Raw genomic sequence first — 57,671 nt, forward strand, 5'->3', positions numbered from 1 at the left:
TAAGCACATAACCCAAAATTCAACCTCAAACCAGCAACCCCACCTAACCTCCCCTTGTATCAAACCCCGAAGCTCTCAAAGCAACGAGATCAAAGGGGAGGAACTGGTTCTGCATTTGCGGATAATTCAATTCACAACGCAACGTCACAACGTGCTGAAAACAGATTCTGAATACTCGCTTAGGCTCCTTCAGAATGACGGTGGGAAACATTGAGCTCACAGCAGAAAAGGACACTCTCCCCCTTGATAACCGCATTCAAATGCTTGGCAAACCATGTCGAGAAAAGGGGGAGTTAGAGGGGGTTGCAAGCACCTAACCTAACATTCAACCTCAAACCACCAACCCCACCTAACCTCCCCTTGTATCAAACTCCGAAGATCTCAACACATCGATCTCAAAGGGAGGGACTTGTTCTGTATTCGCGGGTAATTCAATTCACAACGCAACGTCACAACGCGCTGAAAACAGATTCCGAATAATCGCTTAGGCTCCTTCAGAATGACGATGGGAAAGCACTGTTCTCACAGCAGCAAAGAACACTCTCCCCCTTGATAACAACATTCAAATGCTTGGCAAACCAAGTCGAGAAAAGGGGGAGTTGGAGGGGGTTGCAAGCACCTTACCTAGCATTCAGCATCAAACCATCAACCCCACCTAACCTCCCCTTGTATCAAACTCCGAAGATCTCAACACACCGAGATCAAAGGGGAGGAACTGGTTCTGCATGCGCGGATAATTCAATTCACACTGCAACACTGCAACGCGCTGAAAATAGATTCTGAATACTCGCTTAGGCTCCTTCAGAATGACGGAGGGAAAGCCTGAACTCACCGCAACAAAGAATGCCCTCCCCCTTGATAACAACATCCAAATGCATGACAAACCATGTCGAGAAAAGGGGGAGTTGGAGGGGGTTGCAAGCACGTAGCCCAACGTTAAGCCTCAAACCAACAACCCCACCTAACCTCCCTTTGGGTCAAGCTTCAACGAGCTCATATAAAAAATTCCAAAAAAGCCCTTTACCTAAACTTAACTTGAGGTTTTAGCATGTTCATCGTTGGCTAGAAAATGACAAAAAGGAGCACACCATGATCCAGCTAGAACACGTGAATTTAGTGGTAAAAGACATCCCTGAAATGCTGAAGTTTTACCAAGCGGCCTTTCCGCATTGGTATGTGCGTGATGAAGGGGAAGGTACATGGAGCGGTAAGCACAGAAACTGGCTGCACTTTGGCGATGAGTACCAATACATTGCGTTGAGTGACCACGGCGAAGGCAACAATCGCGATTTAGATGCTCATCAAGTTGGGTTGGCGCATTTCGCTTATGTGACCAATAACGTTGACGCTGTGACGAAAAGACTGGTTAAAGCGGGCTACTCAATCGCCCAATCCGGCGCGGATGAGCCATACCGAAAGAACGTCTATTTTGTTGACCCTGCCGGTTTTGAAATCGAGTTTGTAGAATACCTGACCGATGATCCAAAACTGCGTAACTCGACAAGTTAAGTTCTAACTTTTATCTCTCTTTTATCAAGAAAGAGCAGCGTCTTAGATACCCAAAAGCCCCTAACTTTTCAGCTAGGGGCTTTGAACATTTTACCTTGAGCGAGTGATTAGCTAGCGGCTAATTCAGGCTTCGCTGCCTTATTGCTTTTTGACTTCATCCAAACGATGACGGCCGCAAGCACTAAGATTGGTACCAGTGGGTCGATGAGCGTGCCACCCTTACCAAAGACTAGGTTTAGCGCCATGATGATCGATGCACCAATCGCCCACGCCACGGTTGACGATACTGACCAGATTTTAATTTGGTCTGCCAACTCTGTAATACCTAGGGTACGGTTGATGATGTGGAAGTAAGAGTCATTAAGGTGTGAGAAACCAACCGGGCCAACCGCACACGCCAATGCCACGAATACAGGATCCAGACCTAATGTTTCGACTAGAGGTAACGTCATTGTCGCAGCAACCATCATCGATGCTGTAGCCGAGCCTTGAATCAATCGAAGCATAGACGCGATAGCCAATGGCACAAGTAGTGGTGGGATACCGCTGCTAGCGATAGCTTCTGCCACTTGTGGACCAGCGCCAGACGCTTTAAGTACCGCGCCCATTGCGCCACCACAGCCCGTTACCACTAGGATAAGACCCGTTGTTGATAGCGCATCGTCCATCGAACCAACCATGTCTTTACGTTCGATATTGCGAGTAAGACCGTACAACGCCATTAATACACCAAGGCCTACAGCAACAACTGGGTTACCAAGCAACGACAGCGCTGCATGAAGGAATGTGTCTCCTGAACCAACTAAAGTGTTGATAAGGATAAGTGCAATCGGAACAAGAATTGGACCAAAAGAAAGGAAGTTACTTGGCAGCTCTTTGTCGTCCGTTGCTTCTACTTTTTCTAAGTTTGCCCAATCCGCTTGGTTAGTGATCCAACCATCACCATTTGGTACGCGGTAGTATTCATTACCCACACGGCGGATGTAAATCATCGATAGCAGCATCATAGGTACAGACACCATTAGCCCCCACAGCATGTACTCACCTAGGTCGACACCAAGAATACCGGCTACCGCAACAGGGCCCGGTGTTGGCGGCACAAGTGCGTGAGTGATAAGCAGACCAAGTGCGAGCGTCACACCAAGACCAACGGCAGATTTACCCGTATCTCGTGAAATTGCGCGAACAAGAGAGTGCAAAATGATGTACGCAGAGTCACAAAAAACTGGAATTGCCACCAGCACACCAGTGAACCCCAGTGCTAGATCTTCACGGCCTTTACCACAGATCTTAACGAAGGTTTTCGCCATACGAACCGCCGCACCAGAGCGCTCAAAACACGCACCCATGATGACACCGAAGGCAATGATCAAACCGATTCCGCCTAGCACGCCGCCGAAGCCCGCTTTAATAGCATCAATGAGTTCTGTTGGCGCCATGCCTGCAAATAGACCCATGATGATGCTCGCAATAACCATTGCCAATGCGACAGGAATACGTGTTTTTATGATCATTCCCATCATGGCAAGAATACCGATGACAATGCCGATTAATGCTCCATCCATTTTTATGTTCCTTTTATTTCTGACTCTGTAGGGTACGTACAGCTAGGCGATGAGCTCTCATCACCTAGTACACGTTGTTACGCAAGCAACTGAAATTGTTATAAGTGTTTTTATTAGAGGTAAGGGTGAACCCAACCAAGACCTTCTTCTGTGCTGTGTCTTGGGTTGTATTCGCAGCCGATCCAGCCTTGATAACCTGAGTCATCCAACACGTTGAACAGGTGTGGGGAGTTCAACTCACCTTCTGACGGTTCGTGTCTTTCAGGCACTGAGGCGATTTGAATGTGGCCGGTGTAAGGAGCGACTTCACGGATTAATGTGCTTAAGTCGCCATCCATAATTTGAGCGTGGTAAAGGTCGAGTTGCAGTTTGACGTTTGGACGATCAACTTGCTTAATCAGCTCGACCGCTTCGCGTTGATGGGCGACAAAGTAGTTCGGCACGTCGCGATTGTTGAGTGGCTCAATCATCAACTCAACACCTTGCTCGGCAAACTTATCCGCTGCATAACGGATGTTTGAGATGAAAGTTTCAATATGCTGGTCACGAGAGAAACGTGAATCAACAATGCCAGACATAGCGTGAACTTTTTTACACTTCAGTGCTTTGGCGTACATCAGCGCAGTATCGACGCTAGCCTTAAACTCATCCTCTCGGCCCGGAATCGCGGCGAAGCCACGTTCGCCAGCATCCCAATCACCCGGAGGCATGTTGAAGAGTGCTTGTTCAAAGCCGAATTGTTCCATCTTGTTTGCCAGTTCTTGCGCCTCGAATGCGTATGGGAAAAGGTACTCTACCGCTTTAAAACCCGCTTGATGCGCTTTCTCAAAACGCTCTAAAAACGGCACTTCTGTGAATAACATGGTTAGGTTTGCTGCGAACTTAGCCATTATTTACCTCTCCCTTTTAGGTCTTGAACCTCGGCATCCGTTAGGTAGCGGATGTTGCTGTCTTTAAGAATGAACGCCAGTTTTGCGGTTTCTTCCAGCTCTTCAGCGTTGTCTACTGCATCTTCAAAGTCTGTGCCTGTAATGACCGGGCCATGGTTAGCCAGTAAGAAGGCACGATAGTCACCAGCACGTTGTGCGAGTTCTTCTGCGATTTGTGGATCCCCCGGACGCAGGTAAGGGATCACTGGTAGCTCACCAATGCGCATCACAAAGTAAGGTGTGAATGCTTTGATGGCATTCGCGCGGTCTAACTCTTCAAGGCAAGACAACGCCGTTAGGTACGTTGAATGCAAATGCACGATGGCATTGCATTGCGAATTATTGCGGTAAATGGCTAGGTGAAATGCCACTTCTTTCGACGGTTTTTTACCCGAGATATGGTTGCCATCGATATCCACGACAGACAACTCTTCTGCCACTAAGCGCCCAAACGAGGAGCCTGTCGGCGTTGCCAAAAAATGGCCATTAGGTAATTTCACAGACAAGTTACCAGCACCGCCCGTTGCGTAGCCGCGCTCAAACATAGAACGAGCCATGGTCACCATTTGATCTCGCAGTTGCTGCTCTGTCATTAAGTCTTTATTCATCACAACTCCTGCTATTCAAAAAGCGACTGAGCTTTGGCAAAGAAATGCTCATCACCAAAGTTGCCGGATTTCAACGCCAGTGAAAGCTCGCCATCGACGGATTTCACCCAAGGCACGCCCGGCGCAATTTGAGGGCCGATATGGAACCCTGTTACCGCGAGGCTTTGCGTAACAACGCCAGATGTTTCACCACCAGCAACGATGAAGTTCTTCACACCGTGTTGCTGCAGTTTGATAGCCAACTTGCTGAAGAACTGCTCAACGGCATGACTAGAGGCTTGTGCGCCAAACTCTTCTTGAATGGCTTTTAGAGCCGTTGCCTCTGCGGTTGCGTAAACCAGCGGAGCAAATTCACTGTCGATGTTGGTCATAACCCAATCAAATACGTGATTTGAGTACGCTTCATCGGTAAGGCAGGCTTTCACATCAATCGCGAAGTGAGGTGCTTGTTGTTTGTAAACGGCAACTTGTTGATTGGTCATCACAGAACATGAGCCAGAAAACACCACCGTCGGCGCCTTGGTTGGGTTGCCTGCTTTCTTAGCATCGCTTTGATCGGCAAGATGTTCTGCCCAGTTCTTAGCAATCCCCGCAGCAAGGCCAGAACCACCGGTAACCAGTTTGAGAGATTTCGCTGCCTGACCGAGGGTCACAAGATGATCGGCATTGAATGCATCAACAACGGCATAGCGAACACCTTGTTGTTTAAGGGTTTCAAATCGCTCAGACACCGCTTGGGAGCCTTGCTCAATCACTTGGAAATTCACCAAACCAGATGAGCCTTGTGACTGCGCATCCATCATGCGAATCAAGCTAGAATCTGTCATTGGCGTCACTGGGTGGTTACGCATACCAGAATCACTGAGCAAATCTTGGAAAACAAATAGGTGGCCGTTGTAAACCGTGCGGCCATTAACCGGCAATGCAGGGCAAACAATGGTGAAATCTTCATTTAACTCGGCAAGCAACGCGTCAGTAACAGGGCCAATATTGCCTTCAGCGGTGCTGTCGAAGGTTGAACAGTATTTGAAATAGAACTGCTGACAGCCATTGTCTTGCAGCCATTTCAACGCAGCCACCGAATCGTTGATTGCTTCATCGACAGGGCAAGAGCGAGACTTAAGACTGATCACAACCGCGTCGGCATTGATATCAACCTGTTGCTTCGGAATGCCGTTGAGCTGCACGGTGCGCATGCCATTTTCTACAAGGAATCCGGCAATATCAGTCGCGCCAGTAAAGTCGTCTGCAATAACACCTAATAACATAATTACTTCTCCACTTTACTTGCGCTTATTTGTCTTTGCTTTCCACACCAGGAAGCTCAATGCCGTTAAAGATTTTGATAACGGCACTGTCGTCTTCCTGACCAAAACCAGCATTGCTTGCGCTTACAAACATGTTTAGAGCGGCACTGGAAAGTGGTAGAGGGAATTTCAGATCTTTCGCGGTATCTGACACAAGGTTTAGGTCTTTAACGAAGATATCGACCATTGATTTCGGTGAGTAGTCACCGTCGACGACATGCTTCATGCGGTTCTCAAACATCCAAGAATTACCCGCGGCATTGGTCACCACGTCGTACATCAAATCCAATGGAATGTTTGCACGAGCGGCAAGCGCCATCGCTTCTGCACCTGCTGCAATGTGAACACCCGCAAGCAGTTGGTGAATGATTTTCACTGTCGCACCAAGGCCTACAGCTTCACCAATGTTGTATACCTTGGCAGCCGTTGCGCTCAATACAGGCTCCAGCGCATCAAATGTGCTTTGTGCACCCGACGCCATAATCGTCATCTCGCCAGCTTCTGCTTTTACTGCACCGCCAGACACTGGAGCATCAAGCATCACAAGATCGTTCTCAGCCAATTTGGCTTCAATTTGCTTGGCGTCTTCTGCCGAGATAGTTGCTGATACCATGACAGGCGTATTGGGTTTGAGCGCAGCCGCAAGGCCTGTTTTGAACAATACGGTGTTAACTTGCGCCGCATTCACAACCAAAACCAACACAGAATCAAGTTGATCGGCAAACTCGACTGCATTGGTAGAAACGGCTTTCGCGCCAAATGCACCCAGCTCTTCTAAAGCACTAGGATTCAGGTCGAAACCATATACATCAAGGCCTGCACGCACACATGACTTCGCCGCGCCCATTCCCATAGAGCCTAAACCGATAACACCGACAGATTGAACTTCGCTCATAACCACAACACCTTCTTGGTAAATTGAATTTTGTTAATTCTTGTTTAGTTGGTGTGATTATATGTGAAGCACAAACCCAAGACTTCGCTTTGAATCACATTTTTTCACACAAATTAACAACGCTGTGATATTTACCCCTTTATGGGCAGAGATAACCTGATCAGTTAACACAAGGGAGGGCAAGGCTTATTAGGTTGAGAACATATATTCACAGATATTCACAAAAAGCGAAAAGGTTGGTAGGATACTGAAAAACAAGAATATAGAAGTGAAATCATGATCCCAGCAGAACGTCAAAGAACCATATTGTCCTTGTTATCACACCAAGAAGTGTTAAGCATTTCAGATTTAACCGACCACCTTGGCGTATCACATATGACCATTCGCCGTGACATCGTGAAACTGGAATCCTCAGGTAAAGTCGTTTCTGTTTCTGGTGGAGTGCAACTGGCTCAGGCTTTACATTCTGAGCTTTCCCATGACGCTAAAGTCGAGCAACAAGCGGATGAGAAGGTTCAAATCGGCAAACTTGCAGCCACGTTAATTGGCAAAGACGCTACGATTTACTTGGATGCGGGAACTACTTCTCTAGAGATCGCCCATCAAATAGCGGATCGTGACGATCTATTAGTGATCACCAATGACTTTTCTATCGCCGCTTTCCTAATGACGCACAGTCAATGTGAGCTTTACCATACAGGGGGCAAAATTGATCGTGAGAACCAATCCACAGTTGGTGGAAAAGTCGCAGAGTTCTTGAACGGATTGAACATTGATATTGCCTTTATCTCGACGTCTTCTTGGAGCTTAAAAGGCTTATCTACGCCAAACGAAAACAAAGTCCTTGTGAAAAAGGCCATCGTCAAAGCGGCACAAACCAACTACCTTGTTTCTGACTCCACCAAATACGGCCAAATTGCCAGCTTTCATGCATTAAATATCGAGCAATTAGACGGCATCATTACCGATTCCAATCTGTCTGACGTAGTAACACAAGAGCTGATGGATAAAGGGTTAAGTGTTATTAAAGAAGCGCATCAGTAAGCCTCAAATACAAGAAATAACAGGGCCTATCAGATTTAGGTAGGCTCTATCGACCTACCCAACACACACCATAAACCATGCTCAATTAGAGCTCATTCCCTGTTCATTTCATAAGTCGTTACACAACTCGGGTCTTTAAGGCTTTACATCTGGCGCAAGGAGTAGAACACTTCCCCCAAAGTAAAATTCAGCCGACATAGTAGAGTCAGTAAAGTTATGAGTAACACCACGGCGAAAAAGTCGAATCCATTATTCGAGATCCTGTTTAACGTCATCATTCCTTCATTCATTTTGATGAAGTTCAGTGGTGAAGAGCACCTAGGTACAGCATTGGCACTGGTTGTCGCTTTGATGTTCCCTTTGGTGTACGGCGGCATGGATCTTATCCGCAACAAGAAGTTTAACTTCATCTCTGCACTTGGTTTTATCAGCGTGCTATTAACCGGCGGTATCGGTTTGTTAGAACTAGACACGCGCTGGTTGGCATTGAAAGAAGCCTTAATCCCAGGTTTGATTGGTCTTGCTGTGTTGGGCTCAACCTTCACTCGCTACCCGCTTATGCAGAAGATGCTGTTGAATGACACGATTTTGAACCTACCGCTGATTAACGAGCGTTTGGTACAAAACGGAAAAACTCAAGCGTTCGAGCGCTGCTTGATGTCTTCAAACTACCTGTTCGCCAGCACATTCGCATTCTCATCAGCAATGAACTATTTCTTAGCAACGTGGATTGTAACCAGCCCAGCAGGTACAGCAGCGTTCAATGAAGAGTTAGGTAAACTAACGCTGTACAGCTACCCAATGATTGCGATTCCGAGCATGTTGATGATGTTTGGTATTTTCTACTACATCTGGCGCCAAGTTCGCGCAATGACATCGCTAGAGACTGAGCAGATTTTTCATACCAAATAATGCTCGTTCCGCCTTGATAGGCAAAGTGAGATAAAAAGAACCCCGATTGTTGATCACCAATTATCGGGGTTTTGTTTTTTTGGAGTGATTTAGTTAAGCGTGATTAGAAGCTGTAAGCCACAGACGCTTTAAAGTTACGACCCACTTCGTAGCTGGTGTATTTCACTGAACCCCAAGAGATACCAAAACCTGTGTGCTCTGAGTATAGCTTGTTGAACACGTTGTCGACCGCTAGGTTAACTGACAGGTCTTTCGCAAAGTCTGGTACGTACACTGCCCATAGGTTATGCGTTGCGAAACCAGGGCGTTCAACTTTCTCGCCATCTTCGTCTGTGTAGTCGTTACCCGGAACGAAGCGTGAATCCCAACCGAACACCACTTCACTGGTTACGTCGTACTTAAAGCCCGCCTTGATATTGTGAATACCCGTCTTGTTCATGTGGCTCGTCTTGCCGCTTTCTAGACTGGTTTGCTCACCATCAGAGTATGAGTGGTTTGCGTACAGGTCAAAATCTTCAATGCTGTAAGTAAAGACGGTTTCTACACCCCAAACTTCTACATCATTTTGGTTAGCCAAGGTTCTGTTGTTCTTGGTCGGGTGCATTTGGTTATCCAGATCGTACTGGTATGCAGTGAAGCCAAGAATCGCATTATCCGCCACTAGCAAACCAGACATGTCGTAATCGAAACCCGCTTCGTAGTTGTTACCTGTCATGGCTTTGGTGTCTGCCTGAGTTACGTCAGCCGCCGCTTTCATCGTCAGTGTTTCAGGTAGTGAAGCGCCTTTGAATAGACGACCGTAACCAACACGCAGTCTTAGGTTATCTGTAGTTTGGTATTCACCTTGGAACTTAGGTGACAGCTGGTCGTATTTACCTTTAAATACACCACCCAGCTCATGTACGTCATAACGAAGACCGGTCACAAAACGGAAGTCATTAATTTCGAATGCGTCTTGAGCGTAGATTCCGTAAGCCGTTACTGTACCGCCATCGATGTCGTAGTTCTTCGTCTCACCGAGTTTCGAACCCGACGTGTAATGGCCAAGGCCAGAATCAACCCACTGCTCTGATTTGTAACCCTCGAAACCATAAGTCAACTCATGCTCGCCAACCCAAGAGATGTTGCGGATATCACCACCAATTGTCGTCACGTTGTACTCACGAGAAGGAATTGATAGGTCACCGTCTTTGGTGAATTCCCAAGCGCCATTGACTTGGTTCCAATCACCATACTCTTCAGTTAGCGCATCGCGATCCATGTACTGACGGTTGTAGTATAGATTCGTCTTTAGGTTCACCAAGTCACTGCCATTGTCGTAGCGATGCATAAACGTCACAGTATCTCGGTTAATCGAGTGGTAGTTGTGCTCATCATGTGCGTACAGTGCACCCGCTTTCTCACCCGATAGCTGACGTTTACCACCGTCTTGGTACGTGTCGTAAGACAGTTTGAATTCGTTCGCGTCGTTTGGTACGAACACCACTTTCACCAAGCCAGACTTCAGCTTACCTTGCTTAGAAGTCACATCATCTTTACCCGGAATGTACAACTCACCGTCATCTGAGTAGTTCGCAATACCCATCAGTTGGAGCTCATCGTTCAGTTTCGCGTAAACCGCAACGTTCGTCGTGAAGCGTTCGTAAGCCGTTTGATACCCCGTTTTAACGCGAGCACCGATGCTTTCGTCTTCCGCAAGGAGATCACTGGGATCTTTCGTTTCGTAGCTGAATGAGCCGTTAATTGCGCCCGCTCCCGACAGTACAGAGTTACCGCCTAGGGTGATTTCAGCAGATTTAAGCATGGCTGGGTCAAAGGTCTGATCGCCAGAGTGGTGGAATAACTGACCTTCTTGGCGTGCACCGTCAATGGTGACAACCGAGTATTTGTCTTCCATACCGCGAATGTAAACCTTACGCGAGTAACGTGCGTTACCGTCAACCGTTACACTCGGCATGGTGTTCAGTATGTCTTTAATATCAGACGCTTGTTTTTGTTCTAATGTCTCTGAGTTGATTTCAGTTTGAACAAGTTGATCAAGAGCAGAACCGACAACGACGATGTTTTCGTCAGAAGCGTGAGCAGCAAAAGAGGCAATCGCAAAGGTGATGGCTGCGGAAAGTGACTTCAGTTTCATAATACTACTTATATTTTATAAACAATAACGAGGGAGCGCAGCATAATACATGAGCTTAATGATAATTAATCTCATTTACATTCTTTACGTTAATGAGTGGTTTATTTTTAATCAGATCGAGCACATCACCACCAAATAATCCACATTTAGGAAGAAGGTTGGGATGAGGTATGAAAGGTATTTCGCGCAAGGTCGAGCACTTAACTCACTCGTTTGTTCAATCTTGCCGAAGCAGTGTTAGACTCAATACGATGCTTTCAGAATGTGGAAATACGATGTCACCTCGCCCAAAGACCTTCTATGAACAAGAAATTGACCGCGTATACCGCGAGATGCCATTGAGCCCAAAGCAGTTTCTCCTGATCAGGCAATCTAAAGCGTTTATGGAAAAGCATCACTCAGAAAACATCGAATTAAACGACTTAGCCAAAGCCGCCTTTATGTCGCGCTTTCACTATGTGCGTATTTTCAAACAGATGTATGGCGTGACGCCACGAAACTATTTGAGAGATATGCGGATTAAGAAAGCCAAAGTGCTACTCAAGGAAGGTCACTCGATAACAGATACTTGTTTTCAGGTTGGCTATGAGAGCTTAAGCACGTTTTCGAGTGTCTTTAGAAAGAGCACAGGTTACTCACCCAAAGCGTTTCAAAAAATGCATATCAGCAATCTAGAATAAGTTTTTGAGCCTCACTTTCAGTATCTTTTCCTCATCCAAACCCAGCAAAGGTAAATACCCGTGATCAGAATTTCCCTAACCAGCGTGCCTGTGGACGATCAGGACAAAGCCCTCGATTTCTACACCAATGTTCTTGGCTTTATCAAAAAAACCGAAGTCCCAATCGGTGAACATAAATGGCTAACCGTCGTCTCTCCACAAGAGCAATCGGGTGTGGAGTTGTTGTTAGAACCGATGGCATTTGGTCCAGCAAAAGTGTATCAAGCCGCCCTAAAAGAAGCGGGGATTCCTTGGACTTCCTTTGCGGTCGATGATCTGCAGAAAGAATACGTGAGACTCTCTGAACTCGGCGTGGCTTTCTCTATAGAGCCAAGAGAAGCTGGCCCAGTAATGATTGCCGTACTCGATGATACCTGTGGGAATTACATTCAACTTATGCAGGAATTATAACGGCTTAAATTCGCGCCGTTTTTTAACAGAGAAGCCAAGCTCAACATCGTTTGACCTTGGCTTTTGTTGTTTAAATAAACCTTACTGAAAAAGTGTGATTCGGCTAAGCAAATATATGAATGTGATCGTGTATTCGATACTCAACTCGATTAGCATGCAATTTTTAACATCATGTCACATTTATAAAACTTATGTTTGGATTAAAACGAATCAAAGCCGACAATGAGGCGCTAAAGCAAGAGTTAGCAGACCTCAAACAAAAGTACCAAACTGACGTTGCTGCTCTGGAAAATCAGCTCCAAGAGACGCAACAACTTGTTCGCTCCGCTCAGCAAGAACACCACAATAGTGATGAGTTGATGTCGAGCAGTTTGAAAGGTGGAGACATGCTCCAAACCATTCGAACTGAGATGGTGGAGAGTGCGCAATCTATGGCGCACGAGAACCAAGAACTGCAACAACTGGATGAGATGTTTAAGCAAACACACCAAGCTCTCGCTCGTCTGGACAACCGAGCAGTGAAGATCAGTACTCAAGCTTCTCAAAGCATTGAATCAGTTCAAATATTAGATAAAACCGCCACTTCTATTTCCCTCCTTGTATCTACTATTCAAGAAATTTCTGACCAAACCAACTTGCTTGCTCTAAATGCCGCTATTGAGGCCGCACGAGCCGGTGAAGCAGGACGCGGATTTGCGGTGGTAGCCGACGAGGTAAGAAACCTTGCGGGCAAAGCGAGTGAAGCCAGTGAACAGATTGACTCGCTTGTAAATCAAGTACTCACGCAAGTAAATGCAATTAAAAGCTCGATTGATGAAAACCAAACGTGTGCAGAAGAAGTTTCAGCATCTTCAGCACAGATTGGCTCTATCGTGAACGAAGTCGTCGTGAAATCAGAGCACATGCAGCAAGTGATCCATATTGCTTCCACACGCGCTTTCTTGGATACCGTCAAGCTCGACCACGCAATTTGGAAGAACAACATCTATCGCTTACTGCAAAAAGGCTCGTTTGGAGAAACCGTTAATAGCCATTCAGAATGCAGGCTAGGCCAATGGTACTATCGAGGTGACGGTAAAGCGTATAGCCACCTAAGAAGCTATGCGTTACTTGAAGAACCACATAAAGGCGTGCATGACAGCGGACGTGAAGCGATGAGCCAAGCCAAATCAGGCAACATGGCTGGCATGGTGACCGCCATTAACGCCATGGAAGACGCCAGCGAACAAGTAGTCGTTCAGGTAGACCGCTTGATGGATGAGATTATCACGAGTTAAAAACACCTCGATGAATCCTAACGAGAACGCAAAAAGGGATGGTGAATGCCATCCTTTTTTTGTTTTTCAATTTACCCAGCAACCTCTGCGTGAATATCGTCACTGCATGGTCAGAATGATTTTGCCTTGCAGCGTGACCGACTCATCTTCTATCAGCTCGAAGGCGCGCTGGAACTGTTCTAACGGAAGGTAGCGATCCACATCGAGTTGTATCTGGTGTTCCACAAAGTGTTCTAGCATCTCGGCAAAGACTTGTTTGCGAACGGTCTTACCAACCGACTCTTCCCAATAGCGCAAAAAGAACGTATTGAAGTCGATATTGTTCTGCTTCATACAAGCGAAGAAAGCAGGCTCATAAGGGGTGAGAGAAAGCGTTCCGTAATTGATGTATGTTCCCGAATTACGCACAACTTGGATGAGTTTTGTGCCCAACTTGCCGCCGATGGCATCGAATGCAACATTGGGTTGAGGTAACTCTCGGGCATCAATTTGAGATTGCAGATCTTGCTTGCAATCTAACACTGCAATGGAATCGTATGGATAACGCTCTGGCGCGGAGCTTATCGCAATTAAAGTAAATCCAAGTGAGTGAGACAACTGAGCGAAGATCTTACCAATCGCAGAATTGCCCGCGTTAATGATCACCACATCCTCTTGGCCTAACTTGGCAACGTGAGTGGTGATCACCCAAGCCGTCAGGGCATTGATATACAACTGGCACGCGTAGCCATTCTCAAGCTCTTCCGGCACTGCAAAGACATTCTCCGCAGGCGCATCGACATAGCTTTGCCAAGTCCCGCTTTGTGCCACCAGCACCTTTTGCCCGATGTGAAATTCGATTTGACGCGGATCGTTTATCTCAACCACACGTCCAACCGCTTCAAACCCTGGGACTCGCGGCGGTACATGGGTACGACGATACTGCCCTACTCCCTGAATCGACAATCGGTCACTTGGATTAATGTTTGTGGCTTCGATTTGCACACGAACTTTACCCAAAGCGAGTGGCTCTAGATCAACATGCTCCAACACCAACGATTCACTTGGCGAACCAAAGCTCAGTTGATTAACGCGAGTGTTTGTCTTATGCGAGTTGGTCTTGGTTAAGCTCATTGGATACCACAGGATTGTTACAGGGAATATGGCGCGCCATAGGGAAACGGGTATATAACGTTTTCTCAGCGCGCACGTCAAATTGGATAAGAGCTTAAACGGGCTGACTCAGCATAAACACCACCACTAAAGCGAGGCTGCTGCCCATGCATCGGTTTACCCACACTACCTTTTGTGGTGACTGAATAAAGCGGTTCAATACGGTGCCAAAGTACGCCCAAGCAAACATCCCCAGCACACCAGTTCCCACCATCACGCTGATAATGATCACCACCTGGGTCAGGTAATCATTGTTTGGCGAGATAAATTGAGAGAACACCGTCAGTGACGCAACCCAACTTTTCGGATTAAGAATTTGCACCCAAACGCCAGATAAAAAGCCGGACTTTTTTGCATTCGAATCATTGTCGAGTTCCATCGTGGCAATCGACCATGCGAGATACAGCAGGTACGCCGCGCCAATCCACTTTAACGCCATGTACAAATCTGGGTAAAGGGTAAACAAACTGACAAGCCCCACACTTGCACCAACCAACATGATGATCACCCCGACTGCATTGCCCAATACAAACGGCACGGTCGCAGAAAACCCATATCGGCTCGAAATACCTAACAGCGCGACGTTACCCGCTCCCGGCGTTAAAGAAATAGATACGGCAAACAACAAAAATGCCGCCAACAATTGAGCACTCATGCACTCTCTCCCAAAAAGTAATCAACGAATATGTGAAACAGTCTAACGATTTGGGTAGAAAGAAAATTGCTATCTGCGCTACGATAAAAGTCAATTTGAGCAGACTATTTCTAAAATAACCATGAAAAAGAAAGAATCCACCAACTTTGAATTGGATAGTACCGATTTCGCTATTCTTAACCATATTCAGAAAGATGGCCGCATGAGTAATTCCAAGCTCGCGGAGACGGTTAATATGAGTGAGACGCCCTGCTGGCGACGCTGGAAAAAAATGGAAGAGGAAGGCTACATTGAGGGTTACGCCGCCAAGTTGAATCGCAAAAAACTCGGCTTTCAAGTCTCTGGTTTTACGCTGGTGACACTAGGCAGTCACGAGGTAGAAAACACCACACCTTTTGAAGACTTTGTCGCAGAAACCGATTGGATCTTAATGTGTCACTGCATTGCTGGCAGCGCAGATTACATGGTGCAAGTGGTGGCGAGAGACTTAGATGAATACTTTGACCACATCAGTGCCATTCGCCGCGTGAAAGGCATCAGTGCTATTCAATCCAACGTCTCCGTTAAGGAAATCAAGAGTACATTCCAGTTGCCGCTAGAGTAATTCTTTCAATCTAAAGCACAAGCCAGCGATCTCACGCTGGCTATAAATGAGTTTAGTCATCTCCCCAATAAACAGAGTCTACTCTGGAGCTATCCTCTACGTCATCATCACCACCAACAAGATAAATGCGGCCTTTATGAATGAATGTGTCTCGATATGCATAGTTAAGGACATCAAAGTGGCGCATGTGCCATGTATCCAGCTCTGTGTCGTAACGCATTACTTCTTGATAGCCATAGCCATACAGCTCAGTTTTCAATACATATATGTATTTTCCTGATGTAACCGCGGTATGTTTATCACGGTTTAAAGGATGATATGTACCTAAAGAGGCCCATGAGTCACTCTGTGTATTGTAGCTTGAGTATTCAAAATTACTGTAGTTACCGCCAAAAACATAAAGGGTATCTCCAATAACAGCGGTAGCAGAATCATAGCGCTCAACATTAGCAGAAGCTAAAGTTTTCCACTCTCGTGCTTCAAGATCATAACTGTATGCCGAGCGGGTAATATCTCCATGTTCATTGAATCCCCCAACCATATAGATTTTGTTTTCGATTACCTGAATTTGAGAGCTCCCGCCAAGAGCCTCTGGGGCAGACGAAACAAATTCAAATGTTAGCAACTCTTTATTTAAACGCCGCAAAACGCCATCAGCAAAATAGTACATCTCACCATTGTGAGCAATACTATCTCCTAGGAAAAAGTACGGAGTAAATATATTTTCAGCGTATGCGATATTCTGCTCTTTTGTTAGGTCATACTTCACTACTTTCTGACCGTCCGTCACGTAAAGTATGTCATCGAATACCGCAGAGCTTGTGTCTAGAAAATCTGTTTTTAAAGGCGCGTGTCGAATTGGTTGAGAGCTCTCGTCTTCCAGCTTAATATCGACTAGCGTCACTAACTCCTGCTCTTCATCTAGAACTTCAATACTGATGATTTCTTGACCTTCAAAAACGGTATCATCAAAAATTGTGAGCTCGATGTAACCGCTCGAATCCATTGTTGGGTTAAACGTGCGATCTAAAGTAAAGTCAAAACGATCAGCGGTTGATTGCGCTGATACCTTAAACGTCAAACTACGAGAGGTATTTTGCTCTTCAACGAAATCGAACCAGAAGCGATGGGTGTACTCATTTTCGTACAATGTTAAGTCACTATCCCTAAAAGTAATGTCATATGACTTCTCTACAACGATTACCTCACGTGTGGCCTCACCAAAGTTCCCCGCTGTATCATAAACAGAATACTCCACATAATAAGTTCCTGCTAAAGTGTGGTCGACTATGCCTGATGAAACAACTTCATTTGTAAGGTCACCGTCCAAGTTATCCAAAGCTGTTGCGCCTTGCTCCTCATAAATATCACCTACAAAGAGCATGATATTACTTTCACCATTTAGGTTAATAACGGGCGCTTCAAGATCCTTAACAACGACTTCTCGCGTAGTGCTAGATTCATTCCCTGAAGCGTCTATTGCAGAGTATGACACTTCATAACTACCCACGGTGTTAACATCTACACTTCCGTTAACGGCAATTTCAACCATATCGTCAGCATTATCCGTAACGGTTGCTCCCGGATCATTAAAGTTGCTACCCACGGCAACCTCGAGGGGGTTGTCTCCTTGCAAAATTAAAACTGGCGCCTCACGATCCACGACATTAATAGTTCGAACGACCGTAGCACTATTAGCTCTGCTGTCTTGTGCAAAGTAAGCCACTTCGTAACGGCCGAGTTGATTGGTATCCACAAAGCCAGAAATAGTAACCTCGACAGGTCCATCAACATTGTCCATCGCCGTTGCACCAAGGTCAGAAAAGTCTGTACCGAAAGCAACATCAATTGGATTTTCACCTTGCAGCGTGACAATAGGAGCAGTGCTATCGACAACTTCAACTGTTCTAACCACGGTCGAGCTGTTGTTACTACTATCTTGGGCAAAGTAAACAATTTCATAACTACCAAGTTGATTGGTGTCTACAACACCAGTAATTGAGACATCAACTTCACCATCCACATCATCGACGGCAAGGGCTCCAGGCTCGCTATAGATATTTTGATACTCGACATACGTAGTGGCATTGCCTAATAACGTTATCGAAGGAGGATTAGTATCGGGTGGGGGTGGGTTGTCATCAGATCCTCCTCCTCCGCAAGCAGACAACAAAAATGGCAGGGTAAATGCCGCGATTAGCCGATTTGACATTGTTCACACTCCAAGTGATAAAGCTCACGCCCTTATTGATGGGCGTATCCATTGATATAATGCAACCCGGCTATCTCGCACCTTTAAGACCCGTGGTTTTCCGTCCTCACTTCACAGTAAGTTTGGCTTTGATTTCATACTGTAAATCCGATGTGAATCATAATCTTATGAAGTGATATTTTCATTTATCATATGATGTGTTTTTCGTTAATGGTCTCGCAAAATGCTGATTTTATGAGTTAATGCTGGTTCTATATCAACTAACAGTATTTCGAACTAAGGAGAGACAGAGTTCCCCCTTCTACCATTAACGCGAAACTGCTGTGGGGTGACATCAAAATAGGCTTTAAACGCTTTGATGTAAGAAGAGTCGTTTTGATACCCCACGCGATCGGCAATGCTTTGGATAGAGAGCTCTTCATCTAGCAAAGAGAGCGAATAAATCAGCCGAATTTGTTGCCGCCACAGCTGAAACGACGTGTTGAACTCTTTGGAGAACAAGCGCGACAAAGTTCGCTCGGATGCACCGACTGTCTCTCCCCACTGTTTGAGTGACCAATCCAATGCTGGCGTGTCGGTCAACGCTTCGAATATCAACTTTAAGCGTCTGTCTTCAGGCAGCAGTAACTGAAAGGTCTGCACGTTGTCTTTCATGATTTGATCATGCAACACGCCAAGCAATCGTGATACTTCCTCATCGCTCACGAGCCCTTCGCATTGGCGGCGTATTTCCTGTAACAGCTCGTTTAAGAACGGCGTGAGAGTGATGGTTCTCACTTGATGCTCGTACTCAGTACCGAACTTAGGGTTTAGATAGATACCGACAAATGTCGTATGGCTTAGCGCGATGGATTCATGTTGAATACCCGCAGGCACAAACAGCGCAGAGGTATGGGGCACAAGGTGCTGGTAGTGATCGGTTTTGGTTTGTAATAACCCCTTGATCGGGAAGATGACTTGATGCCACATGTGTTGGTGCAGCGCATCAATGTAACCTTTGGGCATGTCGATGGTCTTAACCAAAGCTGGTGAGTGGGGATTGGCAGCCATCATCTCATTGGAGGTCATGACACCGGAGTGAGAATCGATTTGGCGGGTTGGCATCATTAACTGTCCTTACATCCCTACACTGACACAAGCTCACTAGGCTATCATGCTCGGCAAAGTGAATGAAACCGTGAGGTGCGACGTATGCGATATCAAGTTGAAATATCCAAAGAAAACCAACTCTTATTCAAAGTCGATATTGATAACATCAACCAAGACAAGTGCGAAGCATCGCTCGAAACCGTGTTAACCAAATTTCCTAAAACGGAAGGTTATCAACGCCATGTGTTGGTTTCAGATAGCGAAACGCGCTACTTAAAAAGCACAGAAAAGCGCATTGAAGTACTGGCAGCGATTCCGGTATTCAAATCATTGGGCGAGCGCTAATGCGGTCTTGTCTCACGCCGTTTGGCAAATCAGTTTCAGGCGATAAGGAAAGAATATGAAGAAGTTAGGCGTAGTTAACAGCGTATTAGCAGGTAAAACCGTTGCTTTTGCACATGGTGCGAAAAGTGCGATTAACAAACAGGTTCTGCCGCAGCGTCAGCACGCTACAGAACTGGGTTTTACCAATGATGAGCAAGGCGATCCGCGCTTTCATGGTGGGATTCAAAAAGCTCTTCATATTTACCCAAGCGAGCACTATCCGGTTTGGCAAAAAGAGTTAGGCGATAAAGCGATTTTCCAATCAGCTGGCGCGTTCGGTGAAAACCTAAGCTCAAGCGGCGTAACAGAAGAATCCATTTGCTTGAAAGATAAAATCCGCATCGGCTCAACCTTGCTGGAAGTATCACAAGGGCGCATGCCTTGCTGGAAACTCAACGTCCGTTTCGAGCAAAACGACATGGCAAGAAGACTGCAAGACACGCTTCGAACAGGCTGGTACTTCCGAGTGTTGCAAGAAGGCAATATCGGCGCAGGTGACGAAATTATTCTGTGCGAAAGACCTTACCCAGACTGGTCATTGGCTCGCATCATGGGCGCGGTGTTTACTGGTTGCCTAGATAAATCAGAGCTAAGCCAACTGGCAGGACTTCCATTGGTTGAATCTTGGGGCAAACTTGTTGAACGCCGCCTAGAAACCGGTGAAGTCGAAGATTGGGAAATGCGTTTGGTTGGCCCGACTGCGGGTTAATTCCCGTTTTGCCCCCCGAGAGAAAAAGCTTCTCACTTCCCATATCCGCCCCACACCCAAATCAGTGGGGCTTTTGCTTTTTATCCATTCATAACAACAAATCTGTATTTAAGCTGGAGCTTAGCAATTAACAAAGGTTAATGAATCCCGTACAAATACTCTTTATGTTGTACCCAAAATAATACTAGGGGAAGCATGACGCTCGAATGGAGAATTAAGAAATTCGCAGATCTGTCTGTTCAAGAGCTTTACGATTTTTTGCAGCAAAGAGTCAATATCTTCATCGTAGACATGAACACGCCATACAGCGATTTGGATGGTAAAGATAACCATCCCGACACCTACCACGTGATGGGATATGATAACGAACGTCTGGTGGCTTATAGTCGCATTATGCCTCCGAAACTCGGATACCCCATTGACGTTTTACCCTTGCTGAACTCTGATGCCAATGACGTGTGTATTGGTCGCGTTATCGTCGCAGAGGACTACAGAGGGAAAAACATCGGTAACCAATTGATGCAAGTGAGTTTCGATGCTACAAGAAAGATCTACCCGAACGACAGCATTTTTATATCCGCACAAGCACACTTGAGAGACTACTACGGCAAGTTCGGCTTCGATGTTGTCACCGATAGCTACTTGGAAGACGGATGCACTATGTTGGGTCTTAGACACATTCCGAAAGTTATCTGCCCAGCATAAAAACAAAACTAACTCATTGTAAATAATAAAAAATAAAAGCAGACAGAGTTTCAATGTCTGGTATTTAGCATTTACTCACCTCTGATCGATGGGGCAAAATCAGCGCTCAATAACGGAATATCAAAAGGGAATAAAAGTGGAAGATTTCTATATCGATCACAAAGGGTTAGCAGCATATTTCGAGATTCAGTGGCTTGATAAACTTCGACAAAACGGCGTGAGCAAACTGCTTGATAGCCAGTCTAAGTCAGTGCCAGATTGGTTTGTCTCTTCAAGCCATTCGAAAGACGTCGCGCAGTTTGTTGTTGAAGCTCTCGGTAGTGAAAACCTTTCTCCTAAAAGCCTATTAGAAGTGGGGCCTGCTCTCGGGAGAAACTGTTATGAATTGATAACCAACATACCAAGTATCAATTCGGCTACGCTCGTAGAACCTTCTCATCGTTTGTTATCAAACTTGAAACAGCTACTGATCGATGGGGGAGAGTGTGACTTCCACTATATTAAGAGCTTAAAAGAGCAAAAGCATTTCACATTTGATGCATCGCCAATAGCCAGAGCGTGTAACCATGTGAATTTTTCTCTCATTGAAGCACCTTTTGAAAGTGGCGTGGTAGCAAAGCAGCATGATTTAAGTCTTTGCTTGAATGTACTGGATCAATGTGACTCCCCTAAAACGGTCGTGGAAGCATTAATGGACGCAACGGCTCCTAATGGTGTTTTGGTTTTAGCCTGTACCTATCAGTGGAGCAAAAAACATTTAAAAGATGAGACTGAAGCAGTTGACGATATAAACGATTATTTTGGCAATGGTTGGGTGCCACTATCGGAAGCTGAACACGAGTACAAAATCAGATTCAACGAGAGATACTCTCTCCTTTTCTTGTCTCATATCGTCGCCTATAAAAAGATTGGCTAATAGATAAAGAAGCCACGCACCCGATATCGTCAGGTTCGTGGCTTTTTTGTTTCTCCTATCTTGTTGAATTAATAAAACAAGATAGGAGCGCTTTTTTCTAAAGTTCTATCCTTTGAACTTACTAACATAACCAACAATTAATAGCCGCTACACTCTGCCTCATATCCTCCCTTTCAATTCACCCTGTTACTCTCTTGGAGAAATCTAGTGGCAACCATGAAAGACGTCGCGGACATGGCTGGTGTCTCTACGGCAACAGTCTCGCGTGTTATCAATCGCACCAGTTATGTTGAACCAGTAACGCAAGAGCGAGTCGAACGCGCCATTAAAGAGCTCAACTACCGCCGAGATGCGCGAGCAACAGCGCTAGCAAACCGCAGCAATAACACGCTAGGTTTACTCACTGGGAACTTGGCTGACCCTTTTTTCGCCTTGATCGCCAAAAGCGTAGAAGAAGTGGCTCGTGCCAATGGTTGTCAGTTGGTCGTAGTCAGTGGTGGGCACAATGCGCAACGAGAAAAAGAAGGGCTCGACTTTCTCATCAGTCAGGGCTGTGAGGCGATGGTCGTACACTCAAAGATGCTCGATGACACCACGCTGATGCAATACGCTGCACAGCTTCCGGCGATGGTGTTACTCAACCGCACCATTGCACAAATCTCCAATCGTTCTGTCTGGGTAGACAACAGAGTCGGTGCGCGCAAATCGGTCGAATATTTGATTCAGCAAGGTCATCGCAAGATCGCCTGTGTCACCAGTGACTTACCCATTGAAGATCGAACCGACCGCCTTGAAGGTTATCGAGACGCAATGAATGCAGCCAATTTAGCTATCCCAACAGGTTGGGTAATCAACCAAAACTTCAGTGAGTCTGGAGGAGAGGAAGCAGGTCGCCAACTTATTCAATCCTGTCCGGGAGTCACTGCGGTAGTCACATTTAACGACGTAATGGCAGCAGGCTTAATGGCAAGTTTGCATGAACAGGGCTTCACGGTGCCAGATGATATTTCCGTGGTTGGATTTGATGATGTGTTGCTTGCACGCTACCTCTATCCACGATTGACCACCATGCATAACCCAATTGACGAAATGTCGACTTATGCAGCGAAATTAGCACTAAACTTAAGTAAAGACGGCTATTCGCCACCAAACCTGCATCAATTTGAAGCAAACTTAGTCAGCAGACAAACCGTCAAAGCAATACAAAAGATCGGATAAAATTGTGATGAACCTTACATTCGCACACCTCATGTAAGCGCTTACATGAAAACAACACACCGCTCTCATTTTGCCTATTATGTGACCGTTATTATCCATTTCGAACAAACCCTACATCGATCCTGAGGATAAATAACATGACAAATTCTAAGCCTCTGCCGTCGTTCGGATTAGCACTCGCCCCTATTGCGGTGATGTTTGCACTTCTGGCTGTCGGATACGGAATACTCGGACTTCGCATTGAAGTTCTGTTGCTGATTTCAGCTGCCTTTACTGGTCTTATCGCGTGGAAGATCGGTTACAACTGGGATGACATCATTAACGCCATCGTAGAAAAACTGGCCAAAGCGATGCCAGTCATTCTGATTTTGGTCTCGGTTGGTGGTTTGATTGCCAGCTGGATGGTCAGCGGCACAATCCCTTACATGGTTTACTGGGGACTAAAAGTCATCAGCCCTGAATACATTCTTATTGCCGCTTTCTTTGTGACCAGTGTCGTTTCCGTTTGTACCGGTACGTCTTGGGGCTCTGCAGGTACTGTTGGTGTCGCACTAATGGGCGTGGCAGCAGGCCTTGACGTCTCGCTCGCAGCTGCGGCTGGTGCAGTGGTATCTGGCGCGTACTTTGGTGACAAAATCTCACCGTTATCAGATTCAACCAACTTTGCGCCTGTCGTTTCAGGCACCACCTTGTACGAACACATTCAACATATGCTTTACACCACCCTGCCTGGCTTTGTGATTGCGTCTGTCGTCTTCTTCTTTGCGGGTCAAAGCGCTGATATCGCGAACATTCACGAGCCAGAGAAAGTTGTTCAAATCATCTCGGGCTTAGATAATCTATACAACTTCAACATCCTACTTCTTATTCCGCCAGTGATGATCCTATGGGGCGCGTTGACTAAGAAACCGGTTCTGCCATTGATGCTTGGCGCATCGGCTATCGCGATTGTTTTAGGCATGTTTTTCCAAGACTTCACACTAAAACAAGGCTTCCAAGCTTACGTAGACGGCTTCAACCTAGCCATGTTTGAGGCAAACGGTCACAGCGTAAATGGCTTAGTGCCAGATATCGCCAAACTGCTTAACCGTGGCGGTCTGTTCTCAATGATGAGCACGATTCTACTAGTATTCTGTGCCTTTGCCTTCGCTGGTATTTTGAGCCTAACTGGCGCACTAAACGTGGTACTAGGCAAATTCCTACATGCGATTCACACCACAGGTCAGCTGATTGCTTCGACCGTTGTGGCAACCATCACTGTGGTTTTCACCACTTCTGACGGCAAGCTAGCGCTGTTGATTCCGGGTGAGTTGTTCCAAAACGCTTACCGAAAAATGGGATTAGACACGAAGAACCTGTCTCGAACCATCGAAGATGCCGGCACCATTATTGAACCATTGGTTCCTTGGACAGCCGCAGGTATCTATATGGCGGGTACGCTAGGCGTGGCAACGTTGGATTACCTACCATGGGCGATTCAATGTTACACCGGCGTCATCTTCGCTCTGATTTATGGCTTCACTGGCTTTGGTATCGCAAAAGCCAAGCCAGAACAAAACGAACAACAGATTGCTGAAGAGCATTCAAATACACCAGCAGTAGAAACAAAATAAGGTAAATCATTGATGAACGCTTTCGACCAAATTCTGAACCGCAAGGAAAGTGGCTCTGTTAAATGGGACTTTATGCAGCAAAAGCTGGGATTGGCTGGCACGGATTTACTCCCGATGTGGGTATCCGATTACGATTTTAAAGCGCCGCAAGTAGTATTAGACGCGCTACAACAACGTGTTGAGCATGGGATTTTTGGTTACGCAGAACGCGATGATACGTACTACCAAGCTACAATCGATTGGTATCAAAACCAGCATGGCACCCACATTGAGCGTGAGTGGATCACTACGGTACATGGCGTACTTCCTGGACTCGCGATGGCATTGCAAATGCTCACCGAAAAAGGTGATGGCATCGTGATGCAGAGTCCGGGATATGGCTCCTTCCGTAAGATCATTGAATTCAACGATCGTGTTGTCGTAGAGAACCCACTGACGGAAACCAAAGGCGACTATCAACTCGACTTTGATCATCTCGAAACCTGCTTTGCTAATGGCGCAAAAGCAATGATCTTCTGTAACCCACATAACCCAACAGGGCGAGTTTGGTCTGAAAGCGAAATGACAAAGGTTGCCGAACTGTGTGAACAGTACCAAGTTTGGCTGCTGAGTGATGAAATATGGGGCGATTTAGTGGTTGGCGATGCGGAGTACTACTCTGCTTTACGTCTTCCAAAAAATCTTACAAAACGTCTGATAGTAGCTACGGCTGCAAGTAAGACGTTTGGTTTGTCTTCACTGCGAATCTCTAACTTTATGATTCCAGATGAATCACTCCGAGCACAGTTTACTCGCCGATTAGATGCTCATGGTATGGACGTGTTCAATAGCCTATCGATGAGTGCAGCGACTGTTGCTTATCAAGAGTGCTCTAATTGGTTGATGGACTTAAAAGACTACTTGCGAGCTAATATCGCCAAACTTGATCAGTTTGTACAAACGGAACTGCCAGAGGTGAAATTTATCGCCCCACAAGCAGGCTACTTGGCTTGGTTAGATTGCCGCGCATTCAACCTGACCGACGCCGAGCTGGAGCAAAAATTTGTCGCCGCAGGGCTTGTCCCGAGCATGGGCATCGCTTTCGGTAAAGAAGGTTCTGGCTTTGTTCGCCTTAATCTAGGCTGCCCAACAGGCACACTGGATGAAGCCTTGGTAAGAATCAAACACGCACTAAACTAGCCATACAAACAACCGATATAACAAAGCCACGCTTTTCATGTTAAGGCGTGGCTTTTTGTTTCCCTTTCCCAGGCTGCACAGACAACACTTCCCTAAAGCCATCATTACACTTCCATACGTTCTGCTGATAGAAGGTTACACATTCGTTTTGTACACTGTTCAAAATCAAATAATTAGGACAGAATAATGAACAAAACACTCATCGCGTTAATCACTTTAACAGCAGCAGGAACAGCAACAGCTGGCGACACTTACATTCGTAACGGTAACATCTACAACAACGAAGGCGGTTGGATGGTCGAAGCTGGCGTAGTGCAAGCCAGTGATCTTTTCAAAGACCAAAAGCACAATACAGCACCAGTGTTAAACGGTGGCTATCACGGTGAAGATTTCAACGCTGATCTTGGTGGCATCAACTACCGCTTTCTTGGTGAAACTAACGAATTGTTAAACATGAGTGCTTATGTGGTGGGCAGTGGCGTACCTCGCGATAGCGATGTAGCGAAAAGCTTAAAAGGTACTAAGCGTCGTGATTTTGCGGTCGATTTAGGTTTAAACGCAGACTTCACACTCGATCCAAACAACGTGATTTCAACTTACCTACAACACGATGTTTCTGGTGCCTATAAAGGCTTCCAAGGTGGTGCGACTTACTTCCACATCATGAACATCGGCAATGCTGATTTCGTACCATTTGCGAGCGTGTCTTACCAAAGCGAAGACTACGTAGATTACTACTTCGGTGTCACAGACAAAGAAGCACGCGCAAACCGCAAAGCTTACAAAGGCGAAGCTACGGTAAACTATGGTTTAGGCTACAAACTGGTTGTGCCAATCACCGATAACTGGCAAATCAGCCAAGTATCACAATACACGCGTCTAGGGAGTGGCATCAGTGATTCTTCTATCGTAGAGAGCGCAAACCAATGGACAGTTAGCGCGACCGTTTCTTACAACTTCTAGTCTCTTTCCGTTAATAGAAAAAGCCATCATCACGATGGCTTTTTGTTTGTTTAGCTTGGTTTATTTAGCTTTGGGCGCTTGGCGTTTCGGTTTTCCTTGAAACTGCTTAATGCTCTTTTTGGCATTGGTTCGGCGATTGGCTTTTTTATCGCGTGGGGCGCGTTTGCTTTCGCCTGTTGATGGCTTATCCGTAACTGGGAAACCTTCAAGATCTTGCGTTGGCAATTCACGTTGAGTCAGGTTACGGATCGCGGTAAGCGCTTCGGCTTCGCCATGGCAGACTAGCGACATTGCGACACCTTGCTCGCCTGCACGGGCTGTACGTCCAACTCGGTGAACGTAAGTCTCTGCGTGCATTGGCAACTCAAAGTTAATCACTACTGGTAGTTGCTCGATGTGAATACCGCGCGCCAGTAGATCGGTGGCAATTAGCACCTGTGTTTGCCCAGATTTAAACTGCGCCAGCGCGTCTTCTCGCTCTGCTTGGCTCTTATTACCGTGCAGTGCATTAGTTGTGATTTCAGCTTTGTTCAACTTCTTCGCCAAACCATCAGCGTTCTCTTTTGCGCCAATAAATACCAATACCTGTGTCCATGCGTTTTGCTTGATCAGTTCAATCAACGCTTTGGTTTTGCTGCCTTTGTTGACGAGATACAGCGTTTCGGCAATATCTTGATTGGTGCTATTTTCTTGATGTGCTGCTACTTGTTTTGGCGCGTGCATGAGCTGCTTGGCTTTGCCCTTCAACTCATCAGAAAACGTTGCTGAGAACATCGCGGTTTGACGCTGGTTTGAAATCTGCTCGGCAATATTTTGCACGTCAGGCCAAAAGCCCATATCCAACAAGCGGTCCGCTTCATCCAACACTAGGTAATGAATATTACTCAGGTCCAAACCGTTGTTCGCCAGATCGACTAAACGGCCTGTTGTCGCCACAAGAATTTGAGGTTTTGTCGCAAGTGCTTGTAGTTGCGGCTCTTTATCCACGCCACCGCACAGACACACTGCGTTGAGACCAACAGATTGACCAACTTGGTTAATCGCCTCACTCACTTGTGTCGCCAGCTCACGCGTTGGTACTAGAATCAGCGCTTTTCGCTCTGGGTTTGCACTTAGTTTTTCCAACAAAGGCAAGCCATAAGCAAGGGTTTTGCCGCTGCCCGTATTTGCTAATGCCAACACATCTTTACCATTGAGTAGCTCAGGAATGGCCAAAGCTTGAATATCGGTTGGCTTCTTGAAATCTTTTGGCAGTGCGTGAATCAGCTCAGAACTCAAAGAGAGAGTAGAAAATGGCATTAGCTTAACCTTGTGCTTTTGATTGAAGAGGCAGTAAAAGATGCGGTAAATCGCAGGCGCGGACTTTACCACAATCTAGGAGACGAACAATCCAATTTTAGAAGAGGAAGTTTGTGAAAGTCATTGGTTTTTAATGCCTCAAACCAAAACAGTGATTAGATTGCCGCTTGGTAAGTACCACGAATAGGGTAATCGTTTTCTGGGTTACGGATAAACGCCAATCCTGAGAGCAAGACTTCTAGGTCAGGTCGAGCGAATGGACCGTTGGAAATATCGACTAACTGAACTTGTCCTTTACTATTCACCACAAACAAACCTGGCTCTGCAAAGAGATGGTCTGTCTCTTTTTCTGAGCGAGGCTCCGAGATATACAAACCAAGCGTTTGCATCTGCTCTACTGTCAGACCATAAGCGACCGGGAACGTGACGCTCAGTTGATCCTTATGCTGCTCTAGCTGTACTTGGCTATCTGCGGACACCGCCACGATATCCATCCCGAGTTGTAAGAATCGTACTTTTAGTGTCTCTAGTTGGTTGAGATAGCGAGTACACAAAGGGCAATGTTTGCCGCGATAAACCACCACTAAGCGCCAATCGACATTCTCAGAAGGTGTACCCAGCTCGATAGTTTCGCCACTTAGCGTTGGCAGAGTGATAGAGGGAAACAAATCACCTGCGGTAAATTTCGTCGTTGTCATTATTCAGTCCTATTTACTTCACGTTGTTTAAGATAAAACGAGCGCGACACAGGTTGGAGTGGAGAGCATTGCTGCCCTCACATGTCGCGCTCCAACTAACAGACCGGAGTTATCGTTGAATGTATTCGTAACTTTCGTCAGATTTATTGCGTTTACCTACGTACTTATCTTCAAAATCTGGAGACCACACTGCGCTCGCATCTTGGTTTTGGTTCCAATCAAAAGCGGTAAAACGGTGTACCATTTTCCAAACACCATCACGACGTTCAAAACGGTACAGGTGACGACCACCTAAAATGCCTTCTTTGTCCACGCCATCTTCTTCATGCACGTGGTACGCCCACACATAGCTCTCTGCAGTTGCTGTATCGCCATCCACTTCAATGAGAACGTTGCTGATGCGGTGCTGTGTAATTTTTATTGCTTCAAACCCTTTCATTGCGGGTTCAACAAAAGCGTGGGCATTGTCGTTATAGAAAAACAAATCTGGAAAGATTGGGTCTTGATGGTCTTCAATAGCATCTTCCCAGTAAGTGGACTTCATCAGCTCTGCGTCCATACGATCTAAAGAGCGAGCATGACGGAAAATCACTTCTGTAATATCTTGTTTATCAACTAGAAGTTGTAGTTTTTGTTGCATGTCCATAAGCGCCTCCATTGGCGAATCAATCTTGGTTAATCTTTCTTACCGATTTGTTTTTCGGCTTGGGATGTATCTTAGAACCAACCAATATCGACTAAAACTGAGCTACAATGACTAGCATCTATGCCTATTTAGAATAATTGAGAGCACTAATGGACCAACTAAGTGCAATGCGCGCATTTGTTCGAGTGGTACAAACGGGCAGCTTTTCTGCCACGGGTCGTGAAATGAATACATCACAAACAACGATCAGCAAAAAAGTGGCAGCGTTAGAAAAGAAAATCGGCGTCAAGCTCCTCGCTCGAAGCAGTCGCGACCATGCTTTAACGCCTGCAGGCGCGAAGTATTATCAAACTTGCGTTGATATTTTAGGTGAACTGGATGAAGCCGAAGCTGAGGCAAGATCGGAGGTGGCTTCTCCTCAAGGGACGATTCGCATCTCAGCACCAGTGGCTTTTGGTCGCATTTTACTTGCTCCTATCATGGCAGAGTTTTTCCAACGCTATCCTGATATCAAAGTGGATTTGCAGCTCAGTGACCAGCACACCGACTTGATCAGTGATGGGATAGATGTCGCAATTCGAGCTAAACAACTGGAAGACTCGACGCTGATTGCGCGCCATTTGTTTGATAACCCAATGCTCGTTTTAGCGGCGCCGAGTTATTTACAACGGCACGGAGAACCCAAAGCTCCTGAAGACTTAAAACAACACAATTGTTTGGTTTATTCGCGGATGAGAGACATTAATGTATGGAGCTTTACCAAGCAAAATCAGAAACATGCCGTCGCGGTAAATGGTAATTTTCAAAGCGACAATGGGGATGTATTACTAGAGGTCGCATTAACTGGAATAGGGATTGTCATTCTTCCGATTTGGATGGTTGAGCATCACTTAAAAGAAGGGCGACTTACACAATTGATGAGCGACTACACAGGGCAAAATTTACCTTTCAATGCGGTGTACTTACAAAGCCGTTATACGCCTCTTAAGGTTCGCTGCTTGATTGATTATCTGAAAGAAAAGCTTCCCAACGTTGAGTAGCAACAAAAAAGCGCAGAGCAAAAACTCTGCGCTTTTAAAAGTGGTTTTACATTGTAAATCGTTACTTGGTGTAGAACGCGCGTTTTAGTGCCATCTCTAGACCACGCACTTCGGCAAGGCCTTTCAAGCGACCGATGGCTGAATAGCCTGGGTTGGTCTTCTTCTTCAAATCATCCAGCATTTGGTGACCATGGTCAGGACGCATTGGGATCAAACGGTGATCGCCTACTTCTGCGCGGCGTTGTTCTTCATCCAGAATCGCCATCACTACGTTGTACATATCCACATCACCATCTAGGTGGGCTGCTTCGTGGAACGTCATCGGGTTGCTTTCTTCACGCTTGGTTGAACGCAAATGAGTGAAGTAAACGCGGTCGCCGTGCTTTTTGATCATCTTCACTAGGTCGTTGTCACCACGCACACCGTAAGAACCCGTACACATGGTTAAACCGTTCATTTTGCTCGGTACTTTTTCAGTCAACCAATCGATGTCTTCGATGGTTGAAACAATACGCGGCAAACCAAGAATTGGACGCGGTGGATCGTCTGGGTGTACAGCCAACTTCAAACCATGCGCTTCACACACTGGCATAAGTTCCGCTAAGAAGTGCGCCATATGCTCACGCAGCTTATCTTTGCTGATGCCCGAGTAACGGTCTAACTGTGCTTGGAACTCTTCTAACGTGTAACCTTCTTCAGCACCCGGCAAACCAGCAATGATGTTGCTTGTCAGTTGTTGGATTTGCTCCGCCGTCATGTTGTTGAAGTACTCAAGCGCCTGCGCTTGTTCAGCTTCGGTGTAATCCGCTTGTGCTCCAGGGCGCTTCAGAATGTGTAGCTCAAATGCCGCAAATGCGATTTGGTCAAAACGAAGTGCTCGAGAACCATCTGGCATTTCAAATTCAAGGTCAGTACGTGTCCAATCTAGCACTGGCATAAAGTTGTAGCAGACTGTATCTACGCCACATTCTGCAAGGTTACGCAGCGTCTGTTTGTAGTTGTCGATCCACTGTTGGTAATCACCTGTTTGAGTTTTGATTTCTTCATGAACAGGGACACTTTCAACCACCGACCACGTTAAGCCTCTCTCTTCGATGATGGCTTTACGTTTTAAAATCTCTTCTTTCGACCACACTTCCCCATTTGGAATGTGGTGCAAGGCATTTACGATGCCTGTTGCGCCAGCCTGACGAATATCGTCTAGCGACACTGGGTCATTCGGACCGTACCAACGCCAAGTTTGTTCCATGACACTCACCTTTTTTAAGACGCACTCAGCCCGCTCAAATTATTCAAGCTAAGTGCACAACGACTTCTTAATATGCAGCCACGATAATGCAGCTGCGCTGACTAGAGCCGACCAAAGCCGGCAATGTGGTTAACTATTTTCAGCACCCTGCAGAACAACAGGGTTGGAACTGAATAAGTAACCATCAAAATCTGGGTCATCGATGTCAGACAGCTCCAACAGGCGCTGTTTAACGTTTTCAAGGTGTTGCCACATGGCATTTTTTGCAGCGATAGGATCTTTACGCTGCAATGCGGCGAGGATTTTGGCGTGATCGTCTAACCACTCTTCACGGTAGTCTTGACCAGCAATGTGGGAATGGAGTTTATTCCACATTGGGCTGCTCTCACGTCGCTCCCAAGATTGTCTCAGCATGTCCACCAATACAGAGTTTTGGGTTGCCTCTGCAATACACATGTGAAACTTCTCATCACCGTTGCAATCTGCGGTGCCACTGGCGAGTTCTTCTCGTTCCAGCTCAAGGGCTGCACGCATTTTCACAATGTCGCTTGGCGTCACTTGCATCGCGGCAAATTCAGCGATGTTGCTTTCAAGTAACTGACGAGCTTGGAGCATTTCGAACGGACCAGCATCATCGCTGATCACATTCTCGCGGGAGTTGGGTTGAGATGGAATATTGATGACATACACCCCAGAACCTTTTTTCACTTCGACAAGGTTTTCCAGCTCAAGCATGATGATCGCTTCACGCACAACTGTGCGGCTAACGTCGAGACGTTCTGCAATATCGCGCTCAGGCGGCAGCCTATCACCAACCTTGTAAAGGCCGTTGATTAACTCTTGTCTTAGGACTAGACCGGTTTCTTGATACGGTCTTTTCGGTTCAAAAGGCATCATGATGATATTATCACTATATTCCATCTAACTTCTCACGCCATCATAACGACCAATAACAATTGGTCAACCTCTATGTACCAGAATGTGGTAACACCTTGTTTTCGATTGTTTCGTACTAATTAAATTGTGAATTATTGAACGGCTTTGATTTTCTCAACCAATTCATTTAATTCAGGATTTGTCTTTTCTAGGTCCGCGTACATTGGTTGAACCGCTTCAACAAATGCCGCTTTATTTGGCTCTACAAAAGTCACGCCCATCTTCTCTGCTTTCGCGCGCTCTTTCGCTTCTGACTCAGCCCACAGCTTCTTCATGTATTCCGAAGAGTCTGCCGCTGCTTTCATCAGTGCTTGTTGCTGCTCTGGCGTTAGCTTGTCATACGTCTTAGTTGAGATAACCAAAACGTCCGGCACCATAGTGTGCTCGTCTAAGCTAAAGTACTTTGATACTTCACTGTGGCGGCTCAAGCTGAACGATGGGATGTTGTTTTCCGCAGCATCCACCACGCCTTGTTGTAATGCCGTGTATAGCTCGCCGTATGCCAACGGCGTTGGGTTGCCACCCAATGCTTTCACCATCGCAATCGCTGATGGGCTTGGCTGCACGCGCACTTTTAGACCTTTTAGATCTTCCGGCGTGTTGATTGGCTTGTTGGTGTAGAAACTACGCGCACCCGCATCGTAATAAGTCACACCAATAAAGCCGCTGTCCGCTGAAGAATTCAGGATTTCACGACCCACTTCACCATCTGTCACTTTGTAGTAGTGGTCTTTATCGCGGAACAAGTAAGGCAGGTTGAATGCCGCGTAAGCCGGGGAGAAAGCTTCCAATTCTGCCGCGTTGCTCTTCACCATATCTAGAGCGCCGTTTTGCATTAGCTCCATCGATTCACGCTGTGTACCTAGCTGTGCATCAGGGTAAATACGGATACGAACTTCACCATCTGTCATTTCACGAACTTCTTTTGCCATAAAGTCCATTGCTTTATGTACCGCATGGTCACGAGGGTGGTTGTGACTCAGCTTCAAAGTGGTCGCAGCATAAGCAGAAGCAGTGGCGCCGAAGGTCATTGCAGCACCTACTACAGCGCTTAAAAGAGTCTTACGCGTCATCATTGTTCTATTCTCCTTGGATTGGTTGTCCAATATGTAGGGTAGTTTTAATTTTTTATCGGTATTTCTTGTTTCGAAGCCATTATTGGCGATCAAAAAACCTATCGTCAAAACAAAAATGCAAATTGATTGACCAAAATCACAATAGCAATCGTTAAATTGGTCAACCAATCCAATTGTGAAGCTGCTCACGGACAACCAAATCGGCTAACTTATAATCCACTCAGAAAGATTAGCGTATGTTGCTGCCCTACACAGAAACAGTTCCTTACATTGGTAAACCAATTGTTATGAGATGCGCGTATTTACTTAAAGGAAATAAAAATGAATAAATTGGTCAAATACATAAACAGGGGGCTGGCTGCCTTTACGGTCTCTCTCTCGACCTTCCTCGTCATTTGCGTAGTCTGGCAAGTGTTATCACGCTATGTGATTGGCAGACCAAGTACCGTTACTGACGAACTTGCTCGCTATCTCTTTATGTGGGTAGCATTAATTGGCGCCGCCTACACCACCGGCCTTAAACGTCACCTTGCTATCGACTTGCTAACAATGAAGCTGCAAGGCAAGCGCAAACTCATCAATGAAATCGTCATCCAAATTGCCATCGCACTGTTCTCTTACGTGGTGTTGGTTCACGGCGGAACACAACTCGCACTGAAAACACTGGCAACTGGCCAGTTAACACCAGCGCTTGGCTTGGAAATGGGCTACATCTACTTCTGCCTACCAATCAGTGGCGCACTGATGATCTTCTACTCTGCGGTATTTGCTTTCGACCGTGTAAAACAATTGACGTCTGGTGAAGCCCTACTCACCGACACCCAGCTTGATTAATAGAGGGTTCCACAATGGAATGGCAATTAATTCTCACCCTGTTCGGTAGCTTCGCGGTCTTATTGACGATTGGCGTACCGGTTTCTTTCGCTATCGGCTTGTCATCGCTAGCCACTATTTTAATGAGCTTACCGCTAGAGCCTGCGATCGCCGTTGTGGCGCAGCGTATGGCGGCAGGCCTTGATAACTTTGCTCTACTGGCAATCCCGTTCTTTATCTTGGCGGGTAACATCATGAACCAAGGTGGTATCGCACTGCGTCTTATCAACTTTGCAAAAGTGCTCGGTGGCCGTCTTCCTGGTTCACTTGCACACGTGAACGTAATGGCGAACATGATGTTTGGTTCGATTTCTGGCTCTGCGGTAGCGTCTGCAGCAGCGGTTGGCGGCACTATGTCTCCTCTGCAAAAGAAAGATGGCTACGATGAGAACTTCTCTGCGGCAGTGAACATCACTTCTTGCCCGTCTGGTTTGTTGATTCCGCCAAGTAACACACTGATCGTGTTCTCATTGGTATCTGGTGGTACATCTATCGCGGCATTGTTCCTAGCGGGTTATATTCCTGGCATCTTGATGGGTCTAAGCATCATGGTGGTAGCAGGTATCATTGCAAAACGCCGTGGCTACCCAGTTGCAGCACGCCCTTCTCTGGCAATGGTTTGGAATACCTTCTTAAAAGCAGCCCCATCTTTGGCACTGATTGTGATCATTATGGGTGGCATCATTGGCGGTATCTTTACAGCAACAGAGGCTTCAGCTATCGCGGTGGTTTATACCTTTGTACTTGCGGTGCTGATTTACCGCGAAGTGAAATGGCGTGACATTCCAAAGATCATCCTAGAGTCTGCAGTCACCACTTCTATCGTATTGCTACTGGTTGGCGCATCGATGGGCATGTCTTGGGCGATGGCGAACGCCGACATTCCTTACATGATTGCAGATGCCCTACTGGCTATCTCTGACAACCCAATGATGATTCTACTTATCATCAACGTCATTCTGTTGATTGTCGGTATCTTCATGGACATGACACCAGCGGTACTGATCTTTACGCCTATCTTCCTGCCAATCGCACTGGATATGGGTATTGACCCTGTACACTTCGGCATCATGATGACCTTCAACTTGGCTATCGGTATCTGTACCCCACCAGTAGGTAGCGCGTTGTTCATCGGTTGTTCTGTGGCGAACGTTGCCATCGACAAAGTAATTAAGCCTCTACTTCCATTCTACGTAGCCTTGGTTGCAGCCCTGATGGCCGTAACCTTTATTCCTGACTTGAGCCTCTTCCTACCTAGGCTTGTTCTTGGTTACTAAATAGGTGCTTGTTTACTAAATAAGCTCTTGGCTACCCATTATTAAGATAAACCATCCCGCAGGATCACCTGCGGGAAAAGGGATACAACAATGAAGACTATTTCCAATTCCACTCTGAATGAAAACGTTCTGCTTCCGAACTACGACCGCTCAACGCTTAAAAGCCGTATTGTTCACCTTGGTTTCGGTGCTTTCCACCGCGCACACCAAGCTCTATTCACCAACGAGATGCTGAGCAAAACGAGCTCTGACTGGGGCATTTGCGAGATCAACCTATTCGGTGGTGAAGATTTAATTCAATCGCTGCGTGCCCAAGACCATCTCTATACAGTGGCAGAAAAAGGCGCAGAATCGACAGAGGTAAAAGTGATTGGCTCAGTGACCGAATCACTCCACCCAAGCCTCGACAGCATTCAAGCGGTGTTAGAAAAAATGGCCGAGCCACAAGTGGCGATCGTTTCAATGACGATTACCGAGAAAGGCTACTGTGCTGACCCTGCGACGGGCACGCTTGATAAAAACAATCCGCTGGTCATTGCTGACCTTGCCAACCCAACGGAGCCAAAATCGGCACTGGGTTACATCGTGCAAGCACTGAAGATGCGCCGTGAACGCGGTCTGACGCCATTTACCGTGATGTCTTGCGATAACGTGCAAGAGAACGGTCACGTAGCAAAAGCAGCGGTACTTGAGTTCGCTCAACTGCTTGACCCAGAATTGCGCGACTGGATTGAAACCAACGTTACCTTCCCTTGCACCATGGTTGACCGCATTGTGCCAGCGGCAACCGAAGAGACACTGACCGAAATCGATGAACTACTTGGCTGTGAAGATCCTTGCGGCATCGCTTGTGAACCATTCCGTCAATGGGTTATCGAGGATAACTTCGTGGCAGGTCGCCCAGATTGGAACGTGGCTGGCGCTGAATTTGTTGCCGACGTAGTGCCTTACGAAGAAATGAAGCTTCGCATGCTAAATGGTAGCCACTCGTTCCTAGCCTACCTAGGCTACCTTGGTGGATACGCGCACATCTCTGACACCATGACAGATGAAGGCTATCGCAAAGCGGCATTCGATATGATGATGCAAGCACAAGCCCCTTCGCTGACCATGCCAGAAGGCACTGATTTAGAAGGCTACGCCAAGCTGCTTATCGAGCGCTTCACTAACCCAAGCTTGAAACACAAAACATGGCAAATCGCGATGGATGGCAGCCAGAAGATCCCACAACGCATGGGCGGCAGCTTACGATTCCATCTTGCTCAAGGTTCTAACTTCTCTTGGTTGGCAACAGCAATTGCAGGTTGGATGCGCTACGTATCTGGCGTGGACGAGCAAGGCAACGACATTGATGTTCGCGATCCAATGGCAGAGACACTACGTCAGATTTGCGACCAACACGGCTTGAACGTTTCTGTTGTGCCTGCATTGCTCGCGGTTGAAGCTATCTTCCCAGTAGAGCTTGGTCAAAACCCACAAGTGATTGATGCGGTGAGCAGTGCTTACCAATCGCTAATCGATAACGGTGCTCGTGCCACTGTCGCTGCGTTGTAATAGGAGTTAACGATGAAGAATTTCTTGTGTGAAGACTTTTTACTCTCAAACGAAACTGCACGTCGCTTGTATCATGAGCATGCGTTCCACCAGCCAATTTATGATTACCACTGCCACCTAAACCCAGCGGAAGTGGCGCAAAATCGTCAGTTCGATAACTTGGGTCAAATCTGGCTTGAAGGCGATCACTACAAATGGCGTGGCATGCGCTCGGCAGGCATTGAAGAGCGTTTGATTACGGGTGATGCGAGCGATTACGACAAATACATGGCGTGGGCAAAGACGGTTCCTCAAACCTTGGGCAACCCGCTTTACCACTGGACGCACCTAGAACTGCGTCGCCCATTCGGCATTACCAATACGCTGTTTAGCCCAGACACCGCTGACCAAATTTGGCATCAATGTAATGAGCTACTGGTGACACCTGAATTTACGGCTCGCGGCATCATGCAGCAAATGAATGTCGTAATGGCGGGCACAACCGATGATCCTATCGATTCGCTAGAACACCACAAAGCGATCGCAGAAGACGACACCTTTAACGTTAAAGTGCTGCCGAGTTGGCGTCCGGATAAAGCATTCAAAATTGAATTGGACGTGTTTTCGGATTACATGCACAAACTGGGCGAAGTAGCAGACATTGAAATTCGCCGCTTTGATGATTTATTGAGTGCGCTTGATAAACGTTTGGCACACTTCGATGCACATGGTTGTCGCGCGGCAGACCACGGTATTGAGATCGTCCGTTACGCACCGATCCCAAGCGAAGCTGATTTAGATGCGTTGCTGACTCGTCGTTTAAATGGCGAAGTATTGTCAGAGCTTGAATGTGCGCAGTTCTCTACCGCAGTTCAAGTTTGGCTCGGCAAACGCTACGCACAATTGGGCTGGGTCATGCAGCTCCATATTGGTGCTCAACGCAACAATAGCACACGCATGTTCAAACTGTTGGGTGCTGATGCTGGCTTTGACTCGATTGGCGATCGCCCATTTGCTTTTGAACTGGCACACCTGTTGGATGAAATGGACCAAACCAACGAGCTGCCTCGCACCATTCTTTACTGCTTGAACCCTCGTGATAACGAAATGATGGCGACCATGATTGGTAACTTCCAAGGTGGCGGTATTGCGGGCAAAGTGCAGTTTGGATCAGGTTGGTGGTTTAACGACCAGAAAGACGGCATGCAACGCCAAATGGAACAGCTTTCTCAACTTGGTTTGCTCAGCCAATTCGTTGGCATGTTAACGGACTCGCGCAGCTTCTTGTCTTACACCCGCCACGAATACTTCCGCCGTATCTTGTGTGACATGGTCGGCCGTTGGGCAGAGAACGGAGAAGTTCCAAATGACCTATCGTTGCTTGGTCTTATGATCGAAGACATCTGTTTTGGTAACGCGAAGCGCTACTTTGAAGAGAGGGCGTAACCAATGAAGCACATCGCCATTATTGGTGAATGTATGATTGAGCTGAATGGCAAACCGTTCGGCTCAATGCATCAAACATTTGGTGGGGATACGCTCAACGCTGCGGTTTATTTGAGCCGCGGCTGCGAAGCCAATAGCAAACCTGATGAAGTTAAAGTCTCTTACGTTACGGCGCTTGGCAATGACCCAATCAGTACGGGCATGCTGACTCGCTGGGAAGACGAAGGCGTCTCAACAGATTTAGTGCTGCGCGATGAGATTCGCACGCCGGGTTTGTACTTGATTCAGCTTGATGACCAAGGCGAGCGTACGTTCCTATATTGGCGCAATCAATCAGCAGCACGTTACCTACTTCAACATCCAAACTTTGGACTGGTTAAGCAAGCATTAACTCAAGTAGATGCGGTGTTTCTCAGCGGCATCTCTTTAGCCATCTTGCCAGAAGAAGACAGAATTTCACTGCTCAACTTATTGGTCGAACTTAAAGCCCAAGGCGTTGAAATCGCGTTTGATAGTAACTTCCGCCCAGCACTATGGCCTCAAGACGATAATCAAACCGTCAAGAACGTGTACCAAGCCATGTATCAACTGACGGACGTTGCCTTGGTGACTTTTGATGATGAGCAATTGATCTGGGGTGACGAAACACCAGAGCAAACCATTGAACGCCTTACCTCTCTTGGCGTGGTCAAATGCATCGTCAAGCTCGGCGCAGATGGCTGCTTAGTTCAAGACTCAACAAATCAGGGTTCGAGCGCGGCTCTGGCTCCACAAGCCGTGCCAACCCAACCTGTCGCTCAAGTGGTGGACACCACATCGGCGGGCGACTCATTCAATGGTGGCTTTTTATCGGCATACCTTGCTGGCGCCGATCTAGCGACCTCATGTCAAAGAGGCAACGTACTGGCAGGTGCTGTGATTCAACATCGCGGTGCCATCATTCCCAAAGCATTCACACAACCGGCGCTTGGCGTCGTTTAAGGAACACTCATGTCTAGCATTAAAGAACAATTGAAAGCTCTGAAAGTCATCCCTGTTATCGCCATTGATAAAGCAGAAGACATTATCCCATTGGGTAAAGTACTGGCAGAAAATGGACTACCAGCGGCTGAAATCACCTTCCGTTCAGCAGCGGCTGCAGAAGCGATTCGCCTACTGCGTGAAACCCAGCCAGACATGCTGATTGGCGCAGGTACGGTGCTAAACCGCGAGCAAGCAATTGCTGCAAAAGAAGCTGGCGCAACCTTTATTGTATCGCCTGGCTTCAACCCAAATACCGTTAAAGCGTGCCAAGAAATCGGGATTGATATCGTACCGGGTGTAAACAACCCAAGTACAGTTGAAGCTGCGCTGGAAATGGGATTAACCACCTTAAAGTTCTTCCCTGCCGAAGCCTCTGGCGGCATCAACATGGTGAAATCACTGCTTGCGCCATACACCGACATCGAACTGATGCCTACTGGTGGCATTAACCCTGCGAACATCAAAGATTACTTAGCTATCCCGCGCGTATTGGCATGTGGTGGTACGTGGATGGTAGACAAGAAACTGATCGAAGCGGGCAACTGGGAGGAGCTTGCACGCCTGACTCGCGAAGCAGTAGCGCTTGTGAATGAGTAATGATTCGTAAGTAGCCTCAAGGCTCTTAGGTAACCCCTTAGCGACTTAGATAAAGTGCCCAGCCCTCCCTTTGTGGAGGGCTGATTCATTCAAAGCATGGCTCAATTGATTGGGTTATCGCGGTAAGTAGATTCCTGATCTCGCCTAGGCTCGTAGGAATGACGATATGATAAATATCTCCCTATTCGTCATCCTGAAAAGCGAGGCACGAGCGTGATTCAGGATCTACTCACAGAGTGAATCAAACTCTATAAGGGCGGTAACTTTGAAGGATGCTCATTAGCTTACTCACTTAACGAGATGACTCCGCAACATTCTAGGGAAATAAATGGAAAACTGGTTAGCACAAAGCATTGGTGGCATCGCGTTTATGGTTGGCGTAATGGCATTCTGGCAAAAAGACGACATGCGCTTTCGCTATCAGATGATGGTGTTTTGTTTCATCATGGGTATTCACTTTACTTTAATGGGCGCAACCGTCGCAGCCATTGGCGTGATCATTAATGGCATTCGCAGTTTTGCCTCAATCAAAACCCAGTCACGCAAAGTGATGTGGTTCTTCATTGCTCTTATGTGGCTAATGACCCTGCCAAACATCACTCACTTTTTTGAGCTACTCACGGTAATCGGATCGTCCGTCGCCACTTGGGCGCTCTTTTCTAAACAAGGCATCACTCTACGCAGCTTAATTTTGTTTAATTCCTTCTGCTGGGTCAGCCACAATATTTGGCTTGGCTCGGTCGGTGGCTCATTGGTCGAGAGTACTTTTATCATCACCAACTTACTGACCATATATCGCTTGTATCAATCGAGTAAAAATAATAACCAGACACAAACTTTAAATCAGGATTAATGTATTTAGCGCTTTTTCTCACCTGGTAATAATTTTGGAGTAAACAATAACAACCATAGCGTTACATAGAATTTGGAAGCGACATAACACAAACGTAAAGCATTGATTTTAAAGAACTTAAATAAAAACAAACAGACTACAAAATCAAGCTCAAATTTAATTTGGTCAACCTATTTTTAATTATATATTGAGTTTAATCACCTAATTAAAAAATATGGTGATCCAAATCTTTAGTTTAATTAATTTTGGTTAACCAAAACATCGCTAATTACTAATATTGGTCTTGAACAAACAACTATACCAACATTAGGACAGCGACATGAAACGTCTTACCCAACTCACTCCTATCGCAGTGGCGCTTGTTCTCGCAGGGTGTAATTCATCCGACGATGACAGCAACTATCTTCAACCAGAAGTCTTCTCTCGAGTGCACGACGTGCTCAGCGTTGATGGTTATCAATTTAGAGACTCCAATGGCAACGGGACGTTAGAACCGTTCGAGGATTGGCGTCTAACACCGGTAGAGCGTGCCGCCGATCTTGTTAGCCGAATGACGCTTGAAGAGAAAGCCGGCATGATGCTTATCGACACACTCAACTCCGGTGAAGGCGGTGTCGTGACAAGCAAAGGTCAGGACATGATCGCCGATGCTCAAATGACACGTTTTATCTTCCGTAACAGCGTGGTGGAAACACCAGAAAACGCACCAAACTGCGACAGCGGACGCTCAGGCTGCCAGATTTCGCCTAAAGAAGCCGCAACCTTTATGAACAGCGTTCAAGAGCTGAGAGAGAAAACCCGAATGGGTATCCCAGCGCTATTTAAGTCCAATGCACGTAACCATATCGACCCATCTGCAAAAGCGGGTATCAACGTCTCTTCGGGTGCATTCTCGGCCTGGCCAAAAGAAGCTGGACTTGCAGCTACTCGCGATATGGCGCTGATTGAAGAGTTTGCGGGCATCATGAATGAAGAATGGTCGTCGATTGGTTTACGCAGTATGTATGGCTACATGATGGATTTGGCGACAGAGCCTCGTTGGTACCGCGTACATGAAACCTTTACAGAAGACGCGGATCTTGCGGCAGATATCATGCGCTCTTTGATCAACGGTCTACAAGGTGGTGGAGCCATTGACCAAGACAGTATCGCCCTTACGATCAAACACTTCCCTGGTGGTGGTCCTCAAGAAAACGGCGGTGACCCTCACTACGACTTTGGGCAAAACCAAGTCTATCCAAAAGACAACTTTGATTACCACTTGATCCCGTTTATTGCCGCGATTGATGCTGGCGCCTCTTCGATCATGCCTTACTACGGTATACCAGTAGATCAAAAGTGGATGCCAAATGATGTAGGCATGTCCTTCTCTAAAGGTATCGTGACCGATCTGCTGCGTGGTGAGCTGGGCTATACCGGCAACGTAAACTCCGATACCGGTATCATCGGCGACCGAGCATGGGGTGTGGAAGATAAAACCATCGACGAACAAGTTGCGATGGTAATCGAAGCTGGCGTCGACGTTCTCTCTGGCTTTAACGATAAAGACGTCATCGTAAATCTGGTCAACAAAGGACTGATTGACGAAGAGCGCGTCGATCTTTCAGTGACTCGCTTAGTCAAAGAGCAGTTCCAACTTGGTTTGTTTGAGAACACGTATGTGGACGTCGATAAAGCCCAAGAAATCTTAGGCAACGCCGAACATCAAGAACGTGCAGACTACGCTCAGAAGAAATCCGTGGTCCTGCTGCAAAACACAGACAAGACATTGCCTCTAGCCAAACCAAACGCCGACAAAGCAGTTTCGCTCTATGTGATGGGTATGGATGAAACCATCGCTGGTGACGAGCGTTTTGGCTTTGATGTAACGTCTGGTGATTATGAAGATGGCAAAGCTCGCCCACCAGTACCAGCAGGCACTGATTACGCCGTTATTCGCGTTCGCGTCTCCAATGAAGGTGCGGATCCTGAGCTTATCTTTGGTGGTGCAAACCCAGATGAACTCGACCTGCTGGCATTCAGTCAAATGGCAACCGCAGCATCTTGGAAAATTGAGCCAAGTCTGACCGATATCCAAGCCGTCATGAATGAAATTGGCGCAGAGAATACCGTGCTTTCAATTAACTTCCGTCAACCGTTTGTATTGGATGATGCAAGTAACATGAAAAAGTCGGGTGCAATCTTAGCCACCTTCGGTGTATCAGACAGCAACTTAATGGAAGTCCTTTCTGGCAACTTCGCTCCTCAAGGCAAGCTTCCATTTGCACTGGCAAACAGCGCGCAAGCGATTTTGAACCAGCACTCTGACTACCCAGGTTATGACGACGCAGACACCTTGTACGAATTCGGTCACGGTCTAAGTTACGAATAACCTTTTACCCACCTAACTAGGCAGTGTCTCGGCGCTGCCTTTGTTGGATCTACTTGAGGAATAAACCATGGAACACATACTGCAGTTAGACTGGGTTGACCAAAGCATTCCCCATAAAGTTTGGGTTGAACAATACTACGACGGCTGCCGCATTTGCCTAAAGGTCGTCAAGGATGTAGAACCCGAAATGCTCTCATTGATTGTGCCTAACATTGATGTGAAAAGCGTTCGTCAGGCATGGCAAGGTAAAGCTATCAACGTTACACCCGCTTATGATGATGGCGTCCTTTTCACTCAAACCCGTTCGCTGTTCAACCTTCCTCATGGTTGCGTGATTTGGGCCGTCACTCATATCAAAATGCAAAATGGTTTGAAGATGTCTGCTGACAAGCTCTGTTTTGTACCGAAACATTCAAAGCAAGATTCTCGCTTTCAACAAGAACATCACGCTGAGGCATGTTAAACCAATAAGGTCAGCCCAGCAGCTGACCTTGTGTTTATCTCTGCTTTGCTTCAGTACGGATGAAAATCAACCTTTTGACAAATTGGCGGGATGTAAAGCTGAAGATAGGACTCAGATAGGCGAAGGGCTTCTTTAGCCAGTTCTGGGGTGATGTAGCCATATTTGCGGTAAGAGAGAGAATAGATTTTGTCGGCAACTTGCAGGGATATAGCAAAAATATTAATCGGTTGAGGTAGCTGAGGAATGTCGAAGAACTGGCGATAAATCATCTCAACTTGATACCCTAATTCAAGATCGTGTTCTGTATCGGCGTGACCTAACTCTGCAAACGTATGTCGACCCAATATCAATTTTTTGGCAATAGGATTGTTATTATAATAATTCACATAAGCCGTTTCTATCATTCGATTAATATCGCTCCAATGGACAATCTTTTCTTCATCAATACACTGCTCGAGTAATAAATCAAAATCAGAGAAAACATTTTCCAATAAGTTATGAAATAAGTTTTCTATATTTGGATAATGATGATAAACCGTTGACGTTGCCATTCCGCATTCTTTAGCAACGTCGTACATCGAAATATCCGTCGCTTCTCGCCTCTCCATCAAACGGACAACTGCTTCGTTAATTTTCAACAATTTTGTTTCTGTACTAACTTTTCGCATCGTGATGTTGTCCTTCCAAATTTTAATTAAAACCTAATATATAAGGTCACACTATCAATGTCCGCCAAAAACGACCGTAACTTTGACATGCGACCTTATTGATTTGTGAATTAACTTATTTGCATATTATGGTTGTATATGTGTACCAGACTTCCCTTCAATGATTTCTAACGCAAAAGATAAATCACCTATATGACCACTTTGTCCTGTTTTCTCAACAAACTGGCAGCATGCGTCGACTTTCGGTCCCATCGATCCTGCAGGGAAAGAATATTGCTTCATTTGCTCAATGGTCACATTCTTTAGCTTTTGCTCTTGTGGTGTTCCCCAGTTGAGACAAACGTGGGTGCCATCTGTCAGAATCAGCAAATGCTCCGCCCCAATTTGTTCTGCAATTAGTGCCGCAGTCATGTCCTTATCAATAACCGCTTCAAAACCTACATACGCCCCGTCTTTTTCGATTACTGGAGCACCGCCGCCGCCGCCACAAATGATCAAGTGTTCTTTTTCGAGTAAGTCTTTGATTGCTTTGATTTCTAAGATCTCTTGTGGCTTAGGAGAAGGGACGACACGACGCCAATGCGCACCATCAGGTTTCACAACCCAGTGATTTTCCTCGGCAAGTTGTTTTGCTTGATCCTCAGTGTAAACAGGACCAATGAACTTGGAAGGGTCCACAACGGCAGGGTCGTTTTCATCGACGACAATTCGCGTAAGTATCGTCGTCGTGTAACGATCTTCAATTGCAGCATTGAGACCTTGCTGAATCAAATACCCAATCATGCCTTGTGTTTCTGCGCCAAGCACATCAAATGGATAGGGAGGGCAATCTTTATAAGCGTTGTTTTGTAGGGAAAGTAAGCCGACTTGAGGACCATTACCATGCACAATAACTAAACGATAGTTTTTACTCAATTCAGCCAATGAACTCGCCGTCTGCGCAATGCTTTTTTGTTGGTTCTCGCAGCTCATGATCTCACCACGTTGCAATAAAGCATTCCCTCCAACAGCAACAACAATAATCGGTTTTGACATATCGAAATCTCCAAATATAAATAAATGATGTCAGATTAGACTGGCCTAACTGTATTTAATTGGAATTTTATGGTTGGAGATAAAAATCACAGTTCAATTCCTATTCAATAATTGGCATAGAAAATGAAGTTGACGTCACGTAATTTTCATTATTAATAGTTTAAAAACCGATATGTGATCTCGAATGTGTTTTAGATTTTTAATGAGTAAGAAAATTCTGAAATTAATAAATTGATCAAGAACAACTATTTTGCGATTAGTGTTTTTTTCCTCATAAAATGTCTAGGTTCTTTTAATTTTTCCCGCAATTCGTTTCCTCAATACCGATATTAAGTTCACATCAAAGTTCGTTACATAAATTTCACTTTTAATAATTGCCATATTCAGTAGTTAAGGAGCGAAACAATGAGTAACGAAACTCAAGGAAAAATGGGGGTCATGAGTATTGCGCTATTTACGTTATGTGCAGTACTGGTGGTCGACACACTCACCGCATCCGCAAGTATAGGGGTCAGCTCGATCGGTTGGTGGGTTGTAATGCTGATCTTTTTTGTTATCCCCTATGGGTTCATCACTTCTGAGTTAAGCACAACTTACCCAGGCGACGGTGGTATCTATGACTGGGTAAAAGAAGCCTTCAATTTCAAATGGGCCGTACGCACAACTTGGTTTTATTGGATTAACGTCGGTCTATGGATGCCAGCGGTATACATCATGTTTGCAGGCATGTTTGCCGAGCTATTCATGCCAGATCTATCGTTGTGGGGCCAAATAGCGATTTGCATTGCGTTGACTTGGTTCACCGTGTGGATTTGCAACGTATCGGCAGACATTGGCGTTTGGGTCACGAATGTAGGCGCCATCCTAAAAATCTTAGTGATCGGCACGCTAGGTGTAGGGGGCTTTGTTTACGCAATGAAACATGGCGTCGCAAACGAATTTTCTTTGTCTGCCATGGTGCCAACTCTCGACTCAGCGGTTGCGTTTCTTCCTGCTATTGTCTTCAACCTAATGGGTTTCGAATTGGTTGCAACCATGACGAAAGAGATGAAGGACGTGCGTGATATGCCAAAAGCCGTATTCCTTTCTATTGGTATCACTGCGTTCCTCTACATCTTCGGCACGATTGGCATTCTGATGGCGTTACCTGTTGAAAGTATCGGTCTGGTCGCTGGGTTAATCGACACATTTAAAACCTTATTTGGTGATGGTCCATTGGGCAATGCCATGGTGTATTTCTTTGGTGTCTGTGCACTATTAACGCTCATCGGCAACATGGTGAGTTGGACAATGGGTGCAAGTCGCGCTGCTGCCGAAGCCGCTCAAGAAGGTGAACTACCAGCCGCTGTAGCAAAAATGTCGGACAAGGGATCTCCAGTGGGTGCGAACAATATCACTGGCACAGTTTCTACCGTGGTGATCTTGTCATACGCCCTATTTGCTCAAGGTAATGACGACTTGTTTTGGTCCATCTTCGCCTTTTCAAGCTGCATTTTTTTATTGCCTTATCTGTTCATGTTCCCTGCATACCTAAAACTGCGCCTAGTGGATGGCGACCGTGAGCGCCCATTCAAAGTTCCGGGGGGCATGGGTACGCAATACGTCATATCAATTGTGTGTTTCTTGGTAATCCTTCAAGCCGTGGTGCTCTTCATCTTCCCAGAAGCACTTGACCTCACCGTCGCAGACTGGAATTACACAGCGCCAGTGCTCATCGGAGTTATCGCGACAATCTTGATTGGTGAATGGATTTTACTGGGCGCATTGAAACGCAAAAACCAACAAACGGAACAACAAGCTGAAGCGTAATTCAGGAGATTGATATGAAAAAGCTATTACAAACCACACCAAAACAAGACGGCTTCAGAATGCCTGCCGAGCAAGAGCCTCATAGCGAAATCTGGATGGCTTGGCCAGAACGCACTGACAACTGGCGAAACGGAGCAAAACCGGCACAAAAAGTGTTCGCTGAAGTGGCAAAGCAAATCAACCAAACCACCCCCGTAACCATGCTGGTAAGTGCGGATCAGTACGACAATGCCGTATCTCGGTTACCTGACGATATCCGCGTGCTTGAAGTATCAACCGATGACTCTTGGATGCGCGACATCGGTGCGAGCTATGTCGTGAATGATGAGGGGGAACGTCGCGGTGTCGACTGGGAATTCAATGCTTGGGGCGGCTTTGTCGATGGCCTTTACTGGCCTTGGAAACGCGATGACCAAGTCGCACAGAAAATGTGTGAAATTACCGCTGATTCTCGTTATAGAGCGCCAATTGTACTTGAAGGAGGCTCCATACACATCGATGGCGACGGCACTTTATACACCACAGAAGAGTGCCTACTGGACGAGAGCCGTAACCCAGATCTAAGCAAGGAAGATCTGAGCAAAATTCTCCGTGAGCACCTTAATGTGGAGAAAATAGTTTGGTTGCCTCGTGGCTTATACAACGACGAAACCAATGGTCACGTCGATAACATTCTCCACATCGTAAAACCCGGAGAAGTGGTTTTGACTTGGTGTGATGACCCGAATGATCCGCAGTACGAAATCAGTCGTGAAGCCTACGACTGCCTAATAAATCAAAGAGACGCGAAAGACCGAAAAATCAAGGTCCATAAGCTGCCAATGCCGGGACCTTTGTACATGGCCAAAGAAGAAGCGGCAGGGATTGATATTGCCGAAGGGATGGAGCGTGAAGCCGGTGAGCGTCTGGCCGCCTCATACGCGAACTATCTCATCACGAACAACCAGATTGTTCTACCTCTACTCGATAAGCGATACGACGCAGAGGTGATTGCGCTCTTAGAGGATCTCTACCCAGGCTATGAAGTAAACGGTGTGCCTGCTCGTGAGATTTTGCTCGGTGGCGGCAACATCCACTGCATTACTCAACAAGTACCTCAAGTTTAAATCCATACAAATCCAACGACTCAAAATAAAAGGGGCGAGCTTAGGTAAGCCCCAAATGAAAATAGGAATATGATTATGAAACTACCTTCTTCAAGTGCAACTGACCTGCACAAAGCCAACATTGAGCATATGGTGTCTATGAAAGATTTCTCAGTCCGAGAAATGGACAACATGATGGAATTGATGAGCTACCTAAAACAAGCGCGTAAAGATAATGCTGTGCCACAGCTGTTCAAAGGAAAGTCAGTAGGTATGATTTTCGAAGCCGGCTCAACTCGCACACGCGTTTCATTTGAAGTTGCCGCTACGCTACTTGGTGGTCACGCTTTGTTCCTATCGCCAAAAGACATCCACCTTGGTGGCAAAGAATCGATTGATGATACCTCACGTGTTTTGTCACGCATGTGTGATGTGATCATGGCACGAACTAACAGTCCTGAAACGCTGGATGGTTTGTTAAACATGTCTACCGTACCGGTTATCAACGGTCTAGATACCCGTTTCCATCCAACACAAATGCTGGCTGACTTATTTACCATTCGCGAGCACATCACTGATGGTCGCCAGCTTAATGAACTGACGTTGGCATTCATGGGTGACGCTACCGATGTATGTCGTTCATTGATGCTAACTTGTGCGAAATACGGCATGGGCTTTAAACAAATTGGGCCGGTTAAATACCACATGGAACCAGAATGGGTCGAGCTTGCAGAATCGTTCTGCAAAGAGTCTGGCGGTCATATTGAGATCACTGATGATGTAGAGCGAATCAGCGATTGTGATGTGGTCTACGGCGATAGCTTCTACTGGGTTACTCAAATGGATGAGAAAGAGGAGCGCTTAGCTGCCTTCATGCCTGATTACGTGATCACGGAAGAACTTATGGCAAAAGCGAAGCCAGGAGCAATGCTTCTGCACTGCTTACCAGCAAACGACAAAGAGGAAGTCACTCGCGGTGCGCTAGAAAGTGAATACTCTGTGGCATTCGACGAAGCAGAGAACCGTCTAACGGCGCAAATGGCCATCTTGGTTTACTTCACTCATAAAGATGCCATCACACCAAGCGAAGAAACCATCAAACGTCACGAAGACAAAATCCTGACCTTCCTCAGCACCCTATAACAATCTCATTCACTAACTAACGTTTTTAATTGGCACACATAGCCAGACTTGCCTTTGTTTTGAGCGGTTGGTCTGGCTATCTATTGCCTGTATCAGCGTACCCACAGCGTTCCTACAGCAGCCAGAATTGGAGAACATTCGAAATGCACGGCGAAATCATCAAAGTCTCTAGAAATACAGAAAATGCACCAATCAACGACGGCTCAACTCAATCGGTGGCTTTCTCCCATTACAACAATATCTCAGCGCAACTGCCGATTGACCCAGAAAGCCAAAAGTTAGTGGAAGGGGGCATCAAAGAGCAAACTAAGCAATGCTTAAGCAATATTAGATCAATCGTGGATAGCATCGAGCACAGCTTAAATGACGTCGTTAAAATCACGATTTATCTTAAATCTATGACCGATCTGGATGCTGTCGATGAGGTTTATAAACAATACTTCATCAGCCACCTTCCAACTCGAACCGTAATTGCCGTTGCTGCACTGCCTTTGGAAGGCGCTTTAGTTCAAATCGACGCGCTGATTTCGAACGGCGAAGGAACACACCCTCAAGAACCTTGCAAGCTGATCAAGCTGGTAAGAAACACAGCAAAAGCCCCAGCCAGTTTGCTGTCGAGCCAAAGTGTTGCGTTCTCACATTACAATCACATTTCAGCACAACTGCCGATCGAACCAGAAACAGGCAATATTGCTGAAGGCGGGATCAAAGCGCAAACTCGACAATGTTTAAAAAACATCAAGAGCATACTGAATAGTATTGATGTCCCTTTTGATGACATTGTTAAACTCAATATCCATCTGAGAAATCTCGACGATGCCTTTGCTGTCAATCAAGTCTACAGCACATTTTTTCCAGACTCGGCGATAGCAAGAAGCGTTGCCTACGTGCCCGCTCGTACTGTCATCAAAGCTGAGGGCTTACCAATGGACGCCTTGGCGCAAATAGACGCGACGATTTCTCATGGGGACGGAACGCCACCACAAGCCGTTGAAGATAGACATGGGATTGTGATTCGCGCCCACAACACAGAGGCGGCACCAGTCAGCAAATTCTCAACTCAAACTGTCGCCTTCTCGCATTACAATAACGTTTCTGCACAACTGCCAATCCATCCGTCGAGTGGCGAAGTCATTGCTAATGACATAGGCGAGCAAACCATGCAATGCCTCGACAACATCAAAGCCATCATAAAAAGCGTACATCATGTAATGGACGACATCGTGAAGCTGAATATTCAGCTAAAAGATATCAGCGACTTGCACGTCGTGGAGGATATTTTAGCGAGCTACTTTGATAAAGAGCTTCCAGCGTGCACTGTTATCGGTGTATCAGAAATCTTTATGGATGCTTCTATCCAAATAGACGCTATCGTTTCTAATGGTGAAGGCACATTTCCAAAAGAAGAGCTTAGCTACTGAACCTCATAAACTTATCAAGAGAGAAGGTCAGCTCTACAGCTGACCTTGTTTTTATCTGTGCTTTACTTGCCTGACATATTGCCAAACCCAAAACTTCAAAACTCACCTATAAACAGCCCAAATACTCCAACAATTTTGCGCGAAATGAAGATAAATATCTTTGTGATGTGCCTTCTAAAAGAAGCTGCAAAATTATGGTCTGATACAGCAAAGCATCAAGTATAAAACGATGCTTTGAATCGCCCCTTTTCTTTTGAAATCAGACTTCTAGTGAAAATGCGAGAAGGCCCCTCACTCCGCCTTCTGTCAGAGCTTTGTCAAGACAGAGAACGCACACTTATCCTCACATAAAACCTTCACATCACGGTCATAATCTAGGGTCTAAAATTACCCTTGAACTCGTGTCTACGGACGAAATTTTCAATCGTTAGTTGTGGGAGGTTGCTATGGAAAAGTACTGTCCAATATGTCAAACAGAGTTAATCGATAGAAGTCACTATCTTATCTGTCCTAGAAACAATATTGGCGAATGCGCGTATGATGGCTACGAGGATCACCACAACCATTGCTGTCATGAAGTGGGCGAAAACACCCATGAGAAAGAATTGGTCGCTTTAGATTAAACAAACCTAACAGTGACGAAGCATAAAAATGCCACTCATTGTTGAGTGGCATTTTTGTTAGTGCTGGCTGAGATTTACGGGCAGGTTACAGCTACGCTATCAATAACAACATTATCCGCTGTAAGCTCTACAGAAAATGTTCTAACACCCGTTGATTTCAGGCAGGTAACCGGAATGGTGTAGCTACCATCTCCGTTATCAGCGGCACTAGTTGCAGCATATATCTCAAAGTCTGCATCTTCTAAAACTACATTACTAAATTCAGCGAACTCGCCCGCAGTCAGAATGTAAGAGCTTACTGTCACTTTGTGCCCTCCATGCCCTAAATCGGTACCACTCGAATCTTTAAGCGTGATTGTGATATTACCTGAATCATTTAACTCCGTAGGTGTTACAACACTTTCTGCAGCATCGACTTGGGTAACCGTTAAAGACAACGAATTACTCAATGAGAGATCCCCAACAGCAGCACTCAAGGTATAACTGCCAGCCGTATCTGCAGTAACTGACACCGTGTACGTACCATCACCATTATCTACAGGAGAGCCATAGCTTAGCCCCGTGCCTTCTGGGCTCAACACCAAATCACCGTAGCTTTGTGTGTAAGCACTGCCATCAGCTTTCTTTAAAGCAACCGTTATAACTGCACTATGATCGCCTCCTACACCAAAGGTGGAAATATCACTCGTGATGGTAGACTGAGAAGCGCTTGGCGCTACCGCCTCAAATGTGAGGTTTGATGTACCAATGGTTCCAGAGTCATAGGTCGCGGTAACAGTGACCTCTCCAGCAACGTTAGCGCTAATACTGCTTGTATAAACCCCATCGCCAGCATTCACTAATTCCGTCTTATCAGCAGAACCCGCTGTAATCGTGAGTTCAGGACTGTTCGATGATGGTACAAACGCATTGCCAGCGTAGTCTTTCAGCGTGACTGTCAACTGAGCAGTACTGTTGCCATCTGCTGCAATAGTGGTGATATCGGCTTGCAATGTCGACTGCGATAAATCAATAACGGCATTAAAAGTGAGCTCAACATCGTTAGCCAACTGAGTGTTACCTATACTCGCACCAAAGGTATAAGCACCTGCGTTTACTGTTGTAAAGACTGCCGTATACGAACCATCACCGTTGTCTATTTTTGATACTTCCGTTACCCCACTAGGCACAGAGAATGAAATCTCCCCCGCAGACGATGTATAGTCAGCACCATTGGTGTCTTTTAGCTGAACCGTTACGGTAATCTGGTCATTACCATTTGCGTTCGCGGATTCTTTATCACGACTGAATGCAGCAGCAGACAGATTTAAGACCTGAGCATAAGACAAAGAAATAGAGCTGGATAACTGGGTGCCACCAATCGACACTCCTATTAATTTGTTACCTGCACTCGAGCTAGAGAAACTCACAGTGTAAGTACCATCACCATTATCTTGAGAAGTAACGGAACTAACGCCTGTTGGCATAGAGAGCTGAAGAGTGCCGCCTGAACTTGTGTAGTTGTTACCTTCCGTATCTTTCAATTGAATGGTTACTGTGATCACATCGGATCCGTCGGCATTCGCAGAACTTTTATCACGAGTAAATTCAGTGTTGCTGAGGTCAAGAACTGGAGTAAATTCAAAGGAAATGGATTCAGCAAATTTACTGCCGTCTAGCGAAGCTCCCACTGTGTAGGAGCCTGACGTAGAGCTTTTGTACTTCACAGTATAAGAGCCATCGCCATTATCTTGGCTGTCGAACTTAGTTAACCCATTTGGTGTATCAAAAACGACTGCACCGCCAGAACTGGTGTAATCATCCCCCTCTTTGTCTTTTAGCTGCAAGGTCACGGTAATAACGTCAACACCATCTGCGCTTGCTGAACTCTTATCAAGTGAGAAGTCAGCGCTGTTGGTATCTAACACTGGCGTAAACTCGATATCTATGCTGCTAGATAGTGCGCTACCTGCAATCGATGCTGTGATATTGAAAGTTTTTGACGTTTCACTGGTGAACACGCCAGTGTAAGTGCCATCGTCATTATCTTGATAAGACTTCAAAGTTAACCCAGAAAGCTCGCCAAACTTGATGTCACCACCAGACGATGTGTAGTCATTTCCATCCGCATCTTTGAGTTGTACAGTCACCTTAATTTGCTCACTACCATCCGCACTGGCGAACGCTTTATCTCGACTAAAGACGGCATTTGAGAAATCAACAACAGGACTAAACTCTACTGTCGCAGAGCCTCCTAAGGCATTGTCATCAATCTTACCGGAGATAACGACTTCTTGCGCTTTTGTAGACGTCACCTTGGCGCTATACGTACCATCACCATTCGAAGTAACACCAGAAATCATGACCTCTTCAGCAGGTTCAGCACTCAAGGTAAGATCACCTGAATTCGATTCACGAGCCGTACCAAACTCATCGCGCTCCTGAACGGTAATAATGATTTCTGCGACACCGTCTGCCAGCGCTTCTGTGTTCTCAGCAAAAACGAACGTTTGAAGGTAATCAATCGGTAATTCGGCAAGACAATATTCATTGGAGCTTGGTAACTGAATATCAAAAGTGATCGCATTATCGGCGCTCGTCGTGGCGGTTGTACGTTCACCCCAGTAATAACGGTTCTCAAAGTAAGAATAGGCTGAGCCCATGTACTCAATCGACTCGACCGCATCACTTTGCGTGGCGTTACCATCAGAGTCTGTTCTCCCCCATAAATAGTGAGAATAGTCTTGGTTGTACATCCAAAAATACGCTTCAGGTGCTGCTTTAAAGCGCGTGACGGCCATATCGTCGTCGGTACATACCAAGCGGGTTTTAATGGCTTGGTCAATTTTGTCACACAATTGAAGTGACATAAGTGAGATAGTGGTCGTGTCTGCTTTGGCGGTAAATTCTACTTGTGCCCAAGTCTGCCCACCGTAGTAATAGAGTCGATATAACCCGTCTTCAACCAAGTTGGAAAACGTAATGCTATCCCCATTTACTTCACCCGAACTTTCATAAGAATAACCGGAATATAAGTAGTAATAGCCGGAGTCGACTGTCTGAGTTTTCGTTTCGTCGATTGGGCAAACTAATGACAACCCTGTTTCGATATCAATACGAGGAGGGTTTACAATATTCAAGGTAGCCTTGAACGATTTAGTGGAGTCACTCGAGACACCAAAACAGAAGTCATCGAGATCGAGCCCTTCTGAACCATCGGCTACTTCAATGACCTCACCGTCCACTTCGATCGACGCCAGTAAGCTATTACCTTGGCTGTCGAGCAGATCAAAATGGCCAGCAAAGGCAGGCACTCGATTGATGTTTAACTTTTCAGGGTCATCGCCCCACCCGGAAGGCTTATAAGCCCAACCACCACCAGCTTTGGCAAAGGAGAGGCGCAACTTTTGATTGTTGGGGTCGCCATTCGCATCCACAACGTCGACATCAAGTTGACAACGATCTTGTCCGTACCAATCCAGATTGTAATATGAGAGGTGAGTGATTGGTTTCGAGACGGTAAAGGTGTTTTCGTTTTCTTGCTCTATGACAGCATCACCTTCATAGCGCCATTTACCCGTAGAGTCGGTATAGCTCCAAATAGGGATCGTGCCGTCATCCAAAGATAGCGGTTCACCTGTTTGCGGATTTATCGTGGATTTTGGAACTTCAAATGCCAAGGTAACCCCTTCGCCATCAAACGATGACACTTTGTTGCCGCTCTCATCACCAATCTCAATCGCAACAAAACCAGCAGAAATAAAGGTCACGCTGTCAGGAGAGGTAATATCGCTTGGGAGCTCTCCATCAAATCCATCTGGTGATAAGCCACCAGGGAAAAGATATAACGGGTTATTCTCATCATCAGCTATTCCTTTTGGATCCGCAGAAAAAAGCATCATCGAAATAGAAACCTCTCCTAAAGGCGTAAAAGGCTGCCCATCTTCACCAATGAACCCCGTGCCGGCAGGAATCGATAACTTGGCAGTTGCGCCATCAAGGATTTTGCCTCCATCCGTGCTGTCATCTTTGCTAACCGTCGCGACATCCACTTGAGAACTGGTGACGTGACCATCTAAGTCAACACGTTCTTCCGCAAAAGTAGTTGCCTCTTCAGCCTTTTCTGACTTAGGAACAATTTCAATCCAATAGTTATCGGACATCGTGGTTTGGGTCAGATCAAACACTTGAGAGTTAGAGAAAAAACCATCCCCTCTCACAATCACAGCCATCTTAGCCACACCGCCATTCACATCGCTGGCGTTATCGACATCGAATGTGAATGGCACAATGCCAGATTCGGGCACTACCACGACATTACTTTGAAATGCTTCCCCCTGATGGAAACCAGCCACTTCTCTTCCCAGAACATCTTGCACCTGAACGGCAAACGTCTCATTCTGGTTGGCAACATCGAAGACAAACAACAGTTCTAGATTGGACATTTCTGTCTCATCGACTCGATTAGAGACATTCAGTGACAAGCTTTGTTGGTGAGAGATTTGAGACGTTAATGAGGTGGTCGTTTCAGTGGTAGAGTCATTACAACCCGAGGTGGCAAGCAAAGACATCATTCCTATCAGGCAATACAACCCCGCCCTTCTGAACGTATTGATCGTAACCATAACCTAGCCTTTATTTTTATATGAAACACAATACATATAAATAGCAGCTTAATAATACACCTGCATGATGTATGGAAAAAATCATACTCAGAGCACATTAGGATGAAACAAATACTTTGGCATTCATCGTCTGTATCTTTTGTTCTACTCAACACTAACGTCGTTGTTCCATTCTAAGAAATTAGAATATGCCCGCCAAAAAGCAGTGCAGATAGAACCAAAGATATTGCGATAATTTTATGCTTTCCCGCTTTCCAACTGGTTCCTTTAGTCGCGACACAAAGACCTGAAGCGTAAACATAACGGCAAGCTAAACAGGCACAAACTAAAGAAACTGCCAACAGCCAAGAAACTGAGCCATGCAATATCTTAGCAATCGACAGCACGATCAAAACCGACACAAACAGAGTACGCAGCCAAGATAAAACCGTTCTTTCAACTTGCAGACCGGCATCGCTTTTTAAATAGGTCTCATCTAATAAAGACATCGTGATAAATGCTGCTCAATAAGAAGGTAATCACCACCACCATCAAGATCGGAATTACTTTAATAGCATGGGAATAAGACAGGTTGCTGTTTAACCGCATTGCGATTTCATTTCCTCGCCAATTTGCATAGGCAAAAATCGAGCAAAGAATAGAAATCGTCAGTAAAGATAAACAAATGAGTGGCTTATATAAAGTATCGTTAAGACTTGTGGCTAATTGGTCCACAGCAATAGCCGCCGTAAAAAAGCCGAGCGCAGTACGAACCCATGCCAAAAAAGTTCGCTCATTGGCAAGCGTAAAACGATAGTCGGGGTCTTCCCCCTTTTTTTTCCAAGACATATTCAAAACATCAGAGAGAGTGGGCATTTATCCCCACTCTCTTAGCTCATTTATTGTGGTTTCAACATTTGCATATCGCCACCAACCGTCGGCAAGTAGCGGGCGTTATGCAGGCGATAAGAAGACCAGTAACCAGACCAACGTGGATCAGATTGCAGCAACTGAGCCGCTTGTAGCACAATGGTTTCTTTATGGACTCGATACTCTTCCAAATCGAACAAATTCGACTGATCGTCTTTATCCAAATGGTGTAATTCTTCAAAGCCCGTGGTGGCGTTGTAGCCGTAGAAATATGGTTTACCTTCTAGCGTCACCTGAAAACCAAAGCCGTAGTTACACCCAACATGTACACCCGTTTGGTAA

51 protein-coding genes and 1 riboswitch (1 of these 52 running past the window's edge) are annotated in these 57,671 nt (G+C 46.1%); of the genes, 29 read left to right on the top strand and 22 right to left on the bottom strand.

The features are described from left to right. Nucleotides 1–1,089: 1,089 nt before the first annotated feature. The gene (locus L1076_RS21035; protein ID WP_039973970.1) at nucleotides 1,090–1,509 is read left to right on the top strand and encodes a VOC family protein; all 420 of its coding nucleotides are present in this window, start codon (nucleotides 1,090–1,092) and stop codon (nucleotides 1,507–1,509) included. Nucleotides 1,510–1,616: 107 nt separating this feature from the next. Here L1076_RS21035 and L1076_RS21040 read toward each other — a convergent pair whose 3' ends face one another. The 5 genes from L1076_RS21040 to ltnD form a co-directional block, all read right to left on the bottom strand. After that, nucleotides 1,617–3,074 (bottom strand): TRAP transporter large permease subunit, encoded by a 1,458-nt coding sequence (locus tag L1076_RS21040; protein ID WP_038879817.1) that lies wholly within the window; start codon nucleotides 3,072–3,074, stop codon nucleotides 1,617–1,619. A gap of 113 nt (nucleotides 3,075–3,187) precedes the next feature. Next, nucleotides 3,188–3,964 (bottom strand): 2-oxo-tetronate isomerase, encoded by a 777-nt coding sequence (gene otnI / locus L1076_RS21045; protein ID WP_237304397.1) that lies wholly within the window; start codon nucleotides 3,962–3,964, stop codon nucleotides 3,188–3,190. After that, nucleotides 3,964–4,611, bottom strand: a complete 648-nt coding sequence (locus L1076_RS21050; protein WP_029388722.1) for an aldolase — start codon at nucleotides 4,609–4,611, stop codon at nucleotides 3,964–3,966. The genes otnI and L1076_RS21050 overlap by 1 nt, the downstream gene beginning before the upstream one ends. A gap of 11 nt (nucleotides 4,612–4,622) precedes the next feature. Further along, nucleotides 4,623–5,879 (bottom strand): 3-oxo-tetronate kinase, encoded by a 1,257-nt coding sequence (otnK, locus tag L1076_RS21055; protein ID WP_237304398.1) that lies wholly within the window; start codon nucleotides 5,877–5,879, stop codon nucleotides 4,623–4,625. A gap of 25 nt (nucleotides 5,880–5,904) precedes the next feature. Continuing rightward, a complete protein-coding gene (gene ltnD, locus L1076_RS21060) occupies nucleotides 5,905–6,813 on the bottom strand; it encodes an L-threonate dehydrogenase (RefSeq protein ID WP_237304399.1) in 909 nt (302 codons plus the stop codon). 276 nt (nucleotides 6,814–7,089) lie between these two features. Between ltnD and L1076_RS21065 the strand changes: the two genes are divergently transcribed. Both L1076_RS21065 and L1076_RS21070 read left to right on the top strand, forming a co-directional pair. Continuing rightward, on the top strand, nucleotides 7,090–7,857 hold the full coding sequence (locus tag L1076_RS21065) for a DeoR/GlpR family DNA-binding transcription regulator (protein WP_038879823.1): 768 nt from the start codon (nucleotides 7,090–7,092) through the stop codon (nucleotides 7,855–7,857). A 216-nt stretch (nucleotides 7,858–8,073) separates the two neighbouring features. Beyond that, complete coding sequence (locus L1076_RS21070; protein ID WP_038871427.1) at nucleotides 8,074–8,769, top strand: VC0807 family protein; 696 nt, start codon at nucleotides 8,074–8,076, stop codon at nucleotides 8,767–8,769. 103 nt (nucleotides 8,770–8,872) lie between these two features. On the opposite strand, the gene L1076_RS21075 is transcribed toward L1076_RS21070, so the two are convergent. Beyond that, complete coding sequence (locus L1076_RS21075; RefSeq protein ID WP_038871430.1) at nucleotides 8,873–10,906, bottom strand: TonB-dependent receptor; 2,034 nt, start codon at nucleotides 10,904–10,906, stop codon at nucleotides 8,873–8,875. A gap of 275 nt (nucleotides 10,907–11,181) precedes the next feature. Here L1076_RS21075 and L1076_RS21080 point away from each other — a divergent pair, with 275 nt between their 5' ends. The 3 genes from L1076_RS21080 (at nucleotide 11,182) to L1076_RS21090 (ending at nucleotide 13,313) form a co-directional block, all read left to right on the top strand. Then, nucleotides 11,182–11,586: a helix-turn-helix transcriptional regulator gene (locus tag L1076_RS21080; RefSeq protein ID WP_343231856.1), complete on the top strand. Its 405-nt coding sequence runs from the start codon at nucleotides 11,182–11,184 to the stop codon at nucleotides 11,584–11,586. A gap of 60 nt (nucleotides 11,587–11,646) precedes the next feature. Continuing rightward, a complete protein-coding gene (locus L1076_RS21085) occupies nucleotides 11,647–12,036 on the top strand; it encodes a VOC family protein (protein ID WP_343231855.1) in 390 nt (129 codons plus the stop codon). A gap of 191 nt (nucleotides 12,037–12,227) precedes the next feature. Further along, nucleotides 12,228–13,313: a methyl-accepting chemotaxis protein gene (locus L1076_RS21090; protein ID WP_042606333.1), complete on the top strand. Its 1,086-nt coding sequence runs from the start codon at nucleotides 12,228–12,230 to the stop codon at nucleotides 13,311–13,313. Between the two features lie 99 nt (nucleotides 13,314–13,412). On the opposite strand, the gene L1076_RS21095 is transcribed toward L1076_RS21090, so the two are convergent. Further along, on the bottom strand, nucleotides 13,413–14,426 hold the full coding sequence (locus tag L1076_RS21095; RefSeq protein ID WP_237304401.1) for a zinc-dependent alcohol dehydrogenase family protein: 1,014 nt from the start codon (nucleotides 14,424–14,426) through the stop codon (nucleotides 13,413–13,415). 94 nt (nucleotides 14,427–14,520) lie between these two features. After that, nucleotides 14,521–15,120: a LysE family translocator gene (locus L1076_RS21100; protein ID WP_049535287.1), complete on the bottom strand. Its 600-nt coding sequence runs from the start codon at nucleotides 15,118–15,120 to the stop codon at nucleotides 14,521–14,523. 121 nt (nucleotides 15,121–15,241) lie between these two features. On the opposite strand from L1076_RS21100, the gene L1076_RS21105 reads away from it, so the two are divergent. After that, on the top strand, nucleotides 15,242–15,724 hold the full coding sequence (locus tag L1076_RS21105; protein WP_237304402.1) for an Lrp/AsnC family transcriptional regulator: 483 nt from the start codon (nucleotides 15,242–15,244) through the stop codon (nucleotides 15,722–15,724). A gap of 52 nt (nucleotides 15,725–15,776) precedes the next feature. Here the strand turns inward: L1076_RS21105 and L1076_RS21110 are convergent, their stop codons facing one another. Beyond that, on the bottom strand, nucleotides 15,777–17,936 hold the full coding sequence (locus L1076_RS21110; RefSeq protein ID WP_237304403.1) for a DUF5011 domain-containing protein: 2,160 nt from the start codon (nucleotides 17,934–17,936) through the stop codon (nucleotides 15,777–15,779). A 57-nt stretch (nucleotides 17,937–17,993) separates the two neighbouring features. Further along, nucleotides 17,994–18,073: riboswitch (cyclic di-GMP riboswitch) on the bottom strand. A 139-nt stretch (nucleotides 18,074–18,212) separates the two neighbouring features. Beyond that, nucleotides 18,213–19,043: a helix-turn-helix transcriptional regulator gene (locus L1076_RS21115; RefSeq protein ID WP_237304404.1), complete on the bottom strand. Its 831-nt coding sequence runs from the start codon at nucleotides 19,041–19,043 to the stop codon at nucleotides 18,213–18,215. An 84-nt stretch (nucleotides 19,044–19,127) separates the two neighbouring features. On the opposite strand from L1076_RS21115, the gene L1076_RS21120 reads away from it, so the two are divergent. The 8 genes from L1076_RS21120 (at nucleotide 19,128) to ompV (ending at nucleotide 26,712) form a co-directional block, all read left to right on the top strand. After that, nucleotides 19,128–19,370, top strand: a complete 243-nt coding sequence (locus L1076_RS21120) for a hypothetical protein (RefSeq protein WP_009706629.1) — start codon at nucleotides 19,128–19,130, stop codon at nucleotides 19,368–19,370. Between the two features lie 55 nt (nucleotides 19,371–19,425). Beyond that, entirely contained in the window at nucleotides 19,426–20,118 is a 693-nt protein-coding gene (locus L1076_RS21125; RefSeq protein WP_237304405.1) for an MOSC domain-containing protein, read from the top strand. Nucleotides 20,119–20,313: 195 nt separating this feature from the next. Further along, on the top strand, nucleotides 20,314–20,823 hold the full coding sequence (locus L1076_RS21130) for a GNAT family N-acetyltransferase (RefSeq protein ID WP_237304406.1): 510 nt from the start codon (nucleotides 20,314–20,316) through the stop codon (nucleotides 20,821–20,823). A 136-nt stretch (nucleotides 20,824–20,959) separates the two neighbouring features. Beyond that, the gene (locus tag L1076_RS21135; RefSeq protein ID WP_105067704.1) at nucleotides 20,960–21,739 is read left to right on the top strand and encodes a hypothetical protein; all 780 of its coding nucleotides are present in this window, start codon (nucleotides 20,960–20,962) and stop codon (nucleotides 21,737–21,739) included. Between the two features lie 207 nt (nucleotides 21,740–21,946). Beyond that, the gene (locus L1076_RS21140) at nucleotides 21,947–22,957 is read left to right on the top strand and encodes a LacI family DNA-binding transcriptional regulator (protein ID WP_105067703.1); all 1,011 of its coding nucleotides are present in this window, start codon (nucleotides 21,947–21,949) and stop codon (nucleotides 22,955–22,957) included. Between the two features lie 137 nt (nucleotides 22,958–23,094). Then, nucleotides 23,095–24,570: a Na+/H+ antiporter NhaC gene (nhaC, locus tag L1076_RS21145; RefSeq protein ID WP_020195535.1), complete on the top strand. Its 1,476-nt coding sequence runs from the start codon at nucleotides 23,095–23,097 to the stop codon at nucleotides 24,568–24,570. 12 nt (nucleotides 24,571–24,582) lie between these two features. Continuing rightward, the gene (locus tag L1076_RS21150; RefSeq protein WP_237304407.1) at nucleotides 24,583–25,749 is read left to right on the top strand and encodes a MalY/PatB family protein; all 1,167 of its coding nucleotides are present in this window, start codon (nucleotides 24,583–24,585) and stop codon (nucleotides 25,747–25,749) included. Between the two features lie 186 nt (nucleotides 25,750–25,935). Further along, nucleotides 25,936–26,712, top strand: a complete 777-nt coding sequence (gene ompV, locus L1076_RS21155) for an outer membrane protein OmpV (protein WP_237304408.1) — start codon at nucleotides 25,936–25,938, stop codon at nucleotides 26,710–26,712. A 60-nt stretch (nucleotides 26,713–26,772) separates the two neighbouring features. Here ompV and L1076_RS21160 read toward each other — a convergent pair whose 3' ends face one another. From L1076_RS21160 to L1076_RS21170, 3 genes are all read right to left on the bottom strand, one after another. Beyond that, on the bottom strand, nucleotides 26,773–28,011 hold the full coding sequence (locus L1076_RS21160) for a DEAD/DEAH box helicase (protein WP_237304409.1): 1,239 nt from the start codon (nucleotides 28,009–28,011) through the stop codon (nucleotides 26,773–26,775). Between the two features lie 155 nt (nucleotides 28,012–28,166). Then, complete coding sequence (locus L1076_RS21165) at nucleotides 28,167–28,709, bottom strand: peroxiredoxin-like family protein (RefSeq protein WP_038871478.1); 543 nt, start codon at nucleotides 28,707–28,709, stop codon at nucleotides 28,167–28,169. 109 nt (nucleotides 28,710–28,818) lie between these two features. Continuing rightward, on the bottom strand, nucleotides 28,819–29,355 hold the full coding sequence (locus L1076_RS21170; RefSeq protein ID WP_237304410.1) for a nuclear transport factor 2 family protein: 537 nt from the start codon (nucleotides 29,353–29,355) through the stop codon (nucleotides 28,819–28,821). Between the two features lie 149 nt (nucleotides 29,356–29,504). On the opposite strand from L1076_RS21170, the gene L1076_RS21175 reads away from it, so the two are divergent. Further along, on the top strand, nucleotides 29,505–30,395 hold the full coding sequence (locus L1076_RS21175) for a LysR family transcriptional regulator (RefSeq protein WP_237304411.1): 891 nt from the start codon (nucleotides 29,505–29,507) through the stop codon (nucleotides 30,393–30,395). A gap of 61 nt (nucleotides 30,396–30,456) precedes the next feature. Here the strand turns inward: L1076_RS21175 and uxuA are convergent, their stop codons facing one another. The 3 genes from uxuA to L1076_RS21190 form a co-directional block, all read right to left on the bottom strand. Then, entirely contained in the window at nucleotides 30,457–31,644 is a 1,188-nt protein-coding gene (gene uxuA, locus L1076_RS21180) for a mannonate dehydratase (RefSeq protein ID WP_042605112.1), read from the bottom strand. Nucleotides 31,645–31,773: 129 nt separating this feature from the next. After that, nucleotides 31,774–32,565: an FCD domain-containing protein gene (locus L1076_RS21185; protein ID WP_038871498.1), complete on the bottom strand. Its 792-nt coding sequence runs from the start codon at nucleotides 32,563–32,565 to the stop codon at nucleotides 31,774–31,776. A gap of 107 nt (nucleotides 32,566–32,672) precedes the next feature. Further along, a complete protein-coding gene (locus L1076_RS21190) occupies nucleotides 32,673–33,656 on the bottom strand; it encodes a TRAP transporter substrate-binding protein (RefSeq protein WP_038871500.1) in 984 nt (327 codons plus the stop codon). Nucleotides 33,657–33,977: 321 nt separating this feature from the next. Here L1076_RS21190 and L1076_RS21195 point away from each other — a divergent pair, with 321 nt between their 5' ends. From L1076_RS21195 to L1076_RS21235, 9 genes are all read left to right on the top strand, one after another. After that, nucleotides 33,978–34,490, top strand: a complete 513-nt coding sequence (locus L1076_RS21195; RefSeq protein WP_042605111.1) for a TRAP transporter small permease — start codon at nucleotides 33,978–33,980, stop codon at nucleotides 34,488–34,490. A 14-nt stretch (nucleotides 34,491–34,504) separates the two neighbouring features. Then, nucleotides 34,505–35,806 carry a TRAP transporter large permease gene (locus L1076_RS21200; protein ID WP_038871505.1) on the top strand — a complete coding sequence of 434 codons (1,302 nt, stop codon included), beginning with the start codon at nucleotides 34,505–34,507 and terminating at the stop codon, nucleotides 35,804–35,806. A 90-nt stretch (nucleotides 35,807–35,896) separates the two neighbouring features. After that, entirely contained in the window at nucleotides 35,897–37,360 is a 1,464-nt protein-coding gene (locus L1076_RS21205) for a fructuronate reductase (RefSeq protein WP_237304412.1), read from the top strand. Between the two features lie 12 nt (nucleotides 37,361–37,372). Further along, nucleotides 37,373–38,785 (top strand): glucuronate isomerase, encoded by a 1,413-nt coding sequence (uxaC, locus tag L1076_RS21210; protein WP_237304413.1) that lies wholly within the window; start codon nucleotides 37,373–37,375, stop codon nucleotides 38,783–38,785. Between the two features lie 3 nt (nucleotides 38,786–38,788). Beyond that, entirely contained in the window at nucleotides 38,789–39,766 is a 978-nt protein-coding gene (locus L1076_RS21215) for a sugar kinase (RefSeq protein WP_045382961.1), read from the top strand. A gap of 9 nt (nucleotides 39,767–39,775) precedes the next feature. After that, on the top strand, nucleotides 39,776–40,405 hold the full coding sequence (locus L1076_RS21220; protein ID WP_005429019.1) for a bifunctional 4-hydroxy-2-oxoglutarate aldolase/2-dehydro-3-deoxy-phosphogluconate aldolase: 630 nt from the start codon (nucleotides 39,776–39,778) through the stop codon (nucleotides 40,403–40,405). Nucleotides 40,406–40,733: 328 nt separating this feature from the next. Further along, entirely contained in the window at nucleotides 40,734–41,258 is a 525-nt protein-coding gene (locus tag L1076_RS21225) for a YgjV family protein (RefSeq protein WP_045406585.1), read from the top strand. A 319-nt stretch (nucleotides 41,259–41,577) separates the two neighbouring features. Then, nucleotides 41,578–43,629: a glycoside hydrolase family 3 N-terminal domain-containing protein gene (locus L1076_RS21230; protein ID WP_045406584.1), complete on the top strand. Its 2,052-nt coding sequence runs from the start codon at nucleotides 41,578–41,580 to the stop codon at nucleotides 43,627–43,629. A 67-nt stretch (nucleotides 43,630–43,696) separates the two neighbouring features. Further along, on the top strand, nucleotides 43,697–44,092 hold the full coding sequence (locus tag L1076_RS21235) for a hypothetical protein (protein ID WP_005429015.1): 396 nt from the start codon (nucleotides 43,697–43,699) through the stop codon (nucleotides 44,090–44,092). A 50-nt stretch (nucleotides 44,093–44,142) separates the two neighbouring features. On the opposite strand, the gene L1076_RS21240 is transcribed toward L1076_RS21235, so the two are convergent. Both L1076_RS21240 and arcC read right to left on the bottom strand, forming a co-directional pair. Then, the gene (locus L1076_RS21240) at nucleotides 44,143–44,760 is read right to left on the bottom strand and encodes a TetR/AcrR family transcriptional regulator (RefSeq protein ID WP_038871524.1); all 618 of its coding nucleotides are present in this window, start codon (nucleotides 44,758–44,760) and stop codon (nucleotides 44,143–44,145) included. 126 nt (nucleotides 44,761–44,886) lie between these two features. After that, a complete protein-coding gene (gene arcC / locus L1076_RS21245; RefSeq protein ID WP_038871527.1) occupies nucleotides 44,887–45,795 on the bottom strand; it encodes a carbamate kinase in 909 nt (302 codons plus the stop codon). A gap of 405 nt (nucleotides 45,796–46,200) precedes the next feature. On the opposite strand from arcC, the gene L1076_RS21250 reads away from it, so the two are divergent. From L1076_RS21250 to L1076_RS21265, 4 genes are all read left to right on the top strand, one after another. Beyond that, nucleotides 46,201–47,604: an APC family permease gene (locus L1076_RS21250; RefSeq protein WP_038871529.1), complete on the top strand. Its 1,404-nt coding sequence runs from the start codon at nucleotides 46,201–46,203 to the stop codon at nucleotides 47,602–47,604. Between the two features lie 14 nt (nucleotides 47,605–47,618). Next, nucleotides 47,619–48,710, top strand: a complete 1,092-nt coding sequence (aguA, locus tag L1076_RS21255; protein ID WP_237304414.1) for an agmatine deiminase — start codon at nucleotides 47,619–47,621, stop codon at nucleotides 48,708–48,710. Nucleotides 48,711–48,785: 75 nt separating this feature from the next. Next, the gene (gene argF, locus L1076_RS21260; protein ID WP_009706650.1) at nucleotides 48,786–49,832 is read left to right on the top strand and encodes an ornithine carbamoyltransferase; all 1,047 of its coding nucleotides are present in this window, start codon (nucleotides 48,786–48,788) and stop codon (nucleotides 49,830–49,832) included. A gap of 143 nt (nucleotides 49,833–49,975) precedes the next feature. After that, nucleotides 49,976–51,253, top strand: a complete 1,278-nt coding sequence (locus L1076_RS21265; protein WP_237304508.1) for a RidA family protein — start codon at nucleotides 49,976–49,978, stop codon at nucleotides 51,251–51,253. 697 nt (nucleotides 51,254–51,950) lie between these two features. On the opposite strand, the gene L1076_RS21270 is transcribed toward L1076_RS21265, so the two are convergent. The 4 genes from L1076_RS21270 to L1076_RS21285 all read right to left on the bottom strand — a co-directional run. Then, the gene (locus tag L1076_RS21270) at nucleotides 51,951–56,480 is read right to left on the bottom strand and encodes an Ig-like domain-containing protein (RefSeq protein ID WP_237304415.1); all 4,530 of its coding nucleotides are present in this window, start codon (nucleotides 56,478–56,480) and stop codon (nucleotides 51,951–51,953) included. Between the two features lie 173 nt (nucleotides 56,481–56,653). Further along, nucleotides 56,654–56,968: a DUF202 domain-containing protein gene (locus L1076_RS21275; RefSeq protein WP_039973926.1), complete on the bottom strand. Its 315-nt coding sequence runs from the start codon at nucleotides 56,966–56,968 to the stop codon at nucleotides 56,654–56,656. After that, complete coding sequence (locus L1076_RS21280; protein ID WP_038880303.1) at nucleotides 56,952–57,308, bottom strand: DUF202 domain-containing protein; 357 nt, start codon at nucleotides 57,306–57,308, stop codon at nucleotides 56,952–56,954. Before L1076_RS21280 ends, L1076_RS21275 begins: the two co-directional genes overlap by 17 nt. Before the next feature lie 50 nt (nucleotides 57,309–57,358). Continuing rightward, a protein-coding gene (locus tag L1076_RS21285) for a sulfatase-like hydrolase/transferase (protein WP_237304416.1) crosses the window boundary here: on the bottom strand, nucleotides 57,359–57,671 show its 3' portion. 1,259 nt of this gene lie beyond the right edge of the window; 313 of the gene's 1,572 nt are visible here — the last part of the coding sequence; the start codon falls outside the window, past its right edge; it ends in the stop codon at nucleotides 57,359–57,361.

Origin of the sequence: Vibrio sp. MMG023 (assembly GCF_021654215.1) — a bacterium.
Classification (GTDB): Bacteria; Pseudomonadota; Gammaproteobacteria; order Enterobacterales; family Vibrionaceae; genus Vibrio; species Vibrio jasicida.

Excerpts from the sequence above, each read along its gene's own strand:
- L1076_RS21170 (WP_237304410.1), bottom strand. The coding sequence starts at position 29,355 with ATGGACATGCAACAAAAACTACAACTTCTAGTTGATAAACAAGATATT.
- L1076_RS21250 (WP_038871529.1), top strand. The coding sequence starts at position 46,201 with ATGAGTAACGAAACTCAAGGAAAAATGGGGGTCATGAGTATTGCGCTA.
- L1076_RS21240 (WP_038871524.1), bottom strand. The coding sequence starts at position 44,760 with ATGCGAAAAGTTAGTACAGAAACAAAATTGTTGAAAATTAACGAAGCA.
- L1076_RS21125 (WP_237304405.1), top strand. The coding sequence starts at position 19,426 with ATGAAGAAGTTAGGCGTAGTTAACAGCGTATTAGCAGGTAAAACCGTT.
- L1076_RS21200 (WP_038871505.1), top strand. The coding sequence starts at position 34,505 with ATGGAATGGCAATTAATTCTCACCCTGTTCGGTAGCTTCGCGGTCTTA.
- L1076_RS21270 (WP_237304415.1), bottom strand. The coding sequence starts at position 56,480 with ATGGTTACGATCAATACGTTCAGAAGGGCGGGGTTGTATTGCCTGATA.
- ompV (WP_237304408.1), top strand. The coding sequence starts at position 25,936 with ATGAACAAAACACTCATCGCGTTAATCACTTTAACAGCAGCAGGAACA.
- otnK (WP_237304398.1), bottom strand. The coding sequence starts at position 5,879 with ATGTTATTAGGTGTTATTGCAGACGACTTTACTGGCGCGACTGATATT.
- L1076_RS21220 (WP_005429019.1), top strand. The coding sequence starts at position 39,776 with ATGTCTAGCATTAAAGAACAATTGAAAGCTCTGAAAGTCATCCCTGTT.
- L1076_RS21035 (WP_039973970.1), top strand. The coding sequence starts at position 1,090 with ATGATCCAGCTAGAACACGTGAATTTAGTGGTAAAAGACATCCCTGAA.
- otnI (WP_237304397.1), bottom strand. The coding sequence starts at position 3,964 with ATGGCTAAGTTCGCAGCAAACCTAACCATGTTATTCACAGAAGTGCCG.
- L1076_RS21225 (WP_045406585.1), top strand. The coding sequence starts at position 40,734 with ATGGAAAACTGGTTAGCACAAAGCATTGGTGGCATCGCGTTTATGGTT.
- L1076_RS21175 (WP_237304411.1), top strand. The coding sequence starts at position 29,505 with ATGGACCAACTAAGTGCAATGCGCGCATTTGTTCGAGTGGTACAAACG.
- L1076_RS21280 (WP_038880303.1), bottom strand. The coding sequence starts at position 57,308 with ATGTCTTGGAAAAAAAAGGGGGAAGACCCCGACTATCGTTTTACGCTT.
- L1076_RS21205 (WP_237304412.1), top strand. The coding sequence starts at position 35,897 with ATGAAGACTATTTCCAATTCCACTCTGAATGAAAACGTTCTGCTTCCG.
- L1076_RS21130 (WP_237304406.1), top strand. The coding sequence starts at position 20,314 with ATGACGCTCGAATGGAGAATTAAGAAATTCGCAGATCTGTCTGTTCAA.
- L1076_RS21090 (WP_042606333.1), top strand. The coding sequence starts at position 12,228 with ATGTTTGGATTAAAACGAATCAAAGCCGACAATGAGGCGCTAAAGCAA.
- L1076_RS21080 (WP_343231856.1), top strand. The coding sequence starts at position 11,182 with ATGTCACCTCGCCCAAAGACCTTCTATGAACAAGAAATTGACCGCGTA.
- L1076_RS21115 (WP_237304404.1), bottom strand. The coding sequence starts at position 19,043 with ATGATGCCAACCCGCCAAATCGATTCTCACTCCGGTGTCATGACCTCC.
- L1076_RS21150 (WP_237304407.1), top strand. The coding sequence starts at position 24,583 with ATGAACGCTTTCGACCAAATTCTGAACCGCAAGGAAAGTGGCTCTGTT.
- L1076_RS21070 (WP_038871427.1), top strand. The coding sequence starts at position 8,074 with ATGAGTAACACCACGGCGAAAAAGTCGAATCCATTATTCGAGATCCTG.
- L1076_RS21100 (WP_049535287.1), bottom strand. The coding sequence starts at position 15,120 with ATGAGTGCTCAATTGTTGGCGGCATTTTTGTTGTTTGCCGTATCTATT.
- L1076_RS21105 (WP_237304402.1), top strand. The coding sequence starts at position 15,242 with ATGAAAAAGAAAGAATCCACCAACTTTGAATTGGATAGTACCGATTTC.
- L1076_RS21110 (WP_237304403.1), bottom strand. The coding sequence starts at position 17,936 with ATGTCAAATCGGCTAATCGCGGCATTTACCCTGCCATTTTTGTTGTCT.
- argF (WP_009706650.1), top strand. The coding sequence starts at position 48,786 with ATGAAACTACCTTCTTCAAGTGCAACTGACCTGCACAAAGCCAACATT.
- nhaC (WP_020195535.1), top strand. The coding sequence starts at position 23,095 with ATGACAAATTCTAAGCCTCTGCCGTCGTTCGGATTAGCACTCGCCCCT.
- L1076_RS21065 (WP_038879823.1), top strand. The coding sequence starts at position 7,090 with ATGATCCCAGCAGAACGTCAAAGAACCATATTGTCCTTGTTATCACAC.
- L1076_RS21160 (WP_237304409.1), bottom strand. The coding sequence starts at position 28,011 with ATGCCATTTTCTACTCTCTCTTTGAGTTCTGAGCTGATTCACGCACTG.
- uxuA (WP_042605112.1), bottom strand. The coding sequence starts at position 31,644 with ATGGAACAAACTTGGCGTTGGTACGGTCCGAATGACCCAGTGTCGCTA.
- L1076_RS21275 (WP_039973926.1), bottom strand. The coding sequence starts at position 56,968 with ATGTCTTTATTAGATGAGACCTATTTAAAAAGCGATGCCGGTCTGCAA.
- L1076_RS21230 (WP_045406584.1), top strand. The coding sequence starts at position 41,578 with ATGAAACGTCTTACCCAACTCACTCCTATCGCAGTGGCGCTTGTTCTC.
- uxaC (WP_237304413.1), top strand. The coding sequence starts at position 37,373 with ATGAAGAATTTCTTGTGTGAAGACTTTTTACTCTCAAACGAAACTGCA.
- L1076_RS21120 (WP_009706629.1), top strand. The coding sequence starts at position 19,128 with ATGCGATATCAAGTTGAAATATCCAAAGAAAACCAACTCTTATTCAAA.
- aguA (WP_237304414.1), top strand. The coding sequence starts at position 47,619 with ATGAAAAAGCTATTACAAACCACACCAAAACAAGACGGCTTCAGAATG.
- L1076_RS21050 (WP_029388722.1), bottom strand. The coding sequence starts at position 4,611 with ATGAATAAAGACTTAATGACAGAGCAGCAACTGCGAGATCAAATGGTG.
- L1076_RS21195 (WP_042605111.1), top strand. The coding sequence starts at position 33,978 with ATGAATAAATTGGTCAAATACATAAACAGGGGGCTGGCTGCCTTTACG.
- L1076_RS21190 (WP_038871500.1), bottom strand. The coding sequence starts at position 33,656 with ATGATGACGCGTAAGACTCTTTTAAGCGCTGTAGTAGGTGCTGCAATG.
- L1076_RS21185 (WP_038871498.1), bottom strand. The coding sequence starts at position 32,565 with ATGGAATATAGTGATAATATCATCATGATGCCTTTTGAACCGAAAAGA.
- L1076_RS21040 (WP_038879817.1), bottom strand. The coding sequence starts at position 3,074 with ATGGATGGAGCATTAATCGGCATTGTCATCGGTATTCTTGCCATGATG.
- arcC (WP_038871527.1), bottom strand. The coding sequence starts at position 45,795 with ATGTCAAAACCGATTATTGTTGTTGCTGTTGGAGGGAATGCTTTATTG.
- L1076_RS21095 (WP_237304401.1), bottom strand. The coding sequence starts at position 14,426 with ATGAGCTTAACCAAGACCAACTCGCATAAGACAAACACTCGCGTTAAT.
- L1076_RS21265 (WP_237304508.1), top strand. The coding sequence starts at position 49,976 with ATGCACGGCGAAATCATCAAAGTCTCTAGAAATACAGAAAATGCACCA.
- ltnD (WP_237304399.1), bottom strand. The coding sequence starts at position 6,813 with ATGAGCGAAGTTCAATCTGTCGGTGTTATCGGTTTAGGCTCTATGGGA.
- L1076_RS21215 (WP_045382961.1), top strand. The coding sequence starts at position 38,789 with ATGAAGCACATCGCCATTATTGGTGAATGTATGATTGAGCTGAATGGC.
- L1076_RS21235 (WP_005429015.1), top strand. The coding sequence starts at position 43,697 with ATGGAACACATACTGCAGTTAGACTGGGTTGACCAAAGCATTCCCCAT.
- L1076_RS21165 (WP_038871478.1), bottom strand. The coding sequence starts at position 28,709 with ATGACAACGACGAAATTTACCGCAGGTGATTTGTTTCCCTCTATCACT.
- L1076_RS21075 (WP_038871430.1), bottom strand. The coding sequence starts at position 10,906 with ATGAAACTGAAGTCACTTTCCGCAGCCATCACCTTTGCGATTGCCTCT.